This is a genomic window from Microbacterium sp. UBA3486 (assembly GCF_002377845.1).
In the GTDB taxonomy this organism is placed as follows: Bacteria; Actinomycetota; Actinomycetes; order Actinomycetales; family Microbacteriaceae; genus Microbacterium; species Microbacterium maritypicum_A.
Window position 1 is genome coordinate 1 of sequence record NZ_DFQP01000070.1, and the last position, 56,678, is coordinate 56,678.

The 56,678-nt window shown below is 68.2% G+C and carries 55 protein-coding genes (1 of these 55 running past the window's edge); 29 read left to right on the forward strand and 26 right to left on the reverse strand.

The window, feature by feature from the left end; genetic code table 11:
* The coding region (locus B2869_RS09660) for an O-acetylhomoserine aminocarboxypropyltransferase/cysteine synthase family protein (protein WP_292765648.1) at positions 1-918 on the reverse strand (918 nt) is incomplete at its 3' end.
* A gap of 195 nt (positions 919-1,113) precedes the next feature.
* On the opposite strand from B2869_RS09660, the gene B2869_RS09665 reads away from it, so the two are divergent.
* From B2869_RS09665 to B2869_RS09675, 3 genes are read left to right on the forward strand one after another with little or no spacing between them, the layout of a single operon-like run.
* On the forward strand, positions 1,114-1,896 hold the full coding sequence (locus B2869_RS09665) for an SDR family oxidoreductase (protein ID WP_292765651.1): 783 nt from the start codon (positions 1,114-1,116) through the stop codon (positions 1,894-1,896).
* A 2-nt stretch (positions 1,897-1,898) separates the two neighbouring features.
* Positions 1,899-2,612 carry a uracil-DNA glycosylase gene (locus B2869_RS09670; RefSeq protein ID WP_292765654.1) on the forward strand — a complete coding sequence of 238 codons (714 nt, stop codon included), beginning with the start codon at positions 1,899-1,901 and terminating at the stop codon, positions 2,610-2,612.
* Positions 2,613-2,616: 4 nt separating this feature from the next.
* Positions 2,617-3,234, forward strand: coding sequence for a GNAT family N-acetyltransferase (locus tag B2869_RS09675; protein WP_021198510.1), 618 nt, complete (start codon positions 2,617-2,619; stop codon positions 3,232-3,234).
* 30 nt (positions 3,235-3,264) lie between these two features.
* Here the strand turns inward: B2869_RS09675 and B2869_RS09680 are convergent, their stop codons facing one another.
* The 6 genes from B2869_RS09680 to B2869_RS09705 all read right to left on the reverse strand — a co-directional run bounded on the left by B2869_RS09680 (position 3,265) and on the right by B2869_RS09705 (position 9,220).
* On the reverse strand, positions 3,265-4,062 hold the full coding sequence (locus B2869_RS09680; protein ID WP_292765657.1) for an ABC transporter ATP-binding protein: 798 nt from the start codon (positions 4,060-4,062) through the stop codon (positions 3,265-3,267).
* On the reverse strand, positions 4,059-4,850 hold the full coding sequence (locus B2869_RS09685) for an ATP-binding cassette domain-containing protein (RefSeq protein ID WP_029258477.1): 792 nt from the start codon (positions 4,848-4,850) through the stop codon (positions 4,059-4,061). Before B2869_RS09685 ends, B2869_RS09680 begins: the two co-directional genes overlap by 4 nt.
* Complete coding sequence (locus tag B2869_RS09690; RefSeq protein WP_292765662.1) at positions 4,847-5,716, reverse strand: ABC transporter permease; 870 nt, start codon at positions 5,714-5,716, stop codon at positions 4,847-4,849. Before B2869_RS09690 ends, B2869_RS09685 begins: the two co-directional genes overlap by 4 nt.
* Positions 5,713-6,663, reverse strand: coding sequence for an ABC transporter permease (locus B2869_RS09695; protein ID WP_136023743.1), 951 nt, complete (start codon positions 6,661-6,663; stop codon positions 5,713-5,715). Before B2869_RS09695 ends, B2869_RS09690 begins: the two co-directional genes overlap by 4 nt.
* Positions 6,664-6,680: 17 nt before the next feature.
* A complete protein-coding gene (locus tag B2869_RS09700) occupies positions 6,681-8,201 on the reverse strand; it encodes an ABC transporter substrate-binding protein (protein ID WP_029258474.1) in 1,521 nt (506 codons plus the stop codon).
* Between the two features lie 92 nt (positions 8,202-8,293).
* Positions 8,294-9,220 carry an alpha/beta fold hydrolase gene (locus tag B2869_RS09705; RefSeq protein WP_292765842.1) on the reverse strand — a complete coding sequence of 309 codons (927 nt, stop codon included), beginning with the start codon at positions 9,218-9,220 and terminating at the stop codon, positions 8,294-8,296.
* 170 nt (positions 9,221-9,390) lie between these two features.
* Here B2869_RS09705 and B2869_RS09710 point away from each other — a divergent pair, with 170 nt between their 5' ends.
* Genes B2869_RS09710 through B2869_RS09720 form a run of 3 tightly spaced genes read left to right on the forward strand, consistent with a single transcriptional unit; the run spans position 9,391 to position 11,122 of the window.
* Positions 9,391-9,867 carry a carboxymuconolactone decarboxylase family protein gene (locus B2869_RS09710; protein WP_021198503.1) on the forward strand — a complete coding sequence of 159 codons (477 nt, stop codon included), beginning with the start codon at positions 9,391-9,393 and terminating at the stop codon, positions 9,865-9,867.
* The gene (locus B2869_RS09715; RefSeq protein WP_021198502.1) at positions 9,864-10,598 is read left to right on the forward strand and encodes a tyrosine-protein phosphatase; all 735 of its coding nucleotides are present in this window, start codon (positions 9,864-9,866) and stop codon (positions 10,596-10,598) included. The genes B2869_RS09710 and B2869_RS09715 overlap by 4 nt, the downstream gene beginning before the upstream one ends.
* 35 nt (positions 10,599-10,633) lie before the next feature.
* Complete coding sequence (locus B2869_RS09720; RefSeq protein ID WP_235045208.1) at positions 10,634-11,122, forward strand: SIP domain-containing protein; 489 nt, start codon at positions 10,634-10,636, stop codon at positions 11,120-11,122.
* Positions 11,123-11,190: 68 nt separating this feature from the next.
* Here the strand turns inward: B2869_RS09720 and B2869_RS09725 are convergent, their stop codons facing one another.
* From B2869_RS09725 to B2869_RS09740, 4 genes are all read right to left on the reverse strand, one after another.
* On the reverse strand, positions 11,191-11,643 hold the full coding sequence (locus B2869_RS09725; protein ID WP_292765687.1) for a Fe-S oxidoreductase: 453 nt from the start codon (positions 11,641-11,643) through the stop codon (positions 11,191-11,193).
* Positions 11,640-12,443: an arginase family protein gene (locus tag B2869_RS09730; protein WP_029258469.1), complete on the reverse strand. Its 804-nt coding sequence runs from the start codon at positions 12,441-12,443 to the stop codon at positions 11,640-11,642. Before B2869_RS09730 ends, B2869_RS09725 begins: the two co-directional genes overlap by 4 nt.
* Positions 12,444-12,507: 64 nt before the next feature.
* Positions 12,508-13,251, reverse strand: coding sequence for a PspA/IM30 family protein (locus tag B2869_RS09735; protein WP_017831053.1), 744 nt, complete (start codon positions 13,249-13,251; stop codon positions 12,508-12,510).
* A 58-nt stretch (positions 13,252-13,309) separates the two neighbouring features.
* Positions 13,310-15,355 carry a TPM domain-containing protein gene (locus B2869_RS09740; protein ID WP_292765695.1) on the reverse strand — a complete coding sequence of 682 codons (2,046 nt, stop codon included), beginning with the start codon at positions 15,353-15,355 and terminating at the stop codon, positions 13,310-13,312.
* A gap of 122 nt (positions 15,356-15,477) precedes the next feature.
* Here B2869_RS09740 and B2869_RS09745 point away from each other — a divergent pair, with 122 nt between their 5' ends.
* From B2869_RS09745 to B2869_RS09765, 5 genes are all read left to right on the forward strand, one after another.
* Entirely contained in the window at positions 15,478-16,317 is an 840-nt protein-coding gene (locus B2869_RS09745; RefSeq protein ID WP_029258467.1) for a DUF3097 domain-containing protein, read from the forward strand.
* 65 nt (positions 16,318-16,382) lie between these two features.
* Positions 16,383-17,108, forward strand: a complete 726-nt coding sequence (gene trmB, locus B2869_RS09750) for a tRNA (guanosine(46)-N7)-methyltransferase TrmB (RefSeq protein ID WP_021198496.1) — start codon at positions 16,383-16,385, stop codon at positions 17,106-17,108.
* A gap of 20 nt (positions 17,109-17,128) precedes the next feature.
* Positions 17,129-17,995, forward strand: a complete 867-nt coding sequence (locus tag B2869_RS09755) for a CPBP family intramembrane glutamic endopeptidase (RefSeq protein ID WP_292765845.1) — start codon at positions 17,129-17,131, stop codon at positions 17,993-17,995.
* Between the two features lie 53 nt (positions 17,996-18,048).
* The gene (locus tag B2869_RS09760) at positions 18,049-18,441 is read left to right on the forward strand and encodes a DUF1304 domain-containing protein (protein WP_292765699.1); all 393 of its coding nucleotides are present in this window, start codon (positions 18,049-18,051) and stop codon (positions 18,439-18,441) included.
* Between the two features lie 45 nt (positions 18,442-18,486).
* On the forward strand, positions 18,487-19,563 hold the full coding sequence (locus B2869_RS09765) for a DNA polymerase IV (protein WP_292765702.1): 1,077 nt from the start codon (positions 18,487-18,489) through the stop codon (positions 19,561-19,563).
* Between the two features lie 40 nt (positions 19,564-19,603).
* Here B2869_RS09765 and B2869_RS09770 read toward each other — a convergent pair whose 3' ends face one another.
* The 4 genes from B2869_RS09770 to B2869_RS09785 form a co-directional block, all read right to left on the reverse strand.
* Positions 19,604-20,005: a RidA family protein gene (locus B2869_RS09770; RefSeq protein WP_292765705.1), complete on the reverse strand. Its 402-nt coding sequence runs from the start codon at positions 20,003-20,005 to the stop codon at positions 19,604-19,606.
* Between the two features lie 56 nt (positions 20,006-20,061).
* Positions 20,062-21,039, reverse strand: a complete 978-nt coding sequence (locus B2869_RS09775) for a zinc-binding dehydrogenase (RefSeq protein WP_292765708.1) — start codon at positions 21,037-21,039, stop codon at positions 20,062-20,064.
* A gap of 27 nt (positions 21,040-21,066) precedes the next feature.
* Positions 21,067-21,531 carry a MarR family winged helix-turn-helix transcriptional regulator gene (locus B2869_RS09780; RefSeq protein WP_292765711.1) on the reverse strand — a complete coding sequence of 155 codons (465 nt, stop codon included), beginning with the start codon at positions 21,529-21,531 and terminating at the stop codon, positions 21,067-21,069.
* A 92-nt stretch (positions 21,532-21,623) separates the two neighbouring features.
* Positions 21,624-22,010 carry an SHOCT domain-containing protein gene (locus tag B2869_RS09785; RefSeq protein ID WP_021198034.1) on the reverse strand — a complete coding sequence of 129 codons (387 nt, stop codon included), beginning with the start codon at positions 22,008-22,010 and terminating at the stop codon, positions 21,624-21,626.
* A gap of 186 nt (positions 22,011-22,196) precedes the next feature.
* Between B2869_RS09785 and B2869_RS09790 the strand changes: the two genes are divergently transcribed.
* The 3 genes from B2869_RS09790 (at position 22,197) to B2869_RS09800 (ending at position 27,673) form a co-directional block, all read left to right on the forward strand.
* Positions 22,197-23,873, forward strand: a complete 1,677-nt coding sequence (locus tag B2869_RS09790) for a SulP family inorganic anion transporter (protein WP_292765715.1) — start codon at positions 22,197-22,199, stop codon at positions 23,871-23,873.
* A 117-nt stretch (positions 23,874-23,990) separates the two neighbouring features.
* Positions 23,991-24,971, forward strand: a complete 981-nt coding sequence (locus B2869_RS09795; protein ID WP_292765718.1) for an FUSC family protein — start codon at positions 23,991-23,993, stop codon at positions 24,969-24,971.
* Positions 24,972-25,072: 101 nt separating this feature from the next.
* A complete protein-coding gene (locus B2869_RS09800) occupies positions 25,073-27,673 on the forward strand; it encodes a LuxR C-terminal-related transcriptional regulator (RefSeq protein ID WP_292765721.1) in 2,601 nt (866 codons plus the stop codon).
* A 13-nt stretch (positions 27,674-27,686) separates the two neighbouring features.
* Here the strand turns inward: B2869_RS09800 and B2869_RS09805 are convergent, their stop codons facing one another.
* From B2869_RS09805 to B2869_RS09825, 5 genes are all read right to left on the reverse strand, one after another.
* The gene (locus B2869_RS09805) at positions 27,687-28,403 is read right to left on the reverse strand and encodes a GAP family protein (protein ID WP_292765724.1); all 717 of its coding nucleotides are present in this window, start codon (positions 28,401-28,403) and stop codon (positions 27,687-27,689) included.
* Between the two features lie 45 nt (positions 28,404-28,448).
* Positions 28,449-29,120, reverse strand: coding sequence for a GAP family protein (locus B2869_RS09810; protein ID WP_292765727.1), 672 nt, complete (start codon positions 29,118-29,120; stop codon positions 28,449-28,451).
* Positions 29,120-30,772, reverse strand: coding sequence for a SulP family inorganic anion transporter (locus B2869_RS09815; RefSeq protein ID WP_292765730.1), 1,653 nt, complete (start codon positions 30,770-30,772; stop codon positions 29,120-29,122). Before B2869_RS09815 ends, B2869_RS09810 begins: the two co-directional genes overlap by 1 nt.
* A 196-nt stretch (positions 30,773-30,968) precedes the next feature.
* Positions 30,969-32,117, reverse strand: a complete 1,149-nt coding sequence (locus tag B2869_RS09820) for an AI-2E family transporter (RefSeq protein WP_292765734.1) — start codon at positions 32,115-32,117, stop codon at positions 30,969-30,971.
* A 22-nt stretch (positions 32,118-32,139) separates the two neighbouring features.
* Positions 32,140-32,973: a mechanosensitive ion channel family protein gene (locus B2869_RS09825; RefSeq protein ID WP_292765737.1), complete on the reverse strand. Its 834-nt coding sequence runs from the start codon at positions 32,971-32,973 to the stop codon at positions 32,140-32,142.
* A gap of 180 nt (positions 32,974-33,153) precedes the next feature.
* Between B2869_RS09825 and B2869_RS09830 the strand changes: the two genes are divergently transcribed.
* Together B2869_RS09830 and B2869_RS09835 are read left to right on the forward strand one after the other, a co-directional pair.
* Positions 33,154-34,221, forward strand: a complete 1,068-nt coding sequence (locus B2869_RS09830; protein ID WP_292765740.1) for a DUF998 domain-containing protein — start codon at positions 33,154-33,156, stop codon at positions 34,219-34,221.
* Positions 34,222-34,277: 56 nt separating this feature from the next.
* Positions 34,278-36,824: a LuxR C-terminal-related transcriptional regulator gene (locus B2869_RS09835; protein ID WP_292765743.1), complete on the forward strand. Its 2,547-nt coding sequence runs from the start codon at positions 34,278-34,280 to the stop codon at positions 36,822-36,824.
* Positions 36,825-36,850: 26 nt separating this feature from the next.
* Here the strand turns inward: B2869_RS09835 and B2869_RS09840 are convergent, their stop codons facing one another.
* Both B2869_RS09840 and B2869_RS09845 read right to left on the reverse strand, forming a co-directional pair.
* Entirely contained in the window at positions 36,851-37,279 is a 429-nt protein-coding gene (locus tag B2869_RS09840; protein ID WP_136023755.1) for a DUF6325 family protein, read from the reverse strand.
* A 22-nt stretch (positions 37,280-37,301) separates the two neighbouring features.
* Positions 37,302-37,688 carry an SHOCT domain-containing protein gene (locus B2869_RS09845; RefSeq protein WP_029258448.1) on the reverse strand — a complete coding sequence of 129 codons (387 nt, stop codon included), beginning with the start codon at positions 37,686-37,688 and terminating at the stop codon, positions 37,302-37,304.
* 212 nt (positions 37,689-37,900) lie between these two features.
* On the opposite strand from B2869_RS09845, the gene B2869_RS09850 reads away from it, so the two are divergent.
* From B2869_RS09850 to B2869_RS09860, 3 genes are read left to right on the forward strand one after another with little or no spacing between them, the layout of a single operon-like run.
* Entirely contained in the window at positions 37,901-38,335 is a 435-nt protein-coding gene (locus B2869_RS09850) for a DUF6325 family protein (RefSeq protein WP_021198022.1), read from the forward strand.
* A gap of 1 nt (position 38,336) precedes the next feature.
* Positions 38,337-38,678, forward strand: coding sequence for an SHOCT domain-containing protein (locus tag B2869_RS09855; protein ID WP_029258446.1), 342 nt, complete (start codon positions 38,337-38,339; stop codon positions 38,676-38,678).
* 49 nt (positions 38,679-38,727) lie between these two features.
* Entirely contained in the window at positions 38,728-40,086 is a 1,359-nt protein-coding gene (locus tag B2869_RS09860; protein WP_292765753.1) for a hypothetical protein, read from the forward strand.
* A 28-nt stretch (positions 40,087-40,114) separates the two neighbouring features.
* Here the strand turns inward: B2869_RS09860 and B2869_RS09865 are convergent, their stop codons facing one another.
* The gene (locus tag B2869_RS09865; RefSeq protein WP_292765756.1) at positions 40,115-41,056 is read right to left on the reverse strand and encodes an HAD family hydrolase; all 942 of its coding nucleotides are present in this window, start codon (positions 41,054-41,056) and stop codon (positions 40,115-40,117) included.
* Between the two features lie 209 nt (positions 41,057-41,265).
* Between B2869_RS09865 and B2869_RS09870 the strand changes: the two genes are divergently transcribed.
* The 5 genes from B2869_RS09870 (at position 41,266) to B2869_RS09890 (ending at position 47,289) form a co-directional block, all read left to right on the forward strand.
* Complete coding sequence (locus B2869_RS09870; protein WP_029258443.1) at positions 41,266-41,475, forward strand: heavy-metal-associated domain-containing protein; 210 nt, start codon at positions 41,266-41,268, stop codon at positions 41,473-41,475.
* Complete coding sequence (locus B2869_RS09875; RefSeq protein WP_292765761.1) at positions 41,475-42,431, forward strand: heavy-metal-associated domain-containing protein; 957 nt, start codon at positions 41,475-41,477, stop codon at positions 42,429-42,431. The genes B2869_RS09870 and B2869_RS09875 overlap by 1 nt, the downstream gene beginning before the upstream one ends.
* Before the next feature lie 62 nt (positions 42,432-42,493).
* Positions 42,494-44,821, forward strand: a complete 2,328-nt coding sequence (locus B2869_RS09880) for a heavy metal translocating P-type ATPase (RefSeq protein WP_292765763.1) — start codon at positions 42,494-42,496, stop codon at positions 44,819-44,821.
* A 20-nt stretch (positions 44,822-44,841) separates the two neighbouring features.
* A complete protein-coding gene (locus tag B2869_RS09885; RefSeq protein ID WP_021198015.1) occupies positions 44,842-45,102 on the forward strand; it encodes a YHS domain-containing protein in 261 nt (86 codons plus the stop codon).
* Between the two features lie 69 nt (positions 45,103-45,171).
* The gene (locus B2869_RS09890; RefSeq protein ID WP_292765766.1) at positions 45,172-47,289 is read left to right on the forward strand and encodes a heavy metal translocating P-type ATPase; all 2,118 of its coding nucleotides are present in this window, start codon (positions 45,172-45,174) and stop codon (positions 47,287-47,289) included.
* A gap of 63 nt (positions 47,290-47,352) precedes the next feature.
* Here the strand turns inward: B2869_RS09890 and B2869_RS09895 are convergent, their stop codons facing one another.
* Together B2869_RS09895 and B2869_RS09900 are read right to left on the reverse strand one after the other, a co-directional pair.
* Positions 47,353-49,707, reverse strand: coding sequence for an arylsulfatase (locus B2869_RS09895; RefSeq protein WP_292765769.1), 2,355 nt, complete (start codon positions 49,705-49,707; stop codon positions 47,353-47,355).
* Positions 49,708-49,830: 123 nt separating this feature from the next.
* A complete protein-coding gene (locus B2869_RS09900; protein ID WP_021198012.1) occupies positions 49,831-50,325 on the reverse strand; it encodes a DUF1269 domain-containing protein in 495 nt (164 codons plus the stop codon).
* A gap of 259 nt (positions 50,326-50,584) precedes the next feature.
* Between B2869_RS09900 and B2869_RS09905 the strand changes: the two genes are divergently transcribed.
* From B2869_RS09905 to B2869_RS09925, 5 genes are read left to right on the forward strand one after another with little or no spacing between them, the layout of a single operon-like run.
* Complete coding sequence (locus B2869_RS09905) at positions 50,585-52,078, forward strand: amino acid adenylation domain-containing protein (protein WP_292765774.1); 1,494 nt, start codon at positions 50,585-50,587, stop codon at positions 52,076-52,078.
* A complete protein-coding gene (locus B2869_RS09910) occupies positions 52,063-53,397 on the forward strand; it encodes a hypothetical protein (RefSeq protein WP_292765777.1) in 1,335 nt (444 codons plus the stop codon). Before B2869_RS09905 ends, B2869_RS09910 begins: the two co-directional genes overlap by 16 nt.
* Before the next feature lie 11 nt (positions 53,398-53,408).
* A complete protein-coding gene (locus B2869_RS09915; RefSeq protein WP_292765780.1) occupies positions 53,409-54,179 on the forward strand; it encodes an enoyl-CoA hydratase/isomerase family protein in 771 nt (256 codons plus the stop codon).
* A 42-nt stretch (positions 54,180-54,221) separates the two neighbouring features.
* Positions 54,222-54,947, forward strand: coding sequence for a response regulator transcription factor (locus tag B2869_RS09920; protein WP_292765783.1), 726 nt, complete (start codon positions 54,222-54,224; stop codon positions 54,945-54,947).
* Positions 54,944-56,083: a sensor histidine kinase gene (locus B2869_RS09925; RefSeq protein WP_292765786.1), complete on the forward strand. Its 1,140-nt coding sequence runs from the start codon at positions 54,944-54,946 to the stop codon at positions 56,081-56,083. The genes B2869_RS09920 and B2869_RS09925 overlap by 4 nt, the downstream gene beginning before the upstream one ends.
* Positions 56,084-56,128: 45 nt before the next feature.
* On the opposite strand, the gene B2869_RS09930 is transcribed toward B2869_RS09925, so the two are convergent.
* A protein-coding gene (locus B2869_RS09930; protein WP_292765789.1) for a heavy metal translocating P-type ATPase crosses the window boundary here: on the reverse strand, positions 56,129-56,678 show its 3' end. 1,361 nt of this gene lie beyond the right edge of the window; the window shows 550 of its 1,911 coding nt (coding positions 1,362-1,911); the start codon falls outside the window, past its right edge — the gene reads right to left on this strand; its stop codon occupies positions 56,129-56,131.

Consider the following 56,678-nt stretch of genomic DNA (forward strand, 5'->3'; position numbering starts at 1 on the left):
GGCGTTCTGCACGTGGCGCTCGATGCGCAGGGACAGGGTCTCGACGCCCTGGATGAGGTTCCAGGCGCTCTGCGGGGCGATAGCGGATCCGAGGTCGCGCAGCAGCTGCACGCGGGCCTTGATGATGTAGGCGAGCGGGTCGCCGACGGCGGCGGTGTAGCTGGCGCCGTGGTACGAGGGGTCCGGCACCGTGAGGCCGGGGAACTTGTCGACGTTCTTCGACCACTCGAACTTTCCGCCGTCGATGATGACGCCGCCGATCGTGGTGCCGTGGCCGCCGAGGAACTTCGTGACCGAGTGCACGACGATGTCGGCGCCGAACTCGAACGGACGGATCAGGTACGGGGTGGCGATCGTGTTGTCGACGATCAGCGGGACGCCGTTCTCGTGGGCCACATCGGCGACGGTGCGGATGTCGAGGATGTTGATCTGCGGGTTGCCGATCGTCTCCGCGAAGAACAGCTTCGTGTTCGGGCGGACAGCGCGACGCCACTCCTCGGGGTCGTCCTGGTTCTCGACGAACGTGACCTCGATGCCGAGCTTCGCCAGCGTGTACTTGAAGAGGTTGTAGGTGCCGCCGTAGATGGAGCTCGACGCGACGAAGTGGTCGCCGGCCTGCGCGATGTTCAGGACCGCGAAGGTCGACGCTGCCTGGCCGCTGGCGAGGACGAGAGCACCGGTGCCGCCTTCGAGCGCGGCGAGACGCTGCTCGAGCACGTCCTGCGTCGGGTTCTGGATGCGGGTGTAGATGTTGCCGAACTCCGCGAGGGCGAACAGGTTGGCGGCATGGTCCGCACTGTCGAACACGTACGAGGTGGTCTGGTAGATCGGCGTGGCACGTGCCTTGGTGACCGGGTCGGGGGCAGCGCCCGAGTGGATCTGCTTGGTCTCGAAACGCCAGGACTCGGGTGCGGACATGTGATTCCCCCAGGAGTGGTCGGAAGGTCGTGTGGCGGATGCCGTTGCAGCGACAGTACGGAATATCGCTGGCTGTCAACAACAGACGGGAAATGTGACGTAACAGAGCGGAGGCCCGGAATCCTGCGGCGGATCGATAGACGACAACCCCAGGGGGGAGTCCGCATTCCGGAGAGAACGCCGTACGGTGGAGGCATGGTGAACAGACGAGCAGTGGTGACAGGTGCGAGTTCGGGCATCGGCGCGGCGACGGTGCGTGCGCTCCGTGCCCGGGGGTGGGACGTCGTGGGGGTGGCGCGACGCGAGGACCGACTGTCGGCGCTCGCCGCGGAGACCGGAGCCTCGGCCATCGCCTGCGACCTCACCGATGCCTCCGCCGTCGACGCGCTCGTGGGCGAACTCGAGCGGTCGGGCCCCGTGCATGCTCTCGTCCAGGTCGCCGGCGGCGCTCGCGGCACCGACCGCATCGAGGACGCATCGGTCGACGACTGGCAGTGGATGTTCGACGCGAACGTGCTGGCGAGCCAGCGTCTCGTCGCGGGTCTGCTCCCGCTCCTGCGCCGAGCCGCGGCAGCGGACGGTCACGCGGATGCGATCTTCGTCACCTCCACGGCCGCGCAGACCGCGTACGCCGGCGGTGCAGGCTACAACGCGGCGAAGGCCGCGGAGTCGATGCTGGTGAAGGTGCTCCGTCAGGAACTCAACGGCGAGCCGATCCGTGTGGTCGAGGTGGCACCGGGAATGGTGCACACCGAGGAGTTCACGCTCAATCGCCTGGGCGGAGACTCGGTCGCGGCCGAGGCCGTGTACGCGGGTGTCGACGCCCCGCTCGTCGCCGACGACGTCGCCGACGTGATCGCCTATGCGCTGGAGTCGCCCAGACGCGTGAACCTCGACCTGATCACGATGCGGCCGGTAGCGCAGTCCGCGCAGCACCTGCTCGCCCGCGGTCCGCTGCGGGTGCGCTCCATCGACTGACGATGGCCCAGACTCTCGCAGAGCTCGCCGAGGGCGGGCTGATCGACGCCGGATGGGCGGAGGCGCTGGCCCCCGTCCAGGACACGATCACCTCCCTGGGGGAGCGGCTCCGCGACGAGCAGGAGGCAGGGCGGGGATACCTGCCGGCGGGCGCGAACGTGCTCAGGGCGTTCCAGCGGCCGCTGTCCGACGTACGCGTCCTGATCACCGGGCAGGATCCCTACCCCACGCCCGGACATCCCATCGGACTCTCGTTCGCCGTCGATCGCGATGTGCGCCCGCTGCCGCGCAGCCTCTCGAACATCTACAAGGAGCGCGAGACCGACCTGGGCATCCCTCCCGCACCGCACGGTGATCTGACGGCGTGGAGCGATCAGGGCGTCCTCCTGCTCAACCGTGTGCTCACCGTGCGTCCCGGTGAGGCGGCCTCTCACAGAGGGTGGGGGTGGGAGAGGGTCACGGAGCTCGCGATCCGTGCGCTCGTCGCGCGCGATCAGCCGCTCGTCGCGATCCTGTGGGGCAAGGACGCGGCCAACCTGCGGCCCCTCCTCGGGGAGACGCCGGTCATCTCCTCTGCTCATCCATCCCCGCTTTCGGCCCGCCGCGGTTTCTTCGGATCGCGTCCGTTCTCGCGGGCGAACGCCCTGCTCGAGGAACGGGGTGCCGAGCCCGTGGACTGGAGGGTGGAAGGCGAAGCCTCTCCCTCTCTAAGCTGAGCGCATGCAGTTCGAGCCGGGGGACCGTCGTCGTGTCCTGCCGCGCCACCTGCGGCCTGCGCCCGCGCCCGAGATCTTCTCGTACACGATCCGCGCCGCGCGGCCTGCCGACCTGCCCCATGTGCGCGAGATCTACAACCACTTCGTGAGCAATTCGGCCGTGACGCTCGACGAGCGACGCAGCAGCATTCCCTACTGGCGCGACAAGTACGCTCTACTCGCCCGGCTCGAGCTTCCGTTCCTCGTCGCGGTGTCCCCGGGCGGCGAGGTGATGGGCTACGCCCTCGCACAGCCGTGGGCAGGCAAGAACGCCTACAAGTACACCGTCGAGGATTCGATCTACCTCGGTCCCGGTGCGGGGGGCAAAGGCCTGGGGGCGGCGTTGCTGCAGGCCCTCATCGATGCCTGCGAGCAGATCGGCCTCCGAGAGATGGTCGCGGTCATCAGCGACCATGGTGCGGAGGCGTCGATCCGACTGCACGAGAAGCTCGGCTTCGTCGAAGCGGGACGGATGGGACGCGTCGGGTACAAGTTCGGCCGAGACCTCGGCACCGTGTACATGCGCCGCGTGCTCAAGCCGACAGGGCGGCGGCGGGGAGGGCTCTTCGGCTCGCGGCGCTGAGGACGCTCGTCCGGTCTCGCGATCGCTCTCTCAATGCCCGGGGGCGGTGGGGATGACGGGGATGGCCGAGAGCAGCCTCTTCGTGTAGTCCTGTGTCGGATGCAGGAGCACGTCGCGAGTGGATCCCCGCTCGACGATATGGCCGTCCTTCATCACGACGACCGTGTCGCACAGGTTCTGCACCACTCCGATGTCGTGCGACACGAGAACCAGCGTGAGGTCGGTCGTGTGTCGCAGTTCGATCAGCAGCTCGAGGATCTGGGCACGAACGGTCACGTCCAACGCCGACAGCGGCTCGTCGCCGACCAGGATCCGCGGGCCATGCGCGATCGCGCGTGCGAGGACGATCCGCTGCCGCTGCCCGCCCGAGAACTCATGCGGATAGCGGTCACCCATCTCGGGTTCGAGCCCGACCCGGGCGAGCACCTCCCGCACACGCGCACGGTGATCCCCCTCGATGCCGAGGGCCCAGAGCGGTTCTCGCACGATCTGACCGGCCGTCATCCGGGGGTCGAGCGACGCGTACGGGTCCTGGAACACCAGCCCTGTCTCGCGGCGCAGCCAATGCAGGGACCTCGCCGATGCGGTGGCGTCGACCGGGCGGCCGCCGACGGCGATCGTGCCGGACGTCGGGCGGTCCAGTCCCAGCAGCAGCCTGACCAGAGTGGACTTGCCCGATCCGGACTCGCCGATGATGCCGACAGACGATCCTTCGACGATGTCGAGGTCGGTGGGAGCCAGGGCGGTCTGCGTGCGGGTGCGCTCGAATGCGGAGCGTTTCGGGACGAAGAAGTCGCGACTGAGCCCTCGGGCCTCGATCAGACTCACGCGGCACCCCCATCCGGACGCCACAGGGTCGCCGTCGCATCCCGCAGCAGCCCCTGGGTGATGGGCGAGGACGGTGCGGAGAGAAGGGTCGAGACCGGGGCGGCTTCGACGACGTGCCCGTGTTCGAGCACGACTCCCTCGGTCGCGACCTGTGCGAGTACGGCGAGGTCGTGGGTGATGAACACGAGGGACATGCCCTCGTCCGCGACGAGCGCGAGCAGCAGGGAGAGGATCTCGGCCTGGATCGTGACGTCGAGCGCGGTCGTCGGCTCATCGGCGATGAGCAGCCTCGGACGACACGCGAGTGCCATCGCGATGGCGACACGCTGGCGCTGACCGCCGGAGAGCTGATGCGGGTACCGGTCCACGATCGACGCGGGGTCGGGAAGCCGCACCCGTGCCGCTTCCGCGATCGCCCTCTCCCGGGCCTCGCGGCGCCCGAGTCCCTCGTGGATGCGGATCGATTCCGCGATCTGCCGACCGACGGTCCTGATCGGGTTCAGTGCCGTGCGCGGCTCCTGAAACACGATGCCGATGTCGTCGCCGCGAAGGTGGGCCAGCTCGCGATCCGGCATCCCCACCAGCTCGGTGCCGTTCCAGCGGATGCTCCCGCTCGCAGTCGCGCCGTCCGGGAGCAGCCCCAGCACAGCGAGCGCGGTGAGGGACTTGCCGGACCCGGACTCGCCGATGAGTCCGAGTCGCGCGCCGTCGGGCACCTCGAAGGAGATGCCGTCGACGACGGGTCGTCCATCGATCTCGACCACGAGGTCCTTCACGGAGAGGCTCATGCGACCACCCCCGGGGTGTGGATCTCGGCGGCGCGATGCCGCAGTGTCGGGTCGGTCGCCTCGCGCAGACCGTCGCCCAGCAGGTTCAGCGCGAGGACGGTGATCGTGATCGTGAGCCCCGGCCAGAGCACGGACAGCGGATGCACCCCGATATAGCGTTGGAGGTCGGCGAGCAGCAGGCCCCAACTCGGTTCGACCACCGAGGCGCCGAAACCCAGATACGAGAGGCCGGCTTCGGCGAGGACCGCGACCGCCATCGACCACGACAGCTGCACGATGAAGACGGGAGCGACGTTCGGCAGCAGATGTCGCACGAGGCTCTGAGCAGGTGTGACCCCCGCGGCTCGCGCAGCGAGGACGAAGTCGCTCTGCTGCACACGGCGCAACTCGGGGCGGGTGACGCGCGCGATGTTGACGCCGAAGCCGATTCCCACCGCCCAGATCACCACCCAGAGGGATCCGCCCCAGACCGAGGAGATCATCATGGCGATCAGCAGCACGGGGAACGCGATCAGGATGTCGACGAGTACCGCCACGGTCTCACGCAGCCAGCGTGCAGTCAGTGCTCCGAGGGCTGCGAGTGCGATACCGACCACGGTGGCGACGAGCCCTGCTCCCACGCTCACGAAGACGGTGGTGCGGGCGCCCGCCATCAGCAGGCTCAGGATGTCGCGACCCGTGTCGTCGGTGCCCAGCAGATGCGGCCAGCTCGGCGGCAGCCAGCGATCGCCGATGTCCGACGCCTGCGGATCGAAGGGTGTCCAGAAGAGGGCGACGAGCGCGGTGAGGGCGATCACGACGACGACGATCGCACCGAAGCGCCCCGTCGAGGTGTCCCACAGTCGGCCCAGCCAGCGCGGGGTCATGCGGCCTCCCGCTGTCGAGGGTCGATCGCGCGGTGCACGAGGTCGACCAGGAAGCCCACGACCAGCACGAATCCGGTGAGCACGAGCAGCTCGCTCTGCACCTTGATGAGGTCGCGCGTTCCGACATCGGCGACGAGCATGCGTCCGATTCCCGGGAGGGTGAACAGCTGCTCGATCACGACCGATCCGACGATGATGCCGGCGACCTGGAGGCCGAGCACCGTGATGATCGAGAGGCCGACGGCCGGGATGCCGTGCTGGATGAGCGCTCGAGTGCGGGTGAGGCCCTTCGCTGCGGCGGTGCGGACGAAGTCCTGTCCTGCGGCTTGGAGCGTCGCACTGCGTACGAATCGCATCAGCATCGCCCCCTCCACGATCCCGATCGTCAGCGCGGGGAGGAGGAGCGATTCGATCGCCCTTCCGGGCGTCGACCAGCCGGTGCGGGGGAACCCCTGCGGTGGAAGCCAGCCCAGCCAGACCGAGAAGACGACGATGAGCATCATGCCGGCCCACACCACGGGGACGGCGGCCAGCGCCTGAGCGCCGACGCTGAGCGCGGTGCCGCCGCGTCGGTTGCGCAGGAGCGCGGCCAGGATGCCGAAGGGCACGGCGATGAGCACGGCTATCAGGAGCGACATGATGCCGAGCGGAACGGTGACCTGAGCCTTGAGGAGGAGCTCTTCGCCGACGGAGGCGCCCGACAGCAGAGAGGTGCCGAGGTCGCCGCGGAAGATGCCGCCGATCCAGTCGGTGTACTGGGCGAGTAGAGGCCGGTTCAGTCCGAGGGATTCGCGCAGGGCCTCGACCTCGGCGGGGGAGGCCTGGGTGCCGGCGATGAGCTGTGCGACATCGCCGGGGAAGACGCGGAGCGTCAGGAAGATGAGCACGCTCGACACGAGGAGCCCTGCGATGAGCAGGGCTCCTCGGACGAGCGCATAGCGGATCACGAAGGGGTGACCGCTCGCTACTTCTCGGCGGAGACGGTGACGCCCGCGAGGTTGATGCGCGAGTTGATCGAGTCCTCGGGGAAGCCGGCGACGATCGGGCTCACCGCCGTGATCGTCTCGCCGTTGTAGAGCCAGTCGGCGGCGTGGTCCTCCGACACGATGCGTGCGGCCTGCGCGAGCAGGTCAGCGGACTTGTCCGGGTCGACCTCGGCCAGTGCCTTCGCGTACAGGTCCTGCACCTCGGCGTTGTCGTAGCCGAAGTAGTAGTCCGGATCGGCGAAGTTACCGAAGTCCCGCGGCTCGACGTGCAGAACGAAGCTGAGGTCATAGTCGTGGTTCGTGTAGACGTCCTCCAACCAGGTGGGGAACTCGACGGAGTTGACTTCGAGCGTCACCCCGATCTTCTTGAAGTCCGAGATCAGGACCTTCGGCACCGTCGTGCCGTAGAAGGAGGGGATCGTGAGCGTCAGCTCCAAGTCCTTCTGGCCGGCCTCTGCGAGCAGATCCTTGGCCTTCTCGGGGTCGTAGGAGATCACGTCGGACAGGTCTTCGTAGCCGGGGTCGAGCTCGGGGATCGGGCCGTACAGCGCGGTGCCGGCGCCGACCGCCTCGATGAGAGCTTCGTGGTCGATGGCGAGCCGGAGTGCTTCGCGCACGCGGACGTCGTCGAGCGGGGCCTTCTTGTTGTTGAAGGCGAGCGTGGCCTTGTCTGTGGTGCGCCCCGTCGTGAGTGCGAAGTCTCCCGAGTCCTCGAGCTGCGGCGCGAGGTTCGGATCCACGGCCGTGAGCACGTCCACGTCGCCGGCCAGCGCGGCGTTCACCCCCGCGGTGAAGTCGGGGATGTACTGGAACTCGACCTGAGCGACGCCGGCCGGATCGCCCCAGTAGGCGTCGTTGCGCGCGAAGGTGATGGTGCTGCCCTTGTTCCAGCGCGTCAGGGTGAAGGGGCCGGTACCGTTCTCGGCCGTCTTCAGATCGGTGGTGTCTCCGGTCTTGAACACCAGACCGGCGGGCCCCGTGAGGGCGAACAGGAAGTTCTGGTTCGGTGCGGACAGCACGATCTCGACCGTGGTCGGGTCCGGTGCGGTGATCGCCGTCACGGAGGCGAAGTCCGCGTTGCCCTGGACGGTCGCATCCGTGCGCACGGTCTCGTACGAGGAGACGACGTCGGCGGACGTGAGCGGCGTGCCGTCGTGGAAGACGACGCCGTCGTTCAGGGTGAACGTGTACGTGAGACCGTCGGACGAGACGGTGTAGTCGGAGGCGAGGCGACCCTCGATCTCATTGTCCTGCGTGCGGGTGACGAGACCCTCGTAGATGTTGTCGATCAGGATCTGCTCGAGCGCGGCACCACTGGTGTGGCGGATGTCGAGATTGGTCGGCTCGAGGACGAGCCCGACGTGGAGGGTGGCGCTCGGGTCGGGTGTTCCCGCTGCGCTGCTGGGCTCGGGCTCGGTGGTGCCGGAGCAGGCGCTCAGGATCACGGCGGTGGCCGCGAGCGCGGATATCAGCGCGAGACGTCGGGTGCGTCGGAACATGGGCGTTTCCTCTCGGTGCGGCAGCTGCTGTGTGCCGTGGAATCGAGCCTAGAGATGTGAGGCGGGGTGCGGGTCGTGTATGGAACGGAGAGTCATATTCCGGCGGCGGGTGCTGCCGAGCCGATGAGACCGGCGAGAGCGGTCGGTGCCGTCTCCTGCACGTTATGGGTCGCATCGAGGACGACCAGCTGCGCCGCAGGCACGCGTCGCTGGAGCTCGGCGGCATCGGCTTCGCTGACGAATCCTCGTGCGGCCCGCACCAGGGTGATCGGCGCGCTGACTGCGGCCAGGTCATCCCAGCCCGTCTCGTGCAGCACCGACGGGGCGGTTGCCGATCCGGGGTCGTGAGCGGCGAGAGCCTGGGCGGCGAGGTGTGCGAAGTGGTGCTTCCACTCCACGCGTCCGTCCTCGCGTACGCGCGTGTTCAGGAAGACACCGCGTTCGGTCTCGGGGCGGGATCCGCCGAAGCCGAGCGCGATCGCCTTGTCGACGAGTTCGTCCCGCGTGGCGAAGTCGGTCGGGCCCGCGTAGAACTCGCGCAGCGCCGCGGGTCCGGCTGTCACGTCGATCCCTGGCGTGATGTCGACGATGATGAGCTCGGACACCAGATCGGGTCGTGCGGCTGCGAGCGCGGCACCGGTGAGTCCTCCGAGCGACTGGCCGACCACGACCTGGGGCTGCGTGGCCCAGGCGTCGAGCGCGGCGGCCACGTCGCGGGCGAGCGTTCGCGGCGTGTAATCGATGTCGTCACGCCAGGAGGAGTCGCCGTGCCCGGCGAGATCGATCGCGAGCAGCGGCTGCTGCAGCGCAAGCGACGTGGTGTCCCAGGTGTGCGCGTTCAGGCCCGCTCCGTGCAGCAGTGTCACGCGCGGCTCGTCGGTTCCGAAACGAAGGGCGCTCAGGGTGCGTCCGTCCGGCAGCGGAAGGGTGAGACGCTCCACCGCCGGGAACGGCACGCCGAGTGCTTCGGCTTGTGCGGGAAGATAGCTGAACTCGCTGATGTCGATCGCCACCTCCACATTCTGCGCCCTCGCGCAGACGCGCAGGAAATGCAGGACCATTACGACAAGCAATTGCGGCGCTCGGTTGCTCATTATGTCTCTATGTTTCGCTCTTCTGTTGTCAATATGCATTTCCTGCAGACGCGTCAGTCGGAGCGTGGTCGATGCTCGCCGAATATCATGGAGTCATGAGCGAGACGCGTGTGCACCTGTCCAAGACCGAGCCGACGGCGTACCAGGCGCTTGACGCGTTCTCGAAGACCGTGGGGCAGATCTGCGCGGCCAACGGCATCGACGACCGCCTCAAGGAGCTCGTCATGATCCACTGCTCGCAGCTCAACGGCTGTGCGTACTGCGCGCGGATCCATGTCGACCGAGCGGTGGCGGCGGGGGTCGACACCGACACTCTCACGCAGATCCCCACGTGGCGCGAGAGCGGTGTGTTCAGCGAGCGGGAACGCGCCGCCCTCGAGCTCGCCGAAGCGTTCACGTTCATCGCCGAGGACGGGATCTCCGACGAGGTCTACGACCAGGTGGGAAGCGTGTTCACCGAGAAGGAGTACGCGGCGCTCAGCTGGGCCTGCGTGTCGATCAACGCCTTCAACCGCATCGTGATCGCGGGACGCTACCCCGTTCCTGCTCGCGATCCGAAGGGGCAGGCATGACGATCCTCGAGGTCGAGGGTGTCTCGAACATCCGGGATGTCGGGGGTATGCCGGCGAACGGTGGTCGTATCCGTTCCGGGGTGCTGCTGCGATCGGGACAGCTCTCGGGTGCGACCGCATCCGGCGCCGCCGCGCTGCGGGCACAGGTTCGGCACATCGTCGATCTGCGCGACGGCGAAGAGGTCGCTGCGGAACCCACGGAGATCGAGGGGCCGGACACCACGCACCTTCCCTTGTTCCTGGGTTCGGTGCGATCCTTCTTCGAGGCCGATACGAGTCTCGAAGACCTGTATCTGCATCTGCTCGAGGAGAGCGGCGAACGACTCGTCGACGCCATCCGCATCATCGCCGCGGGAGAGTGCACGCTGGTGCACTGCACCGTCGGCAAAGATCGGACCGGCGTCACCGTCGCCCTCGCTCTCGCCGCCGTCGGAGCCGATCGCGAGGCCGTGATCGCTGACTATGCGCTCACCGAGTCGCAGCTTCCTGCTCAGCGCACGCGGTGGATCGCCGAGTACCTGCGGACCCAGCACCCGGAGGCCGTGCACGCGGTGGCGCTCGCGACCCAGTCTCCGGCGCCCGTGATGCGTCGTCTGCTGCAGCAGGTCGACGAACGGTGGGGGTCTGCTGCCGCATACCTGCGCGCGCAGGGGATGACCGAGGCCGAACTGGCCGCCTTGGTGGCGGCGCTCGTCGAACCGGCTTCCTCCACCGAAAGCTCCCGGCGATGACCGAGCTGATGCAAGGTTAGGCAAGCCTTCACTTGGTGTACGATGAAGACACCATGGACACCTCGCTCGAGACTCGCGGCACGCGCGCCGAACGTCGCGCGGCACGTCAGCGTTCCCATCACCTGGTGACGGCAGACGAGCACTCGCTCACTGAGCTCGAGGTGTTCCTGACCACGTTGCCGTTGTGCGCGTCGGGTCGTATCTTCATCGAGGTGCCCGAGGTCGCCGACATCGGCGTGATCGATGCTCCTGGTCGAATGACGGTCACGTGGCTCGCTCGTGAGCAGCGGTCCGGTGCTCCCGGAAGCGGTCGGGCGTGCGCACCCGGTCAGGCTCTGGCAAGGGCGACCTGCGCGTGGGCCGACGAGATGATGTGCGACGACGAGATCGAGACCCACGTCACTCTGCTCGGCAGCTACCTCGGCACGGCCGACATCATCGACCACCTGACGAGTGCGCTGGAGATCTCCCCGGCGCTCATCCACGCTCCCGAGCGCTTCGGCCTGCTGCCCGCCGACCGCTGATCCACACGCGCAGGCGGCTCACGGCATGTTGACGTGCCGTCCAGTGGCCCACGCCCATGCGAAGGCCGTCAGCCCGTCAACCGCGTGCGGCGCACGTAGTTGCCGTCTTCGAGTCCCGCCTCGATCTCGAAGCGATTGCGTAGGGGGTTCCTCCCCGCAAAGAGGTACAGCACCGGCATCAGGAAGCCGTAGCGGAGCCACTGCTTCCTGTGCACGGCCTCGTGGCGGAGAACCGCCTCGCTGGGGCGGGTGCCTCCCGTCAGGAAGCAGCCGCCGACGCACACCCCGCCGCGATTGAAGGTCCATGAGGGCATGCCCTGGAAGATCCACAAGCCTTCGCGCCGCTCGACGGGGCCGGTGCTCCACAGCGAGCCCCAGATCCACCCGATGGCCGTGCCCCAGGCGTAGCCGAGGCGGCTGATCGGAGAGCGCAGCAGGAAAGAGGGAATCCGTCGGTCGAGGCGTCTTCCGCGAGCGAGAGCCTGTTCTGCGGCCGGCCGCCAGTCCGTGGCGGCGGTCACGCCACCGCTCCGACCAGCCGCAGCAGCGCACCGAGGTCGTCGACCGCGTCGGCCGGAGACCGGGGAGCGAACCCGGCGATCGTCGCGCCTGCCAGCGGCACTTCGCTGCGCAGCGCGCGGATGGCGGTGCTCAGCGCCGCGGGTGAGAGCCCGAACGGCACCGAGGACGACACACCGGAGAAGTCCGAGGGATCGAGCACGTCGACATCGATGTGCACCCACACGCGTGACGCCCCGGTCGCGCGGACGGCATCGAGCAGCGCCGCGGGGTCTTCGAGGTCGTCGACAGAGAGGTTGGTCAGCGGGGTGATCTGTTCGACCTCCGCGTCATCGAGGTTGCGCATGCCGACGGTCACCACACGGCTCACCGGGATCGCGGGGGACAGCACGAGCTGCTCCTCGCCTTCGCCGAGCAGCGCCCGCAGTGCCATGCCGGAGAAGGCACCCGACGGCGAGCTCTCCGGGGTGTGCATGTCGGCGTGCGCATCGCACCACACCACCGCGAGACCCTCGGTGCCACCGGGAAGGGCGTCGAGGGCGGCGACGGTGACGCTGCAGTCCCCGCCGATCACCACGGTGTCGGCGTCGACGTGCCCGTGCACCATCTCACGGGTGCGTAGCAGGGCGCTCAGGCGGCGGACCCCGGTTCCCAACGACTCACCGGCCTCGACCGGCACATCGAGCACGGTCGTCGCCGTCCTCGGCAGATCACCCGCGATCGCTGCGGCACCGTCGGTGAGGAGCATCGCGCGCGGTGCGGGCGAGCCCTGCCACTGCGGGATGACGAGGAATCGCACCATGGGTGCCTCCGAAGAAGAGAGGGCGGATGCCCGGGCACGCTGCCCGGGGCATCCGCCGGTGGTGTCAGTTGCCTTCGATGGCCTGGCGGGGAGCGCTGCCGCCGGCCTTGAGCTCGGCGAGACGTGCCTCGACCTCGGTCAGTTCGCCGAGGTCTTCCAGGCTCTCGAACTGGGCATCGAGGCTCGACGCTGCGAGCTCGATCTTGCCCTGCGCGATGGCCTCCTGGCGGCGGACCTTGTCCTCGAACCGCCCCAGCTCGCTGGTGGGGTCGAGCACGTTGATCGAGCCGACAGCGTCCTGCACCTTGGTCTGCGCCTCGGCGACCTTGGCGCGCGCGAGGAGTTCGCTGCGCTTGTTCTTGAGCTCGACCAGCTTGTCCTTCATGCCGTTCAAGCCGCTCTTGAGCTTGTCGACGATCTCGGTCTGCGCCGCGATCTGGGGCTCAGCACCGGTGGCCTCGCGCTCGGCGCTGATCTGGCGCTGCAGGGCGATCTTGGCGAGGTTGTCGAACTTGTCCGCGTCGGCGGTGTTGCCGCTCGCGCGCATCTCATCGGCCTTGCGGCTGGCGGCGAGGGCCTTGTTGCCCCATTCGGTCGACGCCTGGACGTCTTCCTCGTGGTCGCGCTCGAGCAGGCGCAGGTTGCCGATCGTCTCCGCGATCGCGGACTCGGCGTCGGCGATGCTGTTCGTGTAGTCGCGAACGAGCTGGTCGATCATCTTCTGCGGGTCCTCCGCAGAGTCCAGCAGGGAGTTGATGTTCGCGCGGACGAGGGTCGAGATACGTCCGAAGATGGACTGCTTGGTCATGCGTGGTTCCTTTCAGAGGGCGTCTTCGAGAGCTTGTCGTAAGTGTCTGTGTAGGGGATCAGAAGCGTCTACCTCCCGAGCGGCCGCTGCGGCCGCTGCTGCGGGATCCGCCGCCTCCGCCGAACCCGGAGCTGCGGAAGCCTCCGCCTCCGGAAGAGCGCCAGCCGCTGCTGCCGCCGCGGCGCGAGGATCCGCCACCGCCACCGGCGAGCAGTCCGCCGATGATGCCGCCGAGGATGTCCCCGCCGATCCCCGAGCCGCCGGACGATGACCCGGATCCGCCGAACGGGCCTCCGAAGCCGCCCTGGTCGTAACCGGGAGGGGTGTACGCCTGCACATCGGATTGCGCAGCCGAGGTCGCCTGGCCTGCCAGGGCGAGCGCACGATTGGCCTCCGCCAGTGCGGCGTCGGGGTCGGTCGCCCGCAGGTTGAGCGCCTGCGTCAGGCTCGCCTCCGCGTTCGCGAGGCGGGTGCGGGCGGTGGAGCCCACGGTTCCTCGGCGCGTCTCGATGAAGTCACGAGCCGCGCGGATCTCGGAGTTCGCCTGAGTGAGGGTCTGATCGAGCATCTGCTGCACACGACGCGCGCGTTCGACGCCCTCCCTGCCCTGAGCGATCGCGGCATCGATCTGCTCGTTGGCGGCGGTGAGCGCCTCGAGAACGCGCTGCGGATTACGCGTGGAGCCGGCGAGGTCGGTCTGTGCCACTTGGAGCTGCTGTGCGGTCGCGGAGGCCGCGCCGGCGATCGCTCCCGAAGGATCGGGCAGCTGCTGCGCCGCCGCGAGGTCTCCCTGCAGCTCGGTGACGAGCGCCTGGGACTGCGCCTCGATCGTCGAGAGCTCGGTGCCCAGCGTCGTCACAGCCTGGGCGAGCTGTGCCGCCTGCGCCACCGACTGCTCTGCGGTGCGGATCGCGAACGCCGCCTCGCCCGAACGGCCGGCTGCGATCGCCTGCGCCGCCGCCTCGATCGATCGATCCGCGAGGTCGGCTCGCTCGCGGGCCTGTGCGGGGTTGTCCGCGACCATCGCGAGCGCCGCCGGAGCGTAGGTGGACGTGAGTGCGGAGAGGGCTGGAGCGGCCGCGGCGAGGACCGGGTCGAGCGCCGCGCGCTCACGACGGACCCGCTCGAGCTCCTGCGGGGCGTTCTGCTCCAGTTTGCGGAGCTCGTCGAATGCGGCGGTGTTGTCATCCAGGATGTCGTCGATCTCGTCCGCGATCTGGATGATGCGAATATGCCACGCCCTGCGGTCGTGGATCGTGTCCTCGATCTCGTCGTCGAGCTTCTGCTTCAGGTCGAAGGCCTCGGAGATCTTGGCCTTCGCCGCATCGACGACGCGCGTGAACTCCTCGGTCGCGCCCTCGCCGAACTGGGCGACGGCGAAGCCGAGTTCCTCCCGGCTCGAGGTGATCGCATCGTCCGCCTGCACGAGCGCGAGTCCGGCCTGTGTCTCGACCTGCTGGTCGGTCAGAGCGGAGAATGGATCGGCGGGATCGGGGGTCTCGGGCATGGCGCCGCGCTCACGGATCTCGGCGCGGCGGCGCGCGCGGCGCACGAGAGCGACGACGAGCCACACCAGCAGCGCGACCACGACGATCGCAACGACGATCAGGCCGATCCGGAGCGCGCCGGCGCCCCCGTCTCCCTGGATCTCATCGGCGGCGAGGGTGATCGCTCCGACCCAGTCGCCGCCGGACGCGAAGGGAACCATCTTGTCCTCGATGCTGTCGAGCTGTCCGAAGCTCACGGGCCCGTCGGGGGCGGCGGAGATGTAGTAGCTCCGGCCGTCGACGGCGATCGCGAGAAGATACTGCTCGGTGCCGAGATTGTTGTCCTGTGCGACCGTATCCGCCCACTGCACGTTATCGCTGGGATTGGTGAAGTCGTCGACGAGCACGACGAAGAGGTCGGCGTTCGAGTTGTCGGTGAGCTCCTGGAGCCGGGCTTCGACGGTGGCCTCTTCGTCGGCGCTCAGCACACCCGCCTGATCGGTGACGTACCCGGCATCGAGGGTGAGCGGATCGGTGGCCGATGCCGCGGAGGCGGTGAACGCTCCGGCGACCGCGGCGAGCGTGAGTGCGGCCAGCGCGAGCCACCGTTTCGTCATCGTGTTCCCTCCGACCGGCAGCCGAGCCCCATGCCACGAGTCTATGCACTGGATCCGACACGCGACAGCACTCGATGGTGCTTCTCCGTTCGCCCTCAGCGCAGACACATACGCTGGGAGGCATGGACGACATGTACGGTTCGGATGTGCTGGCCACCGGCTGGCGCGACCGCGGCGCGAAGCAGGTGCCGCAGGTCGCGGCGGAGACGGATCTCGTGGTGGAGGTCGCCGACGACGGTTTCTGCGGTGCCGTGACCCGCGTGCAGGGTGGGAACGTCGAGCTGGAGGACCGGGTCGGACGTCGACGCCTGTTCCCCCTCGGCGGAGGATTCCTGATCGACGGCGCACCGGTCCGTCTGGTCGTCCCCGCGGCGAAGTCCCAGGGCCCACGTCGGACGGCGTCCGGGTCCTTCGTGGTCGCCGATCAGCGCGCCCGCGTCGCGCTGCCCAGCCGCATCCTGGTCGAGGGCAAGCACGATGCCGAGCTCGTCGAGAAGGTGTGGGGTGCAGATCTGCGGGTCGAAGGCGTGGTCGTCGAGTTCCTGCAGGGGGTGGATCTGCTCGACGATCTGCTGGCAGCCGAACCACCCAGCGCGACGCGACGCTACGGAGTTCTCGTCGACCATCTCGTCCCGGGCTCCAAGGAGTCGCGGATCGCGGATGCGGTCGCCCGGGGCCCGCACGGTCGCCATCTCCGCATCGTCGGTCACCCCTTCGTCGACGTCTGGCAGTGCGTCACGCCGCGAGCCCTCGGCATCGCGAAGTGGCCGGAGATCCCGCGCGGCATCGAGTGGAAGGTCGGTATCTGCCGTGCCTTCGGGTGGCCGCACGAGACGCAGGCCGACACCGCGCGCGCCTGGCAGCACATCCTCTCGAAGGTGACGACCTATCGGGATCTGGAACCCGCCCTGCTGGGCCGTGTGGAGGAACTCATCGACTTCGTGACGGCGCCGACGCACTGAGCGCGGCTCTCGCGGGAGGTATCCGAGGCGCCGGACGCCGCGACGCCGACGGCTACCCTGGATTCATGCCCGAACCCCGTACCTTCCGAGACGAACCGGTGTCGTTCGTGCGCCGCAGCGGTCGGATGTCCGACGCCCAGGAGCGCGCGTTCTCCGAGCTCGGCCCGCACTACCTGCTCGACGTGCCGCGAGACGTCGCCTGGACGTCCGTGCACCCCGAGGCCCGTCTCGACCCCGCGACCGAGTACGGACGCTCGGCCGATCTCTACGTGGAGATCGGCTCCGGGCAGGGGCATGCGATCGTGGCCGCGGCGTCGTCGCGCCCGGACGACGACTTCCTCGCCGTAGAGGTGTTCCGCGCTGGACTCGCGCGGACGATGCTCGACGCCGATCGCGAGGGTGCCCGCAACCTGCGCGTGGTCGAGGCGAACGCGCCGGAGGTGCTCTCCTCATTCCTCCCCGAGGCTGCGGCACGGGAGGTGTGGATCTTCTTCCCCGACCCGTGGCACAAGAAGAAGCACACCAAACGACGTCTGGTTCGCCCCGGTTTCGGCGACACCGCGGCGAGAGCATTGCGTGACGGCGGACTGCTGCGACTCGCGACGGACTGGGAGGACTACGCGCTGCAGATGCGCGAGGTGCTCGATGCCGAGCCGCTGTTCGAGCGTGCATTCGACGGGGAGTGGGCTGACCGCTTCGACGGCCGGGTGATGACCGCATTCGAGCGCAAGGGCATCGCGAAGGGGCGTGACATCCGGGACCTCGTGTATCGGCGCAGGACGCGCGCGTGACGGACGTGCGGCGTGACACGATGCAGCGGCTGGGCGTCGTGCCGGCGCTGCTCGTGTGTGCGGCGGCTCCGGCATTCTTCGTGCTGGAGATCCCCTGGATCGGCTGGACGCTGCTCGCGGCGGGCATCGCTGTGGCGGGGCTGATCGAGCGCGGCCGCCGCGCCGAGGACGAGGTCGTGCGCGTGGGGTCTCGGTTGGAGACCGCGAGGATGCTCGGAGTGCACAGGCCGCCGTCTCTCACGAGGGATCTCTCCCTGATCGCGATCGGTCTTCTGATCGTGAGCATCATCCCGTTGGCTGCGGAGCTCGACAACCTCGCGATGCTGCGCTTCACTCTTGCACTCGGCGGGGCGGTCGCCGTGCCGTACGTCATCTCGCGGTTCGTCTACCGCGACCGCGCGATCAGCTTCCCGTGGCGAACGCGTAGACGCTGGGGTCGGCTGCAATGGGGCTGGCTGGTGGCCGTGCTGGTGCTCGGCTGGCTCATCCTGCCCTTCTACTTCATCACCAGCGGGGTCTACCAGAACTGGCCGGTGGTCGACACCCCCGACCTCATCGCGAGGCTCTTCGTCGGCGTCGGCGCCGTCGGCATCTGGGACGAGCTGTTCTTCATCTGCACGGTGTTCGCGCTGCTGCGACGCCACTTCCCGGACCTGGTCGCGAACCTGCTCCAAGCGATCGTCTTCGTCTCGTTCCTCTGGGAGCTCGGCTACCGGGAGTGGGGACCGCTGCTGACCATCCCGTTCGCCCTGCTGCAGGGGTACATCTTCCTCCGCACGCATTCGCTCGCCTATGTCGTCACGGTGCATCTGCTGTTCGACGCCGTGGTGTTCGCCGTGCTGGTGCACGCACACAATCCGGGACTGCTGCCGATCTTCCTCGTGTAGCCCCGCTCACCGGTCGGCTTGCTCCCGACCCCTCGGAACGGGAGAATCAGCCCATGCTCATCGTCGGTCTCGTCCTCGCCGCAGCCGCCGCTGCGTTCCACGTCTTCATCTTCGCGCTCGAGTCGCTCAGGTGGACCGATCCCGAGACGCGGAAGATCTTCGGCGTCGCCAGCGAGGCCGATGCGGTCACCATGAAGCAGTTGGCCTTCAACCAGGGGTTCTACAACCTCTTCCTCGCGCTGACGACCCTGCTCGGCATCGGTCTCGTGATCGTGGGAGCCGAGACGGTGGGGCTCACACTCGTCTTCGCCGGTACCGCGATGATGCTCGCAGCCGCGCTGGTGCTCGTGCTGTCCGACCGCACCAAGGTGCGCGCGGCCACGATGCAGGGAGCCCTGCCACTGCTCGCGGTGGTCGCCACGGCGATCGGCGTCGCGATCAGCTGATGCTCGAGGGGTGACATCCGCGCCGTCAGCGACCACACTCGTTGCATGGCCGACTGGGTGCTGCACGTGGACATGGATCAGTTCATCGCCGCGGTCGAGGTGTTGCGAAGGCCCGAGCTCGCCGGCCTCCCGCTGATCGTCGGTGGTCGGGGAGACCCCACCGAGCGCGCCGTCGTGTCGACCGCCTCGTATGAGGCGCGCGCCTTCGGCATCGGTTCGGGCATGCCTCTGAAGATCGCCGCGCGCAAGGCACCCGATGACGCGGTCTTCCTCCCCGTCGACCACGAGGCCTATGCTCTGGCTTCCGGTGAGGTGATGGCCGCGCTCCGGGCGCTGCCGGATGTGGTGCTCGAGATCGTGGGGTGGGACGAGTGCTTTCTCGGCGTGACCACGGACGATCCGGAGACGATGGCGAGGTCCGCGCAGGCCGCGGTGCTCGATGCGACCGAGCTGCACTGCTCGGTGGGGATCGGCGACAACAAGGTGCGGGCGAAGATCGCGACCGGATTCGGCAAGCCCCGCGGCATATTCCGCCTCACAGCGGACAACTGGTTCGAGATCATGGGAGACAGGCCGACGCGCGAGCTGTGGGGTGTCGGGCCGAAGGTGCAGAGGAGACTGGCCGCTCACGGCATCCTGACCGTGCGCGAGCTGGCCGATGCGGACGAGCAGGCTCTGGTGGCGGAGTTCGGACCGCGGATGGGGGTCTGGTATCACGGCTTGGGATCCGGTATCGGTCCGCGTATCGTCGACGACACCCCATGGGTCGCTCGTAGCCACAGTCGTGAGATGACCTACCAGCAGAACCTGACGACACCGGATCAGGTCGAGACGGCGATCAGAGAACTCGCCGCCCAGGCCTTCCAGGACTGCGCCGCCGAAGGGCGACCCGTCGTGCGTGTGTACCTCAAGGTGCGGTACGCCCCGTTCGAGACCAGGACGATCGGTCGCACGCTTCCGGGGCCGGCCACGGATCGCCAGGAATTCGTCGCGGCCGCGGCAGCACTCGGCGCGACGCTCGATCCCGAGCGTGAGGTTCGCCTGCTGGGCGTGCGCGCGGAGATGACCATGCCGGACGGCGCCGACGATGCGGCGCGGACTCCGGTGCGTGGCAGGATCTGACCTCCTTCCCGCATGCCCCCCTCGGGTGCAGGGGGTTCGATCAGTCCCGGACGACGGCGGCGACGGCGCTCACCTCGATCAGCGCACCGGGCACCCCGAGCCCTGCCACCAGCGCAGCCGTGACGAGGGGCGGGGCGCCTTCCCTGGCGAGCCTCGAGGCGACCGCTCCATAGGCTGCGCGCAGATCCGCGTCCTGATGGATCAGCACGGTCCAGCTGATCACGTCGTCGAGTCCGGCACCGACCGACTCGAGAGCGATCCTGGCGTTCTCCACCGCGCGCAGCGACTGCTCGCCGGCATCGGAGGAGACGACGGCCCCCGTGGTGTCGACGCCGTTCTGGCCGCCGATGTAGATCGTCGTCGCTCCAGGCGGAACGACCGCCACGTGGCTGAATGCCGGACTCGCGACGAGCCCTTCAGGCTGAGTGAGTGTGATGTTCATGCGCACACTCTGCCTTGGGGTACCGACATCGGAAAGCTCCTCGGAGGCGCACGCGCTCAGAAGCGGAGGAGCACCTTGCCGACGCGCCCTGCGGTATCGCTCGCCTGCACGGCCGCGCTGATGTCGGCAGCGTCGAAGATGCCGGCGACGGGAAGGGTGAGGCTGCCGTCGGCGAGACGCTGGAAGAGCTCGCCGAACAGAGCGGTTCGCGTATCCGCGTCCAGGCGGGGGATCACCTTGCTGCCCCAGAAACCCTTCACCGTGGCCTGCTTGAAGATCACATCGGAGGATGCGATCTCCATGATGGGCGAGTCCATCGCGCCGAAGGCGACCAGGGTTGCTCCCTCGGCGAGCAACGAGAGCACCTGGCCCGCAGAAGCGCCGCCGACCGAGTCGACACCGGCGACGACGGGGGCACCGCCGGTGAGGGCTTCCACCTGTGCCTTCCAATCGGCCTGATCGGTGGCGACGATCCGGTCGATGCCCTGCTCATGGAGTTCCGTGATGCCCGCCGTTCGACGCACGAGGCCGACGACGTTCACACCACGTGCGGAGGCGAGCTGCGCGAGCATGCGCCCGACGGCGCCGTTCGCAGCGTTCTGGACGATCCAGTCGCCCTGCTTCACCGCGAGGAAATCGAGCAGGGTGATCGCGCTGAACGGCATCGACACGAGCTGGGCGGCCGTCTCGTCGGGAAGCCCGTCCGGGATGGGGATGAGCCCCGCGGCGTTCGTCACGATGTACTCCGCCCATGCGCCGAAGGTCCCGCCAGTGGCGACGCGCTGGCCGACGGCGAGGTTCTCGACACCGGCGCCGAGCGCATCCACCACGCCCAACGCCTCTGTGCCCGACGCCGCAGGGAGTTCGGGAGTGAAGCCGTAAGTGCCGCGTACCGTCCAGAGATCGTGATTGTGGATGGGGGAGAGGACCACTCGCAGGCGGACCTGTCCTTCGCCGGGCTCCGGAACGGGCCGGTCCTCGACGCGGAGGACTTCCTCCGGAGCGCCGAAGGTGGGGTGGATGAGTGCGCGCATGGCGGCTCCGTTCTGTCGGGGGTGAGGTCAGCGGGCGTCGCCCGGGCGGGCGCTGCCGAGGTCGATGGTCGCCTGCTGGAGGCGATCGGTGATGTCGTGCAACTCGGCGATGAGTGCTCTGCGGTGTGCGTCGTCGTGGAGTCCCGCGATCGCGGTGACCCTGGAATGGATCGGCGCGACCTCGGAGCGAAGGTCGCGCCCCTTTTCAGTGAGCGTCACGGTCACGACGCGCTCATCCTCGCGACTCCGCGATCGCGCCACGAGGCCTGCCTGCTCGAGTCGCCGGACGAGCGGGGAGAGCGTGCCGGAATCCAGGCGCATCACCTCGCCGAGTGAGCCGATCGTCTGCTCGCCGTCGAGCCAGAGCGCGGCGAGCACCAGGTATTGCGGGTACGTCAGTCCCCACGGCGCGAGCAGTGCCCGATATGCCTGCGTGGTGGCGCGAGCCGCGGAGTAGAGGGAGAAGCACACCATCTCATCGGTCACCGGCATGGATAAATCATTGCATGCGATTCGATTGTGCACAACTTGAATGACGGAGAACAGGGCGTGTCCGCAGTGCGCGGACACGCCCTGTGTCGGTCCTAACGGAGGACCTTGGCCTTGATCGTGTTGTACTCCTCGGCCGTGATGGTCCCGGAATCCAGCAATGCCTTCGCCTTCGCGATCTCCTCACTCGGGCTCGTGCCCGCGACCTGCTGGATATAGGCATCTGCCGCGCTGCGGGCGCTCGCGGCCTCCGCATTGCTCCGCTCTGCCATGCCCGATCCCCGTGCGATCAGGTATACGAGCACCGTGAGGAACGGAACGAAGATCAGGAAGATGATCCACACCGCCTTCCACCAGCCGTTGAGCTTCCGGTCACGGAACAGGTCGGCGACGATGGCGAACAGGGCGAACAGGTAGGAGATGAAGACGAACGCCAGCAGGAACCACCAGATGATGTCCCAGAACGATCCCCAAAAACTCATGACTACTCCTTCAAAAGATGTTCCGCGCGAAGTCGGCGGCTCGTCGGACGTTACCGGTGCGCAGGGCCGGCAGCAGTGTCCGCGGCGGGAGTTCACCAGGGTGAGCCGCGCGTGGGATCCTTTCGCCCGTGTTCCTCGCGGTGTCCGCCGCAGTACGCTTCTGACGACCCGACGACGGAGAGGCCGATGACCGTGACGAGACGACCCCCGTGGCTGCTCAGCACCGTTGTGGGCTACCGACGATCCTGGATCCTTCGCGACGTGATCGCGGGGCTCTCGGCCGGTGCCGTCGTGATCCCGCAGGCGATGGCCTATGCGACGATCGCGAACCTGCCCGTGCAGGTGGGCCTCTACACCTGCATCCTGCCGATGCTCGTGTATGCGTTCCTCGGGGGGAGCAGGGCGATGAGCGTCTCGACGACGTCGACCATCGCCACGCTGACGGCGACGACCCTGGTCACGGCGGGCGTGGCGGCCGGGGCCGAGGATGCTATGGGTTCGTTGATGATGCTGACCCTGCTGGTCGGTGTGATCCTGCTGATCGCGCGGCTCTGCCGGCTCGGCTCGCTCGTGGAGAACATCAGTGGCGCCACGGTCCTCGGCCTGAAGATCGGTGTCGGTGCGACGGTCGCGGTCGGACAGCTGCCGAAGCTGCTGGGAGAGAGCGACGACTTCTCCGGTCATGGATTCCTCGCATCGCTCGGCGCGGTGGCGCAGGCCTTCGGAAGTGCGAACGGGCCCACGATCGCCCTCTCTGCGGGCTCCATCGCGGTGATCCTCGTGCTCAAGCGCTTCGCTCCGAAGGTTCCGGGCACGCTGGTCGTCGTGGTCGGAGGGATCCTCCTGGTCGGAATGGCCGGAATCGATCGACTCGGCGTCGACCTGATCGCACCGGTGCCCAGCGGCCTGCCCGTTCCAGGAATCCCGGACTTCGGACAGACGGTGGCGCTGGTTCCCGGCGCGCTCGCGATCGCCGTGATGGCTTTCCTCGAATCCGCAGCCGTCGCCCGAAGCCTTCGCGTCGCCACCGAGCCTCAGATCGACAGTGACCAGGAACTGCTTGCGACCGGCGCGGCGAACACAGTCGGGGCCTTCTTCGGAACGATGCCTGCGGCCGGAGGGTTCTCGCAGAGCGCGGTCAATCAGAGCGCGGGCGCGCGCTCGCAGGTGGCGACCCTCGTGACCGTGGTCCTCGCCGTCCTCGTCGCCCTCTTCCTCGGCCCTGTGCTCAGTCTGCTGCCGGAGGCGACGTTGGCCGCGATGGTGTTCGTCGCCGTGGCGGGGCTCATCAACATCCCGGAACTCCTGCGCTGGGCACGCATCAGCCGCGTCGACTTCTGGATCGCCTCGTCCGTCGCCGTTCTCGGTCTCACCGCGGGTCTGCTCCCGGCCGTGGCGGTCGGCGTCGTCGTGACGCTGATCCTGGTGCTGCGCGAGGTCAACATCCCGAAGGCGACCATCGTGGGTGGTGACGGCGGGGTGCTGGGCATCCGCCTGGACCGTGGTCTCTACACTGCGAACGCCCTGGCGAACGAGCGGATGCTCCTCGAGACCGTGGCGGCCCAGGGGGCTCCGGTCCGCGCGCTCGTGCTCGGGTTGACGCAGCAGGAGGTGATGACGATCACCGTGCTCGACGCGCTGGAGGATCTCGACCGCGAGCTCTCGCAGCTCGGGGTCGTGCTGCACCTGGCTGCGGTGCCGGCATCGGCCAAGGTCGTGGCGGAGCGCACACCGTGGTTCGCAGGCCTCGAATCGGCGGGGCGCGTCCACGGGACGTTGCGAGAAGGCATCACCGCAGCCGAATCGGCGATCGATGCGGGGATGCCCAGCCTTCACCAGGGTGAAGTGGACGACGCGCCCTGACGCACCGACGGCCTCCTCCCTAGGCTGGCTCCACAAGTGGGAGCGGCGGGCAGCCCCACGAGAGGGGGCGGTCGTGTCGAGCGACGAGCGGGCGGTTGCGGGGCCGAGGTGGACAGGATGGACGACCGCGCAGGGCTGAGTTGGCGGTGGTCTCGGTTCGGCCTCGGCATGCTCTTCGCCGTGCCCGCCATCGTGGTCGCCCCGTTCGATCTGTCGCTGGCGGTCGCCTTCGGGATCGGGGTCGTGCCCGCGGCGGCTTTCGGCATGCCGCCGCGACGGCGCCGTCGAGCGATCATCCCGGTCGTCGGGGTGCTCAGCGCCATGGCGCTGCTGCTCGGGTCCGTGCTGGCGTCTTCGCCCGTCATCGCCGTCGTCGGGGTGTTCGTGCTCGCGGTCCTGGCGAGCGTCAACGCGACGCGCGGACGCGGGGGTCAGCTCCTGCTGGTCCTGGCGCTGCCGATGACCGGTATCGGGCTGAGCTTCACCTGGTCGCCGGTCACCCTCGGTTTCGCGGCGTGCATCGTGGCCGGTTCGATCTATGCGTGGATCCTCATGCTGCTCTGGCCGGAACGCGACGAAGAGCCCCATCCGCCGCCGCCGGTGCCGCGCGGTCGCGCCATGCTGGTCTACGGAATCCTTCTCGGCGCGGGTGCGGCCACTGCCGCGGCGCTGGGCTTCCTGTGGGACCTCGAGCATGTCGGCTGGGCGACTGGTGCGGTGCTCCTGGTGATGAGGCCGGTGCGGGGGCAGCTCATCGCGCGCAGCATCGGGCGTGCGGTGTCCGTTCTGATCGGCGCACTGGCGGCGGCGGTCGTGGCGGTGCTCGACCCGGCGGACGTGGTCGTGGGGATCGTGGTGGGACTGGTCATCGGGTCGGCGTGCGCGATTCAGGAGAGCCGTTGGTACGTCGTGCCCGGATTCACCACGTTCCTCGCTCTGACGCTCATCATGTCGACGTCCCCGGAGCCCCCGGCGGAGCGGTTCGTCGAGCGCGCCGTGGAAACGCTGCTCGGGGTCGGACTCGCTCTCTTCTTCGGAGCCGTGGTGCCCTCGATCGTCTCGCTGCTCGCGAGGGTTCGGCGTCGTTCCTCCGCGTGATTCCACGCTAGACGAAAGTTCCTTGAGCCCGTGTTCGCTGGGGTGGGATACTTCGAGTGGGAGAGGGTCGAGTAGCGTCTAACATGTTACGGGGGGTTCCGATGGCATCAGATGAAGAGGACCCGCAATCGTCGCGGGCTTTCGCCGTCTCGACGGTCGCGGGGGATATCGCGCGGCCTCGACTGCTGGCGCGTCTCACCGCCGCGATGGATGAACCCTGGACGTTGACCGTGCTCTCTGCGCCGGCCGGATCCGGGAAGACGCGACTGCTCGTCCACTGGGCGCACGCACTGGACGCCCATGGCGACACCGCGGTGGTGTGGTGGGCTCTGCAGCGTGGCGACATGGATCTCGAACCGTTGCGGAGCGCACTGGCAGACGTCGATGACGAACGGCTCCGCGAGAGCCTGGAGCGGGTCGCCGGCAGCTGGTCGGTGGAGACCGCACGCGCGCTGGCGCGCTCCCTCCGCGGCGCGGGGCGGCGTATCGTCGTCATCATCGACGACGTCCACCTCGTCGAGGACGATCGGCTCGCCGAGATGCTGACTTCTTTCGTGAACGCCGTTCCCGGCAACGGGCACGTCGTCCTCTCCGGACGGGGAACCCGCAGGATTCCGCTCGCGCGCCGACGCATCGCCGGGATCGCCCTCGAACTCGATGCGAAAGATCTCGCCTTCACGCCGGCGGAGGTGCGGTTGTTCTTCCGTGCGCGGGACGTGAGCCTCTCACAGGGGGAGATCACGTCCGTGCTGCGCAGGACCGAAGGATGGGCGACCGGGCTGCGTCTCCTCGAACTCGCCGCGCTCCACGATTCGTTCGCGACCGTGCTCCCGCTGCGCGGCGATTCTCCCACGGTGACCGACTACTTCGCCGAGGAGGTCTTCGCCGACCTCGACCACGAGCTCAGCGACTTCCTTGTGCTCACCTCGGTACCCGATTCGTTCACTCCCCGACTGGCCTCGCGGCTCATCGGTGGAGCGCCGGCCGCGGGTCTGATCGAGCAACTCATCCGCCTCAACGTTCTCATCAGTCGCAACCGCGACGAGCCGGGGTGGTATCACTACCACCCTCTGCTGCGGGAGTTCCTCTACGCCCGGTTGAAGGAGCGCGGAGATGCGGCGGTCGAGTCCCTCGAGAAGGTGACGGCGGAGTGGTTCGCCGCAGAGCAGGAGCACAGGCTCGCGCTCACTCACGCGACGCGCAGTCACGACGCGCAGTCGATGTCCCTGATCCTGCGACAGTGCGGGATGCAGCTCGTTCTCATGGGGCATGCCTGCGAGGTGATCTCCGCGACAGCGGGGCTTCCGCATTCCGTGCGGGCCGAACCTTCCGTGCAACTGTTGATCGCATCGGCGCGACTCGCACGAGGAGACGCCTCCACGGCAGCTGCCCTGCTGGAATCCTCGCCGCCATGGCCGGGGGATGAGGGGTCTGCGGCCGTTCGTCAGTGGCGGAAGGGGCTGGAACTCCATATCGCCGTCCGGCGCGGGGGCCTCACCGACGCTCTCGACCGGCTGGAGCTCGCGCTCGAAGAGGTGACCGGGGAGTCGCAGCTGGACACCTATGTGTTCGTGCAGGCCGCCATGGCGGAGCTCTATGTCGGAGACCTCGACCGGGCAGGTCGATTCGCGCGGTTGGCGTGTGACCGCGCGGTCGCCTCGGGGGCTGCAGCGGCGGAGTTGCAGGCGGCAGCCATCCTGAACACCGCTGAGCTCTTCCGCGGTCGCATGGGCGAGGTGCTCCGTTCGGGTGCGCGCCTCGATCAGCGCTGGGCCGAGCTCGGCACACCGGACGACTCGTTCTACGAGGTCACGAGAGTGTGGCGCTACTGGGTTCCCTTCGAGCGGATGCTCGTCGGTGACGTCGACGAGACGCTGAAGGTTGCCACCGGCATCATCGAATCGGGCGCCGAACCCTCGATCGCACGGGGACTCCGAGGAATGATCACGCTTCTGGGCGCGGACTCCGCGATCGACGCACATGCCGCGGCCGTCGATCTGCTCGACAACATGGCGCCGCGCGCGGACATGCCGCTTCCGGTCCACTGGTACGCGATGATGAGCGCATTCGCCGTGCGGGCGTTCGATCGACTCGGGGAGCGTTCTCTCCGTGACCGCTTCATCGTCGAGATCGAGCGGGCGATCGGCTCGACCGGTGACGTCTTCGTGCTCCGGGCGATCGCGGCACTGCACGACCAGGACTTCGCGCGTGCCCGTCAGGCGCTCGCTCCCGTCCTGGAGGGAAGCTCGCGGTGTCTTCTGCCGACATCGATGGTCGACGCGTGGCTGGTAGCGGCCTGCCTCGACGTGCAGTCCGGGCATCCGGACCAGGCGCAGGTTTCTCTCGCCTTCGCGCTCGCGCTGGCGGAGCCGGAGGAGCTGGTCCGGCGTTTCGCCGACGCGGGGCCCGTGGTGGCGCGTCTGCTCGCCGCACGCGCCACCCCGGGTTCCCGCGGGCGTTTCGCCGACTGCGTCCGCGAGCGCCTCGCCGCTGCGGGCATGCTGATCGACGAAGAACTCACGCGGCGCGAGCGCATCGTGCTCTCCGCGTTGAGCCGCAATGCGACGCTGCGGGAGATCGCCCAGCAGGAGTTCATCTCGCCGAACACCGTGAAGACCCACGTCCGGAACATCTATCGGAAGCTCGGCGTCTCCGACCGCGAAGGAGTGACGGCGGCCGCGCTCGCTCTCGGTATCGACTGAACCGGTGCGTCGCTCAGAGCAAGGCAGCGATCCCCTTCTCGAGCTGAAGGGCACCGATGACCAGGAGCAGCGCGGCGTTCAAGACGTGCGTGTTCCCGGCTATCCACGCCCGCACGCGATCGAGGAGCGGCTGGGCGTCGGCGCCGCGGACCACCACGTACAGCACGGGCAGCGCGATGGGGAGCGTCCCAATGATGACGAAGACGACAGCGACCCACAGGCCGGTGCTCCGGTCGACGTCCGACAACGAGATGTCGAGCGCGGCGAGGATAGCGCACGAGGCATCGACCGGATTGAGCACGAAGAGCCCGAGTCCGAGAAGCAGAGTCCGCCCGGGCCGAAAGGACTCCACGGAGTGCAGCCAGCCCGGGAGCTGGGGTGATGCGGCGACGACTTCGCGCGGTGATGACGCCGCGGCCATCTGTGCGATGTGTGCGCGACCCTTTCGGTACACCCACACGGCGGACCCGATCAGGAATAGGCCGAGGAGGACGCGCACGATCGGGACCCACAGCGGAGGCTCACCGAGCTCGTGCACCGCGAGCAGGGGGAACAGCCAGAGGCACAGGGTCATGAGCCCGCCCAGACCGAGGAACCACCCGATCAGGTACGTGATGCCGTTCATCCGCGCATTGCGCGAGAGGAGAACGGCGACGAGCGCCATGATCGCGAGTGGGCTCAGGACCACACCGAGAGCGACCGGGACGAGCGCGAGTATCAGTTCTCCCACGTGCGTGTCCCTTCTGCGGGCCGGGTGCCCCGGCCGATCCCGGTTCTAGAAACTGCCGATTCCCTTGCCGATCATCGACACGCCGATCACCAGGAGCAGGACGGCCATGATGACGGCGTTCTCCGCCGCCAGCCACCCGCGCAGGGCGTCCAAGGGCGCGCGGAGACGCTCGGCTGCGACGAGGTAGCCGATGACCGGGATCAGCACCGTCGATGAGGCGATGAGCGTGTAGATCACGACGACCACGACGGCGGACCCGACCGGAAGGGCCGCGCCCCCGATGTCGGTGCCCGCGCCGGCGGCCATGATCAGGTTCTTGGGGTTCACGGCGGACAGGAGGAATCCGAGGCCAAACGCCACGGGGAAGGTGACCGTGTCGATGGCCTTCATCCACTTCGGCAGCGCCGCGTCCTCGCCGGGCTTGGGGCGCTTGCGCCATTGTCCGAAGGCGAGGAGGAAGAGCAGCAGCCCCAGGACGAGCTGCACCACACCACGGATCGGCCGTGAGGCATCAGGGTCGTCCGCCGGCAGGATCGACGACAGGAGAGTGAACACGGTGACGGCGACGACGATCCCGATCACCCACCCGAGGAGGAAGCCGACACTGGTGATGCGCGCCTTGGGCGAGAGCAGCATGAGGATCGCCGCGATGATCGGGATCGGGCTGATCGCGACCCCGAGCGCGAGGGGGAGGATCTCTCCGATGACGGTTCCCATCAGTGACCTTTCTCTGGAGTCGACCCCGTCGTCGACGGAGCCAGATTCGCGATCGCTTCGCGGTTGGTGGCGTAGACGTCTTCCGCCTCGAGGAGTCCGAGGTCGGTCAGGCGGTGCAGTGTGTTCGGACGCACTCGACTGAAAGCGAGGGAGACCGACTGGCCGGCGAGCCAGTGCTTGAGGGCGACGAACGATTCGGCGCCGGTCACGTCCACATCGGTGACGGCTTCCATATCGACGACGAGGTGTTGGACACGGCCGTGGCCAGCAGACGAGATGGCGTCTTTCACGGCGCTCGAGAACACGGCACCGTTGGCGAAGAACAGCGGAGCGGCCAGCCGGATGACGATCACTCCCGGTGCCGTGACGTTTCCGGCCGGAGCGTCTTCGAGCAGCGACTCGCCGGGGTCTCCGCTGGATTCGAGCACGTCGATCGCGGGATTCGACGCGCGTTTGGCGATGTTGATGAGCGCGAGCACGAACGCCACCAGGATGCCCGGGATCGAGCCGATCAGAAGCGTGACGAGGAAGCAGGTCGCGCCGATGAGGAACTCGAACCGGTCCTTGCGCCACAGGTCGATGAAGTCGCGGATGCCGAGCAGCGGGATGATCGCGACTCCGACGATCGCGCCGATGGCCGGCGACGGGATGTCGGCCAGGAGTGCCGTGCCAAACAGGAGCAGCAGCAGGGTGCCCGCGGCGAGGATCAACGCGGGGAACTGCGTACGCGAACCCGCTTGATCCATCGCCGCAGTGCGGGAGGTCGACGAGCCGACGGCGAAGCTGCCCTGCGCGCCGGCGACGATGTTCGACGCGCCGAATGCGAGGAGGTCCCGGTTCGCGTGGAACGGGTAGCCGTGTTTCTCAGAGTATGACCGCGACACCAGCAGGCCCTCGGCCGTCGTGACCAGGGTCAAGGCGATCGCGGAGGGAATCAGCATGAGCCAGAGCGACCAGTCGATCATCGGCCACGTGAGCACGGGCGGTCCTGCCGGAACCTCGCCGAGGACGTCGACGCCCTGCTGATCGAGTCCGGTCACGACGACGACGAGCGTGGTCGCCACCAGGACGATCAGTGCCCAAGGGACGGCGCGGAGAAATCTGCGTCCCAGCAGCAGCACGGCGACCGCGCACACGGAGATCAGGACGGCCCAGCCGTTGACCGTGGTGAACCCTCCGACGAGGTCGACCAGTTTCCCGATGAAGTCCTTGCCGGAGTCGATCTTGACGCCGAGCATCTTCGCCACCTGGCTGACCATGATGTCGAGCGCCAGCCCGCCGACGAAACCCACGAGGATCGGTTTGGAGAGGAAGTTCGCGAGGAAGCCCAGTTTGAAGATCGCGAGGAGCACGAACATGACGCCGCAGATGATCGCCTGGGCCAGCGCGAGAGTGGCGTAGTCGGCGCTGCCGGCGGCGGCGAGGCCGCCGATCGAGGACGCGACGAGCGCGGCGGCTGCCGCGTCCGGTGACGCGACCAGCTGTCGGGAGGAGACGATCAGCGCATACACGATCGTGGGAACGATCAGGGCGTAGAGGCCGGCGGTGGGCGGAAGGCCGGCGATCTGGGCGTAACCGATGTTCAACGGGATCGCGATGGCGAGCAGGGTGACCCCGGCTGTGAGCTCCGTGACGAAGTTGCGCCTGGTCAATCCCGCGAGTGGACGTTGCACATCGCCTCCATCCGCCGGCGCCCCCGTCGAGCGCTCCCGCGTCCACGATCCCACCGGGAGCGTTCTCGGGACCACGTCTCGACGGCAACCTCACCCCTGGTGATTTACGGGGAGAGTGCGGGCTCAGCGAGGTCGTGCGGGCGCAGCGTGGCGGGAAGAGGCAGGTGCGGAGCCGTCAGCGGCGACGAGGCGCGTGACGTCGGCGACGTCGTCGCGCAGTCTCGACCGGCTCCGGCTCCGGCTCCGGCGCCGCGGGAACCGCGGTGCGGTCTCCGGAGAGCCAACGCAGCCAGGTCGCGTCGGGATCGCCCTCGAAGACGAGCGTCCGTGCCAGCAGGGTGAGCGGGATCGACAGGATCGCCCCGAGGGGACCGATGATGAAGGTCCAGAAGATCACCGAGAAGAAGCTGAGCGTCAGACTGAGATCGACGGCATCGCTGACGAACTTCGGCTGGACGAGCACCTGGAGGACCACGTTGACGATGCAGTAGACCGCGACCACTCCGAGCAGCAGCGGCCAGCCGCCGACGACGAACGCCAGGATCGCCGGAGGGACGAGGCCGAGGACGAAGCCGATGTTCGGGATGAAGTTCGTCACGAACGCCAGGATCGCCCAGACGACCGGAGCCGGAACGCCCATCCACCACAGTGCGAGACCGTCGATGATCGCGACGATCGCGCCGAAGCTCGCGTTGACGATGTAGTAACGGCGGACGCCGGTGTTGAGACGCGAGATCCGCGCGATCACCGCGCCCTTGGTCGCGCCGAAGATCGCGGGCGCCTGGCGGTAACGAGCGGCATCCACCGCCATGAAGATGATGTAGGCGCACACGAAGAACAGGGCCGTCGCGACGCTGACCACGGTTCCCCCTATGCTCCGTGCGAGCCCGAGCAGCGTGGTGGGGTCGAGGACCGACGCTGCGGCGTCCGAGGCCTCCTCGTCCAGGCCGAGGGACTGCAGCCACGCCACGAGGTCGTCGACGGTCGTGGCCAGACCGCCTTCCGACACCAGGTCGCCGATCAGACGGGCGAACTGCGTACCTGCGAGCCAGAGCAGTGCTCCCATGATCAGGAGAATCAGATACGCGACTGCGATGACCGCGGTCGTGCTCGCCCACTGCGGCCAACCGCGTCGATCGAGAGGGCGACGGAGGGGCTCGCAGATGACCACGATCACGATCGCGAGCGCGATGGGCCCGAAGAGGTCACGGGCGAAGTAGACGCCGGCCAGAGCCACCGCGCTTGCCGCGAGCATGAGCAGCACCCGCAGACTGGGGGAGAGCATCCGGTCGGGGGCGCGCTCCGGCGCAGGCGAGGTGGTCACGCGGACAGCGTAGTCGACGAGCTCAGAACGGCTCCGGTGCGACCAGCGGTGCCGGGCCTTGCCGGGGGGTGACGACCGCTCTCACCCCGGCGGATTCCAGCGCCTCGGCCACACCGCGGACCGTCGCCGACATCACGGCCGATCCGTGCAGCGGGTGGTGCCAGATCCGAAGGGTGAGCATCCATCGTGTCGGAGAGATCGAGGCGAACGACACGCCGGGATGCTCACGGGCATGAACGCCCTCGACCTCGCCGGCGGCACGGGAGATGATCGCGATGATGTCATCCACGACGATCCCGTCTTCTCTCGCGACCCGGATGTCCACCGCGCTGCGACGCGCGCCGTGACGGGAGTCGTTCACCAGAACTCCGGTGAGGAGCATGGCGTTCGGCACATGCACCGTCCTGCCGTCGACCGTCGCCAGGAGCACCGCGCGTCCGTTGAGCTCCTGGACGACGCCGCGGATCGGCCCGTCGGGGCCGTCGATCTCGATCTCCTCCCCGATCTTCACGGACTGGCGGGATTGGATGAGCACCCCGGCCGCGAAATTGTCGGCGACGCCGCGGAGCACGAGGATCAGGACGACCACGGCGATGGCCGTCATGGCCAGGAGCGGCTGCACATTCGCCCCGAGGAACGCCAGCCCGACGCCGATGCCCACCAGGAGCAGGGCGTACTGGGTGAAGCGTGCCGCCAACTGCGCGACCGAGTCGGAGATGCCCGGCGTCCGTGTCGTCAGCTTGAGCACGCCTTTCCGGGCGAAGCGGGAGAGCAGCCAACCGATGAGGATGGACAGCACCGCCAGCACGATCTGCCACGGCGAGAGTCCATCGGGGAACAGCGCGTCCAGCGTCACGTTCGCCGACCACTCGATCGGGGGCTCCAGCGCATCATCCGACCAGGATGCGGCGTGCGCGCTCGCCGCGGAGGATCCCTCTCATCCGGAGGGGGTGAGCGCGGAGCACGGCTGGTCGGTATCGCCCGTTGAGGATGAACGATGTTCGTCCGCGCTTCCGCAGCACCGGAGACTGAGGGCATGTCGACGACGCCCCCATCGCCGGATCTCCTCACGGCAGCCCGCTCGCACGGCGCGACCCGTGAACGAGCGCGGGAGGCCATCGGTCTCCAGATCTCGATCTTCGCCTTCGTCGTCGCAGCGCTCGTGGCCCTCGTGGTGTTCCGCCTGCGGTCGGCGCCCATCTCCGGCCCCGATTCGCTCGGGCAGTTCGCGGCACTGGCATCCGCGGTCACTGCGGTCGTCGTCTTCGTGCTGGGTCGCGTCATCGCCGCCGATCCCGAGAGGCACAGGCGGCTCGGGGTGCTCGACATCATCGACATCGCGGCCTTCGCCTTCGCGCACGCCATCATCGCCCTGCTCGGGTGGACGCTCGCCGCGACGATCATCGAAGCGGGTCTGATCGGAGCCGTCGTCTACCCCGTGCCCGTCCTGATGCTCGCCGGCGCCGCGAGCGGGCTCACCGCGTACGTGACCTACTACTCCGCGACCCATCTGGACCTGCAGCTGCTGGCGACGGTCCTCGCGGTGTTCCTGGTCCTCGGGATCCTGGCGAGCATGCTGACGGCGAGCGACCCGCAATGGTGGCAGGAGAACCTCAGCGCGCTCGGCATGACCGACGACCTCTCGGCGCGGGCGTTCAACCTCACGCTGATCGTCGCCGGGATCCTCGTGACCACGCTCGCCCGCTACGCGACGAGGGGCATTCCCGCCACGCACCCGCGCGGAGTGACCTCGGTGCGGACCTGCCTCATCATCGTCGGGCTCTTCCTCGGCATGGTGGGCGTGTTCCCCGTCGATGAGCACTTCGCGCTTCACACCGCGGTGGCGTCGGGAATGGTCGTCGCGTTCGCCGTGCTCGTCGTCGCGATGCGCTGGTGGGTGCCCGGAGTCTCGCGCACCTTCCTGCTGCTGGGGTACGTCTTCACCCTCCTGATCGTGGCTCTGGCGGTGTTCTTCGCCGTCGGCTACTACACGCTCACTGCCGTGGAACTGGTGGCCGGGACCGTCGTGTTCACCTGGATCATCCTCTTCATCCGCACCGCTGATGCCCTCAAACGAGACGAGGGAGCGAGGTCGGGCGACTAAAGATCACCCGGGGGATGCCCTTGAGGGGTATCCGGCACGCCACTAGCTTTGGTGCCATGTCGCACCCCGTACGCTCGACGAGGCCGGGACCCACGGTGCGATTCCGGCCACCGGCTCCCCAGCCCGGCGCGATCCGTCGTGATCGGGTGAGCGCAGCGATAGGGGAGGTCGTCGCTAACGAGCAGTTGACGGTGATCAGCGCCCCGAGCGGATTCGGGAAGACGACCGCGGTCGCCGATTGGGCTTCGGGTGTCGATCGGGTCGCGTGGCTCGGACTCCATACGTTCGACTCCGACCCGTCCCGGTTGACTCAGGGGGTCGTGAACGCGCTGCTCACCGGCGCCGAGCGTTCCGGGCGTCCTCTCGATCTCGACCGCGATCTGGACGATCCGGACCGGGCGTACCAGGAGATCTGCCGGGCGTTGGAGGATTCGGACGAGCGCATGCACCTGATCGTCGACGATGCGCAGCGCGCGGGCGAGGAGTGGCGCACGGGACTTCTCGGCATGCTCGCCGAGCAGGCGCCGGAGAGTCTGCACGTCGTCCTGGTGGGGACGACCCTGCTCGAGCTGACGCTCTCCCGTCATCGGCTGATGCACCCGGAGGCCTTCGTCGGCGTCGACACCCTCAGCTTCACGGGAGAGGAGGTGCGGCTGCTGCTCGACGGGGACGCGGCCCACCTCCAACCCGAGACGATCCTCGACGAGACTCAGGGATGGCCGATCGCCGTCAGACTGATGATGATCGGCGGAGCGAGACCCGACGCGCGGCCGCAGAGCGCCTCGAGTTTCCTGGGCAGCTACGTGAGGGAGCATGTGCTCGGGAGCCTTCCTCCCGACGTCGCGGACTTCGTGCTCGAGGCGAGCGTCTGCGGAGAACTCACCCCCGAACTCGCCGCCGCGGTCACCGGGCGCCCCGACACCGTCACGCTGCTCGAGACCTGCCTACGGCTCGGTCTGTTCCTCGACCGGTTCGAGAGTCCACAGGGCGTCGTGTATCGATGGCATGCCGCCTTCGCACGACGATGCGCCGAGATCCTGGGCCAGGATGCAGCGCGCGCGAAAGAATGCCACAGGCGCGCCGCCGCCGCCCTGGAACCGACGGATCCGACGGCGTCGATCGCGCATTCGCTCCAGGCGTTCGACTTCCTCGCTGCGCGCTCGACCCTTCTTCGGCACTGGCTCGGGCTCGTGGTCGGGGCGAGGGCGGACGAGGTCGAGCGCACCGCGACCGAGATGCTGCGACGCACGCCCGACGACGCCCAGGTGCTGCTCGTGCGCGCCTGCGCGAGCGATGTGCTCGGTGACCATCGCGTGGCGCGCGAGTTGTTCCGGCGTGCGGAGGCGTCGATCGCGCGATCGGCCGAACCCGTTGAGCCTGTGGTGCTCCAGATCGCCCGACTGTTCATCGCCGACGAGCGCGCGGAGGTCGCGAGCGCGAGCGCTACGGTGCGGCAGATGCTGCTCGATGACGATTCGACGGAGCTGAGCGACCGCGCCGCGCTCAACTACCTGCTGGGATGGACCGAGATCCGGCATCGCGGCAATCCCCTGATCCCGCTCGAGTACTTCTCCGCGGCGGCCAGGGAGGCACGCGGCTCCGGAGATCGGGAACTCGCGAAACGGGCATCGGGACACCTCGCCTTCGGGCAGACGTGGGCGGGTCGCCTCACCGAGGCCCGGCAGTCGCTCACCCGTGTGCACGAGGAGGAGGACGTCGGTCTGCCCTGGAGCACCTACGCCGGCGGCAGCGCCGCGGCGGCCGCGGGATTCGTCTCCTACTGGTCGGGGGAGCTCGTCGACGCCATCCGCGAGTTCGGGACGGTGATCGCCAACGGCAGCTCCGATCGCTCCTTCACGAGCGTGGCACGCATGATGATCGCCTATGCAGCGGCGGAGACCGGAGACGTCGCTGCCTGCCGTCGCGCGGCGATCGGCATCCAGGACATCCCGCTGGAGGTCGTGCACGGCATCTCCTGGCCGGCGTTCCGTGAATCATCGGTCGCCCTGCTCGAAGAGGCGGTCGGCCGGCAGGACCGGGCGATGCGGATCGCGCGCAGATATGTCCATTGCCCCGACCTCCCCGTCGTCAACGTCGCACTGGCAGGGGTGTTCCGCCGGTCCGGCGAGTACGCGGCGGCGTTGGAGATGCTGCGATCCCTGCGGGCATTCAGCGAGGTGTCGTACGTGAAGTCGGCGACGCTCATCACGGCAGCTCTCCTGCGCCGTCATGGCGGGCACCATGAGGAGGCGCACGAACTGTGCGAGGCTGCCGTCGCCGTCGCGGCGGGGGAGAACATCCGCCTTCCCTTCGGCCCGCGCGAGACAGCGGTGCGCAAGCTGTTGGGAGAGCATGTGCATTTCGGCACGCAGTTCGAGGACTTCATCGGCAGGTGTCTCGCCACGGATACGGCCGGATCGCTCGTGGACGCGCTCTCGGAACGCGAGCGTGATGTGTTCCAGCAGCTCCAGACGGCGCGTACGTTGCAGGAGATCGCGCGGGAGCTGGCGGTGTCGATCAACACCGTGAAGACCCACCAGCGAGCGATCTACCGCAAACTCGGGGTGTCGTCGCGACGTGAGGCCGTGCGGACCACCGTCTGACGTCGACGGCGGCCCCGCAGGAAGCCTCACACCTGGTGCAGTGCCGACGAGAGGATCGTGTTCGCGATCGACGCCGGTATCGGCTGGGTCGCGAGGATGCGGTCCTCTCGGTGGTCGACGTCACGGGCGAACCGCTCGAGCCAGATCGGCTCCACCAGGATGAGCGCCGCGAGTGCGCCGAGGGGAACCGTCGCCGCGAAGTGACGAGCGTCGTCCTCGCCGATGAGACCGGGAGTCTCGAGGGCGAGGCCGGCGAGTGCGAACTCGTCACGGTCGACCTCGACGATCCGGTGTTCCTCGAGGCCGAGCCGCTCGATCATCAGGAAGTCGAGGAGGCGGATGGCGCCGGCCTCCACCTGTCGCAGCAGGGCCTCGAGGACGTTCGGGCCGAGGCGGTCGCCCTCGAGGTGCACGGCGACGAACTCGACGTCGCCGAGCGCCTGCAGAGTCGTCACATCGACCACCTCGACCACGGCCTCAGCTCAGAGCGCGGGTCTTGATGGCCGCGAACTCGTCGGGGGTGATGGTCCCCGCGGCGAGCAGCTTCGATGCCTTGTCGATCTCGTCGCTCGGGCTGGAGCCGGCGACGCTGCGGATGTAGGAGTCGGCTGCCTGCTGCTGGTCCCTGTAAGCGGAGACACTCCGCTCGCCCATGCCTCTGCCGCGCGCGATCAGGTAGACGAGCGCCGTGAGGAAGGGGACGAAGATGAGGAAGATGATCCACACGGCCTTCCACCAGCCGTTGAGCGTGTGGTCGCGGAACAGGTCGGCGACGATGTTGAAGAGCACCATCAGGTAGGAGACGAACACGAATACCCAGAAGAACCACCAGATGATGTCCCAGAAACTGTCCCAGATGGACATGTCGCACCTCTTTCGTCGAGTGACTGCGTACGGCGATCGTGACAGGACGCATCGTCGCGCGGGGGAGTCGCTCACCCTGATCGGGCGACCCCGCACGACGGGCAGGGGTGAGGGTCTCATCCGCTCGGGGTGAGAGAGCGGCCCGCGCCGGGCGCGGCGATGCGACCATGGTGCACAGTCGCGGCCGTGTGCCCCGTGAGAGAGGACCATCCATGAATGACTTCCGTTTCGGTCCCGCCGAGTTCTATCTCGTCGGGTTCGAAGGAACCCGCCCGGACCCCGCGACATTCCGCGCGTTGACCGACCTCGTCGACAGCGGGATCGTGCGCCTGTTGGACTTCGTCGTGCTCGCGAAGTCGGAGACCGGGAAGGTCGAGATCGTCGAGCTCGACGACGACGACGGAGTCCTGGACCTCGGCGACTTCGAGCCGATCGCGGCGGGTCTTGCGGGCGAAGAGGACGTCGAGTCGTTGGCGGGCGCGCTCGCCCCGGGACAGTCGGCTGCCCTGGTCGTCCTGGAACTCGCGTTCGCTCGCACGCTCGCACAGAATCTCGCCGCGGCGGGCGGACAGGTGCTGCGCACCGAGCGTGTTCCGGCGCCCGTGGTGAACGCCATGATGGACATCCTCGATCAGGAAGGTGAATGACATGCCCTTGAGAAGATTCGGTCGCCCCGGACTGATCGGCCTCGCCGCCCGGACGGCAGTGGTGGCCGGGACCGCATCGGCTGTCGGCGGCGCCATGTCGCGGCATCAGCAGGAGCGTGCCCAGGGAGAGTACGAGCAGCAGCAGTATGAAGCCGCGCAGCAGCAGGCGCAGATCGACGCCGCGGCTCAGAACGCCGCATCGCAGTACTCGTCTCCGCCTCCGGCCGCGCCCGCGCAGGGGGACGACCTGATCGCGAAACTGCAGCAGCTCGCGTCCCTCAAGGACTCCGGCGTCCTCTCCGAGGCCGAGTTCGCCGCGGCGAAGCAGAAGCTCCTGAGCTGAACACACCGATGATTCGTCGTCTGCGGGATGGCCGAAACGAGAAGGACGAATGAGCGAACTGGACGATCTGCGAGCGCGTGTCCTTCTTCTCGAACAGGAGAACGAGACACTCAAGAAGCCCCGTCGGCGTCCGGTGGCCAGAAGCATCGTCGCGGGAATCGTGCTGGCTCTTGCGGTGCTGATGGCACCGATCGCCGCGATGGGGACCTGGGCGCGCCTGCAGCTCGTCGACGCCGATCGGTTCGTCGCGACGTTCGCACCTCTGGCCGAAGACCCTGACGTGCAGGACTTCGTCGCGGATCAGGTCAGCTCGGCGATCCACGAGCAGGTGGACTTCGATGCGATCGTCGGCGAGGTGTTCGACGGGATCCGTGAACTCGACCTTCCGCCCCGTGCCTCCTCCGCCCTGTCGTTGCTGGAGGCTCCGGCGGCCAGTGGGCTGACCTCCCTCGTCGACGGTGTCATCCATGACGTCGTGGCATCGGACCAGTTCGCCGACATCTGGGCGCAGACGCTGCGCATCACCCATGAACGTGCCGTCGCGATCCTGCAGAACAGCCCTGACACCGCCCTGCAGCTCGCAGACGACGGGGTGCTCTCGATCGACCTGGGGCAGGTCGTCGACCGCGTCAAGGCGGTACTGACGGAGCGCGGTGTCGGGTTCGCCGACCTGATCCCGGAGATCGACCGGTCGGTTCCCATCGCCCAGGCGGATGCCCTCGTCCTGGTGCGCACGATCTATCAAATCGCGGTGGCTGCCGGATTCTGGCTGCCATGGGTCGTTCTCGGTCTCGTCGTCGTCGGCGTCCTCCTCGCGAGGAACCGCGCGCGAGCTCTCTTCTGGACCAGCGCGGGATTCGCCGTCGCGTTCCTGCTCCTGTCGGCGGGGATGGGCATCGGAAGAACGTTCTTCATCGGCGCCGTGAGCCCGTCGATCATGACGGCGGCGGCCGCGCAGTCGCTGTTCGACGAAGTCACGTCGCTGCTGAGCTCGACGATCGTGGCTCTGGCCCTGGTCGGAGTGCTCGTCGCCGCGTGGGCGTGGCTGGCCGGCTCGAGCCGCAGCGCCGTGGTGACGCGCGGAATCCTGGAAAGCGGCTTCACGGCGGTCCGGAGCACCTGGGAACGACGAGGCCTGTCGACCGGACGATTCGGCCTCGCGGTCGATCGCTTCCACGGTCCGATCCTTCTGGTCGCGCTGGTGCTCGCGCTCCTCATCCTCATGGCGTCGAGACCGGTCTCGTTCGGTGCGGTGTTCGGGGTGACCGTCGGACTGCTCGTCTTCGCCATCGTGGTCGAGCTGCTCAGGCGACCCCCGGGCGCAGCGATCACTTCCCCGAGGGAAGAGCCACTGGTCGAAGAGACGGAGGAAACGGAACCGGCCGACGCGGAGAACGCCCGACGGTGAGTCTCCGACGGGCGTTCTCCACGACATCTCACGCGTGCGCGGAGTCCGGAAACACCTTCTCCCAGTCGTCTCTGACGCTCACGACGGTGTAGCCCTTGTCCGCAGCATCCGCGAGGGCCTTCTCGGCGCCCGCGTCGTAGGGGATGTCGCCGCGTGACGGGTCGTCGTGGTGGACGAGGAGTGCGAAACCCGGCCGCGGTCCTCGGCGTGCGAAGTCCATCATCGCCGTGTCGCCGTTGGAGTTGCCCCCCACGAACAGGGGGCGCCGGCCGATGCGGGTCCAGATGCGGATCGGCTTCTCGGGACCATCGTCGAAGAAGGCCAAGGAGGACGAGTACCGCACGGTCGCCTCTGCATCGTCCCACGCGAGACCGAAGGCCGACCCCACCACGCGCTCCGGGGGGATCCCGTAGTTGGCCTGCGTCATCGGACGCATGAAGTCACGCTCACCTCCCGAGACGATGTAGCAGGTGAAGCCGTGGTGCTCCAGAAACCTGAGCAACTCGACCATCGGCTGATACACGGTCTCGGCGTAGGGGCGCTGCAACGTCGGATGCTGCGCGGTGCGGTAGAACTCCGCCACCGACGCCGCGTAGTCCTCCACGCTCATCCCATCCGTGAGCCCGACCAGCGCCTGGATGATGATCCCGAGGTCGGAGTCGTCACCACCGTAGTGCTTGTCGATCGCCGCTCCCAGCCACGCGAAGTCGCCGCTCACGGCTGCGAGATACGGCTGCCTCTCGGCGAGCTCAGGTGCCCGCTCCGCAGCCGCACGCCACTGCTCCACGACGAAGTGCAGCTGTGTGATCATCGGCTTCTCCGACCACAGGGTCCCGTCGTTGTCGAACACCGCGATGCGCTCCTCGACGGGAACGGCGTCTGGCCCCGATGTCACGGAGGCGACGAAAGCCTCGATGTCTCGGCGTGTGCGGGTGTCGCGCCAGGAGGGGAGGGAAGGGTGAGCGGTCATGTGCGATCCTCGCGTCTCTTCGAATGCCGGCGGAAGCATCAGCGTGGCATCGTCCCGCGGTTCTCGACAGGCTGACATCACCCCGCCGGGGCGATGGTCCGCCCGGTCGAACACGGAGATCACCGCGTGAGCGGAATACCCCAGGAGGGTATAGGGTTGACACGAAGGAGTACCCCACCCGGGTATGCTGAATCGAGAAAGGAACCCTCATGAACACGAGCGAGTACCAGGTGAGCGGAATGAGCTGCGGCCACTGCGAGGTCGCGATCCGCGGCGAAGTCGGCCAGATTCCCGGTGTCGATGCAATCGACATCAGCGCTCAGACCGGCAGGCTCGTCGTGACGAGCGCAGAGCCCCTCGACGACGCGGCGATCCTCGCGGCGGTCGACGAGGCGGGTTACCAGGCAGTACCCGCCTGATGAACACCGCAGGCCGTCTCGGCCTCTACGGCGCGGGTCTCGTGGTGGTCTTCGGGGTCGCGTTCGGGGTGGCCGGCGCCGTCGTTCCCGACAGCGCTGTGGCCTCCTGGATGGAGCGCGGGGGAGCCGGCCACGATGAGCAGTCGGCGGAACCCGCCACGCAGAACACGGATAACGGGAAAGAGCAGGGGACAGACGTGAGTGGAGTGATGATCGCCGCATCCGGATACACCATCGGCGCGATCTCGGCCCCGGGGGAGACCGGGACCGCGGGGGAGCTCTCCTTCGTGGTGCGAGGGCCCGAGGGCGAGCCGGTCACCTCGTACGAGACGGCCCATGGCAAGCAGCTTCACCTGATCGTGGTGCGCAGTGACGGCAGCCGATATCGGCATGTGCATCCCGTGCTCGATGTCGGGACGGGGGCCTGGTCGCTGCCATGGACCTGGGAGGCTGCGGGTACGTACCGTGTGTACGCCGACTTCACCGCATCGGACGGGCCCGGGGTGACGCTCTCACGGACCGTCGATGTGGGCGGGCCCTTCACGCCGCAGCCTCCGGCCGAGACGCGGTCCACCGCCACCGTCGATGGATTCGACGTGTCGATCAGTGGTGACCTCGTCGCCGGTGCCGGGAGCGAGTTGACGGTCGAGATCGCTCGGGACGGGGTACCCGTCACCACGCTCGAGCCCTATTTGGGTGCGTTCGGGCATCTGGTCGCACTCCGTGACGGAGACCTGGCCTACCTGCACGTGCACGCGCACGGAGATGAGCCCGAACCGGGTGAGGTCGCCGGTCCCGAGGTCGTCTTCACCGCGCAGGCTCCGACCGCCGGCAGGTACCTGCTCTACCTCGACTTCCAGGTCGACGGGAAGGTCCACACCGCGCCGTTCGTCCTCGATGCGGTTCCCGCCGACCTGTCGTCGAACGACACGGGCGACGACCACGGCGGGCACTGAACCGCACCACCCCACTCTTTCCGCGTCCTCGGACGCGGAGCGCAAGTATCGAGGAGATCATCATGACGGACACGCAGTCCGCGGCCGCACCGGCCAGCGTGGAGCTGGAGATCGGCGGCATGACCTGCGCATCGTGCGCGATGCGGATCGAGAAGAAGCTGAATCGGATCGACGGCGTCACGGCGACCGTGAACTATGCCACGGAGAAGGCCAAGGTGATCGCCCCGGCCGGCTTCGATCCTGCTCTGCTCATCGCGGAGGTGGAGAAGACCGGATATACCGCGGCCCTTCCTGCGCCCGAAGCCGAGACGCGTCAGGACGATGCGGGCGATGCCCCCGATGCCGAACTCACGAGTCTCAAGCACCGGCTCATCGCCTCGATCGTCCTGACGGTCCCGGTCATCGCGATGGCGATGATCCCGGCGCTCCAGTTCATGTACTGGCAGTGGCTCTCGCTCGCGCTCGCCGGTCCCGTCATCGTGTGGGCGGCGTGGCCGTTCCACAAGGCGGCGTGGACGAACCTGCGCCACGGCGCAGCGACCATGGACACCCTGATCTCGATGGGGACCATCGCCGCATTGCTGTGGTCGCTCTACGCCCTGTTCTTCGGGACTGCAGGAGTCCCCGGGATGACGCACCCGTTCGAGCTGACCGTGGCTCCGAGTGACGGCGCCGCGAACATCTACCTCGAGGTGGGGGCGGGGGTGACGATGTTCATCCTCGCCGGGCGCTACTTCGAGAAGCGCTCCAAGCGCCAGGCCGGGGCCGCGCTGCGCGCGCTGCTCGAACTCGGAGCCAAGGACGTCGCCGTGATCCGCGACGGTATCGAGAAGCGGATTCCCACGGCCGACCTCCAGCCGGGCGATGAGTTCGTCGTACGCCCCGGTGAGAAGATCGCCACGGACGGGGTCATCGTCTCGGGGAGCTCGGCCGTCGACGCCTCGATGCTGACCGGCGAGTCGGTGCCGGTCGAGGTCGGTGAAGGGGACGCCGTGACCGGCGCGACCGTGAACGCCGGTGGCCGCCTGGTCATCCGGGCGACCCGTGTCGGCTCCGACACGCAGCTGGCGCAGATGGCGAAGCTGGTCGAGGACGCGCAGACGGGGAAGGCCGAGGTGCAGCGCCTCGCCGACCGCGTCTCCGGGATCTTCGTGCCGATCGTCATCGCGATCGCCCTCGCCACCCTCGGGGCATGGCTGGGAGCCGGGTTCCCTGCCTCCGCAGCCTTCACGGCGGCCGTCGCCGTGCTCATCATCGCCTGCCCCTGCGCGCTGGGTCTCGCCACACCGACCGCTCTGCTGGTGGGGACGGGACGCGGAGCGCAGATGGGCATCCTCATCAAAGGACCCGAGGTGCTCGAATCCACCCGCAAGGTCGACACGGTCGTGCTCGACAAGACGGGCACCGTGACGAGCGGCAAGATGACGCTCACCGCCGTGCACACCGCGGAGGGCGTCGATCGACGCGAGCTCCTGCGGCTGGCAGGCGCCGTGGAAGACGCGTCGGAGCACCCCATCGCGCAGGCAGTGGCGAAAGCCGCGACTCAGGAGATCGGCGCACTCCCGGTGCCCGAGGACTTCGTCAACGTCGAAGGCAAGGGTGTTCAGGGCGTGATCGAGGGGCACGCGGTGCTCGTGGGCCGGGAATCGCTGTTGGCCGAGTGGTCGCTGCACCTGCCCTCCGCGCTCGCTGCCGCGAAAGCGGAGGCCGAGAGTCAGGGCAAGACCGCCATCGCGGTCGGGTGGGACGGCGAGGCGCGGGGCGTGCTCGTCGTCGCCGACACGGTGAAGCCGACCAGTGCGCAGGCCATCTCGCAGCTCAAGCGTCTGGGCCTCACGCCCGTCCTCCTCACCGGCGACAACCGGGCGGTGGCGGAGCAGATCGCGGCAGAGGTCGGCATCACCGATGTCATCGCCGAGGTGCTCCCGAAGGAGAAGGTCGATGTGATCACACGGCTGCAGCGCGATGGCAAGGTCGTCGCGATGGTCGGGGACGGCGTGAATGACGCGGCCGCACTCGCCCAGGCCGATCTGGGGCTCGCGATGGGCACAGGGACCGATGCGGCGATCGAGGCCAGCGACATCACACTGGTCCGCGGAGATCTGCGCAGTGCCGCGGACGCCATCCGCCTGTCCCGCAGGACTCTGGGCACGATCAAGGGCAACCTGTTCTGGGCCTTCGCCTACAACGTCGCGGCGATCCCGCTCGCAGCGCTCGGCTTGCTCAACCCCATGCTCGCCGGCGCGGCGATGGCGTTCTCCAGCGTCTTCGTGGTCGGCAACAGCCTCCGCCTGCGTTCCTTCCGGAGCCAGACGGCGGCCCCCTCTCCGGCAGGGAGCCGTGCGGCGCGGGAACGCGCGACACCGGCAGTCCCCGCAGGAACCCACTGAAACCGAAAGAGGAGCATCTCATGTCCGATTCCCCCGCAGGATCCTGCTGCAGCGTCACCAGCAACGGTGCGGTCTCCGCCGAAGGTCGAAAGGATCTGCTGGCGTCGCCCTCCGGCGCCATGGCAGAGTGCCCGGTGATGGTCGGCAGCGCGGTCGTCGTCGCGGATGCGGAGGCCGCCGGCCTGTTCCGTGACTACGAGGGCACTCGCTACTACTTCTGCTGCGCAGGATGCGGGCCGGCGTTCGACGCCGACCCGGCGAAGTACGTCGCCGCAGCCTGACCGTTTCACCCGTGCGGGGCCGCCACACGCGGCCCCGCACGGGAATCGTCTTTCCGAGGAGGAGAGGTAATGAGCATTCCGCACCACGACAGCACCGCACCCGGCGCCCCGCCCCAGGAGTCGAACGACTCCGACCATATTCATGGGGGGCACGACGCCCACGGGGGACACGACGCCCACGGGGGACACGGAGAGCACGGCGGGCACGCCGACCACGTCGGCCAGTTCCGGCGGCTGTTCTGGATCATGCTCGCGCTTGCCGTCCCCACCGTCGCGTTGTCGGGGATGTTCGCGATGATCCTCGGCTACCCCCTTCCCGACCTCCCCGGACTGATGTGGGTCTCGCCCGTGCTGGGAACCGTGATGTACGTGTGGGGAGGCAAGCCCTTCCTCGTGGGCGCCGTCAGCGAGATCCGCGGGCGCAAGCCCGGCATGATGCTGCTCATCGGCCTGGCGATCACCGTGGCCTTCTTCGCATCGTGGGGGGCGAGTCTCGGCATCCTCCACCACGAGCTCGACTTCTGGTGGGAGCTGGCCCTCCTCATCGTGATCATGTTGCTCGGGCATTGGATCGAGATGCGCTCGCTCGCGCAGACCACCTCTGCACTCGACTCGCTCGCCGCCCTCCTGCCGGACGAGGCCGAGCGTGTGGAGGACGGTCAGGTCGTGATCGTCTCACCCGCAGACCTGGCCGTCGGTGACATCGTCGTCGTTCGCCCTGGCGGAAGCGTTCCGGCCGACGGGCGCATCCTCGACGGACGCGCGTCGATGGACGAGTCGATGGTGACGGGGGAGTCCCGCACGGTCACACGCGGTGCGGGAGACCAGGTCACCGCCGGCACCGTCGCCACGGACTCCGGGCTCCGGGTGGAGATCACCGCGACCGGAGACGACACCACCCTCGCCGGCATCCAGCGCCTGGTGACCGAGGCGCAGAGCTCGTCTTCGCGAGCTCAGCGCCTCGCGGATACCGCAGCGGGGTGGCTGTTCTGGTTCGCTCTGGGATCCGCGGCGATCACCGCGATCGTCTGGACTCTCGTCGGATTCCCCGACGCGGCCGTCATCCGTACGATCACCGTGCTCGTGATCGCCTGCCCGCACGCGCTGGGTCTGGCGATCCCGCTCGTCGTGTCGATCGCGACCGAGCGCGCGGCCCGGGGCGGAGTCCTCGTGAAGGACCGCCTCGCCCTGGAGAGTATGCGAACCGTCGACACCGTGCTGTTCGACAAGACCGGAACCCTCACCAAGGGCGAGCCAGTCGTGTCGGAGGTGTCGGTCTCCGGCCAGCATGACGCCGATCGCGTGCTGGCGCTCGCCGCCGCTGCGGAAGCCGACAGCGAGCACCCGCTCGCGAAGGCGATCGTCCGCGCCGCCACCGACAGGAGCCTGTCGGTGCCGCAGAGCCGCGACTTCACGTCGTCGCCTGCTGTCGGGGTCACGGCTACCGTCGAGGGATCGACCGTGCGCGTCGGCGGCCCGCACCTGCTCACGGAGGAGCAGGCGGACGAGCTCGCCGTCGCCGAGCAGTGGCGGGAGGACGGCGCGATCATCCTCCACGTCGTCCAGGACGGCCGAGTGATCGGAGCGCTGAAGCTCGCCGACGAGGTACGTCCGGAATCCCGCGAAGCCGTGGACGCGCTGCATGCGCTCGGTGTGCAGGTCGTCATGATCACGGGTGATGCCGAGGCCGTCGCGCAGACAGTCGCCGCCGACCTGGGGATCGACCGGTTCTTCGCGGGGGTGCGCCCCGAGGACAAAGCCGCGAAGGTGCAGGAGCTGCAGCGTGAGGGCCGAAAGGTGGCGATGGTCGGCGACGGCGTCAACGACGCACCCGCGCTGGCGCAGGCAGACGTGGGGCTCGCCATCGGGGCGGGCACCGACGTCGCCATCGCCTCTGCCGGCGTGATCCTCGCAAGCGACGACCCGCGCTCCGTTCTCTCGGTCATCGAACTCTCGCGGGCCGCGTATCGGAAGATGAAGCAGAATCTGTGGTGGGCCGCCGGGTACAACCTGCTCTCGGTGCCGCTCGCGGCCGGCGTGCTCGCGCCGATCGGGTTCGTGCTGCCGATGTCGGTGGGGGCGATCCTGATGTCGCTGTCGACCATCGTCGTCGCGCTCAACGCGCAGCTGCTGCGGCGCCTCGATCTGCGGCCTGACGTCGCGACCCGCGCCATCCTCGATCGCTGATTCCCATACGCCGAAAGACCCCGTCCAGCCGGACGGGGTCTTTCTGCGCACGGTTCTCGCGACTCACTGATGCCGCAGCGCGGCGTTCAAGTGCTCCTCGGGGTCGACCAGGTGGTTGTGATCGTCGGTGCCGAGTGCGACCTCTGCCCAATCGATCGTGCCGGTGAACTTGCCGCCCCACTCCTTGTATCCCTCGTAGGCGGGCATTCCGGTGTCCTCGCCGGTGTCCAGGCCCTCGTCGAAGGAGAAGTACAGCGGGTGCGTGTGCTCCACGCGTCCGGAGCCGACCGCGGCACCGTCGATGAACAGCGTGACCTCGCCGCCCTTGCCGATCCCCCCGCCGTCGTAGGCGAACTCCGCACGCACGAGGTGATCGCCACCGCCGATGGTCGTGTCGGACAGCACGGTCGTGCGGACCAGCCCGCAGTAGTTGTAGTGATACCCGAGCTTGCCGTCTTCTGCGAAGAACGACCACCCGCCGGTGCGTCCGCCCTGGGCGACGATGGCACCTTCGACCGCGCCGTCCTCGGGCACCGTGAGCTGGGCCGTCACCGAGTACGAACGGTTCTTCACATTCAGGGCGACGTTCTCTCCCAGACGGATCATCCCCGGGTACAGCCGCAGTCGGTCGCCGGTGACCAGCGTGGGCCTGCCGGCGATCGCGGGATTCATGCGCTCGGCCGCGCGGTCGTCGAGCGGGAACACGTTGTGCCGAGCCGCCTCGATCAGGAACATCTGCTGCATCTCTGCCAGCTTCTCCGGGTGTGTGGACGCCAGGTTGTCCGACTGCGTCCAGTCGACCGAGGTGTCGTACAGCTCCCACACGTCGGCCGAGAAGTCCGGAGCCTTCGAGACGACATCCCACGGAGTGCGGTGCTTCGTCTGCGCCGTCCAGCCCTTGTGGTAGATGCCGCGGTTGCCCATCAGCTCGAAATACTGCGTGACGTGTCGTTCATCGGCGTCCGGGGCGTTGAAGCTGTAGGCCATCGAGACTCCGTGCATCGGAATCTGGGTGACCCCGTTCACCGTGTGCGGCTCGGCGAGGCCGGCGACGTCCAGGACGGTCGGGGCGAGGTCGATCACGTGGTGCCACTGGTGCCGGACCTCGCCGGATCCCTCGATCGCGCTCGGCCAGTGGACGATGGTGCCGTTGCGCGTTCCGCCGTAGTGCGATGCCACCTGCTTGGTCCACTGGTAGGGCGTGCACATCGCGTGCGCCCACGCCACGGAGTAGTGGTTGTACGCCTCTGGACCGCCGACCTTGTCGAGATGCTCGTTCCAGAACTCGACGGTCTCGAACTGACCGCCGCCGTTGGAGGCGGTCGTCAGCATGTAGGCACCGTTGATGCCGCCCTCCGCGCTCGCCCCGTTGTCGCCGATGATGTAGTAGACGAGGGTCTCGTCGAGGATGTCCTGCTCCTCGAGCGCGTCGATGACGCGACCGGTGTGGAAGTCGGCGTACTCCAGGAACGCCGCATAGACCTCCATCTGGTGCGCGAGGATCGGCTTCTGCTCGTCCGGGACGTCGTCCCAGGCTGGCAGTCCCTCCGGGCGTTCGGTGAGCTTCGAGTCCGGCGCGATCACGCCGAGTTTGATCTGCTTCGCGAAGGTCTGCTCGCGCTGCGCGTCCCAGCCGTGGTCGAAGGCCCCCTCGTACTTCGCGATCCAGTCCTTCGGAACGTGATGCGGGGCGTGCGTCGCGCCCGGGGCGAAGTAGATGAAGAACGGCTTGTCCGGCGTCAGGCTCTTCTGCTGCCGGATGTAGTCGATGGTCTTGTCGGCCAGATCGGGCATCAGGTGGTAGTCCTCGTCTGTCGGCGGCTCGACCGCGGTGACTCCGTCGACGAGAGCCGGCGTCCACTGGTTCGTCTCACCGCCGATGAAACCGTAGAACCTCTCGAAGCCCGAGAAGGCAGGCCAGTGGTCGAACGGTCCCGTGGGGCCTGTCTCCCACACCGGCACCTCGTGGCACTTTCCGAACTGCGCGGTGTTGTAGCCGTTCTGGCGCAGGATCTCGGGCAGCGGGACGGCAGAGTTCGGACGCGTGGAACGGTAGCCGGGGGAAGGGGTCGCGGTCTCGGTGATGTGGCCCATGCCGACGGCGTGGTGGTTGCGTCCGGAAAGCAGCGCGGCACGGGTGGGGGAGCACAGCGCGGTCGTGTGGAATCGGGTGTACTTCAGCCCGGCGTTCCCGAGGCGTTCGGCCGTGGGCGTGTGGATCGGGCCGCCGAATGCGCTCGACGCGCCGAAGCCCACATCGTCGAGGAGGATCACCAGGACGTTCGGTGCGCTCTTGGGCGGGCGCTTGGCGACGAGGGGAGGGAAGTCGGCCTCCGACTTCTTCGCGTCGAAGACGACGGGCCCCTGATACTCACGGTCAGGAAGCGGCAGGATCGATCCGGGCAGTTCCGCGGTCATGGAAGTTCCTTCTTCTCATACATGGGGTGTATCGCGAGTACCTGGGGGTGTATCGCGAGCTGGACACCGAGCGCGGCGGGTCGGGCGGAGCCGGCCGTCGTGCTCGGTGTCCGCATGGATCGACTACTGGGCGCCGCCGAGGTCGTGGATGAGCTCCTTCTCGTCCTCGGCGGAGAGGGAGGTCTGGACGACCGTGCCGTGGAACGGCGCGAGCGCGGCGGCGAACTTGTCCTCGGTGATCTTCGTCGCGTATACGACGACGGCGGACTTGCCGGCGGAGACCGTGCTCTTCACCCGGTCGCGGAACTCCGCATCGATCCCGGTCTTGTCGAGGCCGGCGAACAGCGCGCCGAAGAGTCCACCGAAGAGCAGTCCGGCGATCGGCACGAAGAACAGGAGGCCGATGAGCATGCCGAAGAGTGCACCGCCTGCGGCTCCGACACCGACGTTGCCGGCAGCGCCCGGATACTCGACCTTGGTCTTGCCCTTCTCGTCGACCTTCACGAGCGCGAGGCCCGCGAGCTCGACGACCAGGTCGTTCTGCAACGACAGGATCTCGTCGTAGGCGCCTTCCGCCTGGGGCTCGGAGTCGAAGGAGATGACGATCAGTTCGGCCATGGGTGAGTTCCCTTGTTCAGGGCTGAGTCGACCACCCTCAGCCGTTGACGACAGGAGGCCACTCCGCGGTGGCTCCCGCTCGAGGCCAGGCTAACCGTGCTGCACCCGCGAAACGCGGGCGTCATCGCGAATTCACCCGGGGGACCTTCGACGATGACAGGGGATACGCAGGGAACTGATCACGCTCTGTAATGATTGCCCGCCGCCGTGGGAGGTCGGTCGAAAAATACTGGGCACACCGAAACGAAAGGTGTTCCCCGTGTCCGCTCCTGCTCCTCCTGCCGTATCCCCGTCCGCCCCGTCCGCCCGCCGCACGATCCTCGACATGCTCAGCCGGTGGATGTGCGAACAACCGCTGGCCGTCGCGGCCCGGCACGCAGGGCGGGAGCTGACATACGGAGAGCTCGATCAGCTGTCCGGCATGCTGGCGGCGGATCTCCGACGGAGAGGCGTCCGGAGAGGTGATCGGATCGGGATCTTCGTGGAGCGCGGATTCGAGATGGTGGTCGCCATCGTGGCCGCACTGCGGCTCGGGGCGGCGTATGTGCCCGTGGATCCGCGAATCGCCACCGAGGTCCATATGGCGCATGTGGTCGCCGTGACGGGCATGCGTGTCGTGCTCACCCAGGCGCGGTTCGCGGACCGCGTGACGTCGGCGACGGGCATCCTGGTCGTGCCGATCGAGCGCGCCCGCACCGCGGACGCGGATGCCTCTCCGCAGGAGACGATCGCACCACGCGCCGGAGATGAATGCGTGATCATCTTCACGTCCGGAACGACGGGTACGCCCAACGGCGTGCGGGTGACCCACCGCAACCTCGAGAACTTCCTGTTCGGAGGGCCCGGAGCGCTCGGCATGAAGCCCGGGACCGTGGTCGCCCAGATCCTCAACATCGCTTTCGACATGGCGGTCTGGGAGATCCTCGGCGCGCTCACCCACGGTGCCACGCTGCACATCCGCGGACGGGACTTCGCCGAGGCTCTGCGTGCCGCAGACGTCGTGATCGCGACCCCGTCGATCCTCACCCCGCACGACCCGCGACGGCTGGGCCGGTTCACCGCTGTCGCCGTCGCGGGGGAACGATGCCCTCGTGCCCTCGCCAACCGCTGGGCTGCCGTGACGGATTTCTACAACTCGTGCGGTCCGACCGAGATCACGATCGTGAACACGATGCATCTGTGCACCCCCGATGAGGCGGATCCGCCGATCGGGCGGCCGATCCCGGGAACGACCGCCTACATCCTGGATGAGGGTGGCGCTCCGGTCGCCGACGGCGAGGTCGGGGAGATGTGGGTCGGGGGAGCGGGGGTCACCGCCGGGTACCTGGGAAACCCGCGTCTGACCCGCGACCGTTACCGACTCGACCCGTTCTCCGACGACGGCAGTCTCATGTTCCGCACCCGCGACCTCGCCCGATGGAATGCGGACGGAGATCTCGAGCACCTCGGACGCACGGACGACCAGGTCAAGATCCGGGGCTTCAGAGTCGAACCCGACGCCGTGAGCGCACTGCTCGAGCGGGAGGACTCCGTGCAGCACGCGGCCGTCCTCCCCACCGACGACCGCACGGCGCTGCTCGCTTTCGTGACTCCGGAGGACGCCGACGTGGAGGCTGCGCTCGCCCATGTGCGTGAAGCACTGCCGTACTACTGCGTGCCGGAGATCGTCCATCTCGTACCGGGTCTTCCGATGACGACGCGCGGCAAGGTCGACCAGACGGTGCTGAGGAGCCACGCATGGCGAGCAGCGTGACTCCCGGGACCCACGTGCGCCCCGCGGCGCTCACCGGGTGGCGGCTTCTTCTCACCCGTCCTGCACTGATGCCCTATAACAGGCTGGTGGTGCTGGTTCTCGCGCTCAACGCCGTCGTCGCCGGGATCATCGCCACGACCTCGGCCTCGATGTCGTCCGACGACGCCGCCACCCTCCTCATCACCATGAGCGGCGTGAACCTCACGGCCGCGGTGCTGATCCGCCAGCAGTACGTGATCAACCTCCTGTTCCGGCTCGCGACGAGCGTGCCGAAATCGGCGCCGCTGGCGGTCCGTCGACGTCTCGCGAAGGTCTACCACTTCGGTGGGATCCACGTCGGAGCCGCGGTCGCGGCCGTGGGCTGGTTCCTGGGGGGAGCCACCACCGTCGTCTTCAGCGATTCCCTCTCCGTGTTCTCGAAGAGCGTGGCCGTCGCCCTCGTCGCGTGCCTGGTCGGAATCCTCGTACCGGCGCTGCCCCCGATCCGCCAACGCCGCCATGACCTGTTCGAGATGACCCATCGCTTCGGAGGATGGTCCGCTCTCACCCTCTTCGCCGTACTCACCGTGGCGCTCGCCGCCGATGCCGCCGACTCCGCCGGCGCTGTGGGGATCGGACGAGTCCTCGCCGCGTCGCCGTCGTTCTGGCTGTTGCTGGTCATCGTGCTCAGCGTCGTCGCACCGTGGCTGCGGCTGAGGAAAGTGCCCGTCCGCATCGCGACGCCGTCGTCTCACGTCGCACTCGCGGACTTCGATCACGGCGTGCGTCCCTTCGCCGGTTCGTCCACCATCCTGGCGCGGCATCCGCTCGGCCAGTGGCACTCGTTCGCGAATGTCGTCACCCGCGACGAGACCGGCTTCCGGCTCACCATCTCGCGGGCGGGGAACTGGACCGGGAGGCTCATCGACGACGCGCCCTCGCATGTGTGGACACGAGGGATTCCGACGGCGGGCGTGGGAAACGTGGACAAGCTCTTCGAGCGCGTCGTGTGGGTCGCGACCGGAAGCGGGATCGGCCCGTGCCTGCCGCACCTCTTCGCCGACACCACGCCCTCGAAGCTCGTGTGGGCGACCAGAGAACCGGAAGCCACCTACGGCGACGATCTCGTCGAGTCCATCCGTGCCTCGCACCCCGATGCCGTGATCTGGAACACCAGCGAACAGGGACGCCCCGACCTCGTGGCACTGGCGCTCGAAGAGTTCACGTCGTTCGACGCCGAAGCGGTGATCTGCATCTCCAACCAATCGACCACCCGCCGGGTCGTCTCCGCGCTGGAAGCCCTCGGGGTGCCCGCGTACGGGGCGATCTGGGACTCCTGAAAGGCCTTACCGTGTCCACACTGCTCATCAGCTCCGAGGGGACCACCCTCACCGTCACCCTCGACCGCCCCGCTCAGCTCAACGCCATGGGCATCGATGAGCTCGATGCCATCCGGCATGTGTTCACAGAGCTCGCCGAGACGGTGCCAGCGGATCGCCCCCGCGCCGTGGTCGTGCGTTCGACCGGAACACGCGCGTTCGTGGCCGGGGCCGACATCGCCGAGATGGCGGCCGCATCGTCCGACTCCGGTGAGCGCATCAGCCGCGCTGGACAGGCGGCCATGGACAGCATCGCCGCCTGCCCCGTGCCGGTCATCGCCGCCGTCGACGGTCACGCGCTCGGAGGTGGGTGCGAACTCGCGGCCGCCTGCGACCTCGTGTACGCCACGGCGAACTCGCTCTTCGCGCTGCCCGAGGTCGGGTTGGGCCTGATCCCGTGCTTCGGCGGCACGTATCGTGTTGCCGCCCGGATCGGCGACGGCCGGGCGCGACGCATGGCCCTGACGGCGGAGCGGGTGGCGGCCGCGACGGCGGAGGAGTGGGGTCTCATCGACGCCGTGCTTCCCGACGCCGATGGGCTCGCCGCCGCGGTGGGCGGCCAGGCGCTCGCGTTCAGCCGTGCGTCGAGGAGTGCGCTCGCCGCCGTGAAGGCCGCTTTCGCGCTGCCCGCGCCGCTGCGTGCGGTGGCGGAGCGCACACTGTTCCGGGACGCTCTGGCACACGCGGATGGCCAGGAGGGCATGGCGGCGTTCCTGTCGAAGCGTGCCCCGTCGTTCCGCTGAGAGTGCAGGACTCTGTCGGCAACGACGACGTATCTTCGGAAGGTGCTCAGAACCGTGGAAGTGCAGTTGGCCGACCTCGCGAACGGCCGGGTGCTGGTCGTCGAGGACGATGAGGAGCTGCGCAGCATCCTCGTGGCCTATCTGCGTCGTGCCGGGTTCTCCGTCGAAGCGGTCGCCGACGGCTTCGCGGCGTTGGAAGCCGCGACGCTCAGTCCTCCGGATGTGGTGCTCCTCGACCGCATGATCCCCGGCGTCGACGGCGTGGAGATCTGCCGTCGTCTGCGCACCACGTCGAACGCTCCGATCCTCCTGCTCACGGCGATGGGGCAGCCGCATGAACGCATCGACGGCCTGGAAGCCGGCGCGGATGACTACGTCGTCAAGCCCGTCGCACCGCGCGAGATCGTGCTCCGCGTGATCCGGCTGTTGCAGCGGACCGCGCACCAGGGCGCCGGCGAGTCGCCGATCACCCTCGGACGGTTCCGCTTGACGCCGGCGATGCGGGTGATCCAGAGCGATGGCGTCGACCTGGAGCTGACCGTCCGGGAGTTCGAGCTGTTCGCTTTCCTCCTCCGCCACCCCGATCGGGTGCACTCGCGCGAGGAGATCGCCGGCGGAGCGTGGGGATGGGAGGCCGGAGACACCTCGGCTGTGGCCGTCAACATCCGTCGCCTCCGCCTGAAGGTCGAGTCCGATGCCTCCCGGCCGGTCGTCATCCGCTCGGTGTGGGGGCACGGCTATCTGCTCGACAGCGAAGGGACGAGATGAACGCGATGCTCCTCGAAACGCTCGGAGTCGTCGTGGCGGCGGTGATCCTGACCGGAGTCTTCGGGGCGGTCGCGCTTCGGCTGACCCGCAGGTACTCGATGCGCTGTCAGATGATGATCGTCGTGATGACGGTGGTCGTGGGGATGTCGGCATCCTTCGCCTTCGCGGCCTCGCGGATGCAGATCGAGGAGGACGATCTGCCGCTCATCCTCGGAGCGACGATCCTCGCCGGCTCGGGCACGATGCTGCTGGCGTGGCGCCTGGGAAACCGGCTGGTCGAGGAGAGCAGACGGATAAGCCTGCACACCCGGCAACTGGCATCGGGTCGTCCCCTCGACGACCACACGGTGGTGTCGAACTGGGAGTATCGGCAGATCGATCGAGAGCTCCACAACGCTGCGCGCGCGCTCCACGAGGCACGGGAGACGAATCTCCGGCAGGAGGAGGCGAGACGGCACCTCATCACCGGGATCTCCCATGATCTGAGGACACCGTTGGCCGCCATCGACGCGATCATCCGCGCTCACGAGGACGGGATCATCGAGGACCGTGTCGAGTTCACGACGAGGCTTCGCGCGCAGAGCAGTCGTCTCGGGGCGCTGGTCGAGGACTTCTTCGCGTTCTCGCTCATCGAGATCGATCGGGTGCCGCTGAGCCCGGAGCCCCTCGATGTCGCCGATCTGGTCGGCGATGCCGTGGGCACAGCCCGGAATCTCGGCGCGACGGTGCACCTGGAAGTCCACGAGTCAGGCGGCGTCACGGCCTTCGCCGATCCTCTCAGCATCGAGCGCATCTTGATGAACCTGCTCGCCAATGCGGTGCAGCACACCCCTGAGGGGACCGCGGCGACGGTCTTCCTGGAGGCCGATGCCGACGCGGTCAGGATCAGCGTGGAGGACCACGGCTCCGGCATGACCCCTGAGGCTCTCGAGCAGGCGTTCGATGCCGGATGGCGTGGCGACCTCGCCCGCACCCGGAGCACGGCCCCCTTGGCGACGAGCGGAGCCGGGCTGGGGCTGGCGATCGCGCGCGGACTCGCGGTGGCGAACGGCGGAACGCTGGAAGGTCGTTCGCCGAGTGGGACCGGCTGCCGGTTCACCCTCACGCTGCCGCAGCGAAACCGTCCACATGGATGATCCGCCTCCGTCGGGTCGGTCGTCGTACGCGCAGGTCGTGACTCCTCACTCCTTGCGCTGCGGTGCCGGTGTCTCGGTCTTCCCCTGCGGACGGGCGGGCGCGGAGGCGAGCACCGTCGAGGGGCCGCTCAGCGCCCGCAGCGCGTACAGGATCGTCGCGAGATCGACGAGCTCCTGGACGAGTGCTCCGACCACCGCGGGGATGAGGCCGGTCATCGCGACGATCATGAGCCCGACGCTCAAGCCGATCCCGATCCAGATCGCGGTCAGGGCGACCCGCAGAGTGTGGCGACCGATCGACACCGCATCGACGAGCTTCGCGAGCGAGTCGACGAGGATCACGACATCAGCGGCATCGCCGGCAGCGGTCGCTCCCTTCGCACCCATGGCGACGCCGATGTCGGCGGCGGCGAGCACAGGGGCGTCGTTCACGCCGTCGCCGACCATCATGATCGGCCGCGGTTGGAGTTCGCCGGCGAGAGCGACCTTCTCGGGTGGAAGCAGCTCGGCGTGGATCTCCGAGATGCCCACCTGATGAGCCACTGATTCCGCCGTCGGCCCGACGTCGCCCGTGAGCATGACCACGCGATCCACC

Coding starts and splice junctions, on each gene's coding strand:
- B2869_RS09665 (WP_292765651.1), top strand. CDS start 1,114: ATGGTGAACAGACGAGCAGTGGTGACAGGTGCGAGTTCGGGCATCGGC.
- B2869_RS09670 (WP_292765654.1), top strand. CDS start 1,899: ATGGCCCAGACTCTCGCAGAGCTCGCCGAGGGCGGGCTGATCGACGCC.
- B2869_RS09675 (WP_021198510.1), top strand. CDS start 2,617: ATGCAGTTCGAGCCGGGGGACCGTCGTCGTGTCCTGCCGCGCCACCTG.
- B2869_RS09685 (WP_029258477.1), bottom strand. CDS start 4,850: ATGAGCCTCTCCGTGAAGGACCTCGTGGTCGAGATCGATGGACGACCC.
- B2869_RS09690 (WP_292765662.1), bottom strand. CDS start 5,716: ATGACCCCGCGCTGGCTGGGCCGACTGTGGGACACCTCGACGGGGCGC.
- B2869_RS09700 (WP_029258474.1), bottom strand. CDS start 8,201: ATGTTCCGACGCACCCGACGTCTCGCGCTGATATCCGCGCTCGCGGCC.
- B2869_RS09710 (WP_021198503.1), top strand. CDS start 9,391: ATGAGCGAGACGCGTGTGCACCTGTCCAAGACCGAGCCGACGGCGTAC.
- B2869_RS09715 (WP_021198502.1), top strand. CDS start 9,864: ATGACGATCCTCGAGGTCGAGGGTGTCTCGAACATCCGGGATGTCGGG.
- B2869_RS09730 (WP_029258469.1), bottom strand. CDS start 12,443: ATGGTGCGATTCCTCGTCATCCCGCAGTGGCAGGGCTCGCCCGCACCG.
- B2869_RS09735 (WP_017831053.1), bottom strand. CDS start 13,251: ATGACCAAGCAGTCCATCTTCGGACGTATCTCGACCCTCGTCCGCGCG.
- B2869_RS09740 (WP_292765695.1), bottom strand. CDS start 15,355: ATGACGAAACGGTGGCTCGCGCTGGCCGCACTCACGCTCGCCGCGGTC.
- B2869_RS09745 (WP_029258467.1), top strand. CDS start 15,478: ATGGACGACATGTACGGTTCGGATGTGCTGGCCACCGGCTGGCGCGAC.
- trmB (WP_021198496.1), top strand. CDS start 16,383: ATGCCCGAACCCCGTACCTTCCGAGACGAACCGGTGTCGTTCGTGCGC.
- B2869_RS09755 (WP_292765845.1), top strand. CDS start 17,129: ATGCAGCGGCTGGGCGTCGTGCCGGCGCTGCTCGTGTGTGCGGCGGCT.
- B2869_RS09760 (WP_292765699.1), top strand. CDS start 18,049: ATGCTCATCGTCGGTCTCGTCCTCGCCGCAGCCGCCGCTGCGTTCCAC.
- B2869_RS09765 (WP_292765702.1), top strand. CDS start 18,487: ATGGCCGACTGGGTGCTGCACGTGGACATGGATCAGTTCATCGCCGCG.
- B2869_RS09770 (WP_292765705.1), bottom strand. CDS start 20,005: ATGAACATCACACTCACTCAGCCTGAAGGGCTCGTCGCGAGTCCGGCA.
- B2869_RS09775 (WP_292765708.1), bottom strand. CDS start 21,039: ATGCGCGCACTCATCCACCCCACCTTCGGCGCTCCGGAGGAAGTCCTC.
- B2869_RS09780 (WP_292765711.1), bottom strand. CDS start 21,531: ATGCCGGTGACCGATGAGATGGTGTGCTTCTCCCTCTACTCCGCGGCT.
- B2869_RS09785 (WP_021198034.1), bottom strand. CDS start 22,010: ATGAGTTTTTGGGGATCGTTCTGGGACATCATCTGGTGGTTCCTGCTG.
- B2869_RS09790 (WP_292765715.1), top strand. CDS start 22,197: ATGACCGTGACGAGACGACCCCCGTGGCTGCTCAGCACCGTTGTGGGC.
- B2869_RS09795 (WP_292765718.1), top strand. CDS start 23,991: ATGGACGACCGCGCAGGGCTGAGTTGGCGGTGGTCTCGGTTCGGCCTC.
- B2869_RS09800 (WP_292765721.1), top strand. CDS start 25,073: ATGGCATCAGATGAAGAGGACCCGCAATCGTCGCGGGCTTTCGCCGTC.
- B2869_RS09810 (WP_292765727.1), bottom strand. CDS start 29,120: ATGGGAACCGTCATCGGAGAGATCCTCCCCCTCGCGCTCGGGGTCGCG.
- B2869_RS09830 (WP_292765740.1), top strand. CDS start 33,154: ATGTCGACGACGCCCCCATCGCCGGATCTCCTCACGGCAGCCCGCTCG.
- B2869_RS09835 (WP_292765743.1), top strand. CDS start 34,278: ATGTCGCACCCCGTACGCTCGACGAGGCCGGGACCCACGGTGCGATTC.
- B2869_RS09845 (WP_029258448.1), bottom strand. CDS start 37,688: ATGTCCATCTGGGACAGTTTCTGGGACATCATCTGGTGGTTCTTCTGG.
- B2869_RS09850 (WP_021198022.1), top strand. CDS start 37,901: ATGAATGACTTCCGTTTCGGTCCCGCCGAGTTCTATCTCGTCGGGTTC.
- B2869_RS09855 (WP_029258446.1), top strand. CDS start 38,337: ATGCCCTTGAGAAGATTCGGTCGCCCCGGACTGATCGGCCTCGCCGCC.
- B2869_RS09860 (WP_292765753.1), top strand. CDS start 38,728: ATGAGCGAACTGGACGATCTGCGAGCGCGTGTCCTTCTTCTCGAACAG.
- B2869_RS09865 (WP_292765756.1), bottom strand. CDS start 41,056: ATGACCGCTCACCCTTCCCTCCCCTCCTGGCGCGACACCCGCACACGC.
- B2869_RS09870 (WP_029258443.1), top strand. CDS start 41,266: ATGAACACGAGCGAGTACCAGGTGAGCGGAATGAGCTGCGGCCACTGC.
- B2869_RS09875 (WP_292765761.1), top strand. CDS start 41,475: ATGAACACCGCAGGCCGTCTCGGCCTCTACGGCGCGGGTCTCGTGGTG.
- B2869_RS09880 (WP_292765763.1), top strand. CDS start 42,494: ATGACGGACACGCAGTCCGCGGCCGCACCGGCCAGCGTGGAGCTGGAG.
- B2869_RS09885 (WP_021198015.1), top strand. CDS start 44,842: ATGTCCGATTCCCCCGCAGGATCCTGCTGCAGCGTCACCAGCAACGGT.
- B2869_RS09890 (WP_292765766.1), top strand. CDS start 45,172: ATGAGCATTCCGCACCACGACAGCACCGCACCCGGCGCCCCGCCCCAG.
- B2869_RS09895 (WP_292765769.1), bottom strand. CDS start 49,707: ATGACCGCGGAACTGCCCGGATCGATCCTGCCGCTTCCTGACCGTGAG.
- B2869_RS09900 (WP_021198012.1), bottom strand. CDS start 50,325: ATGGCCGAACTGATCGTCATCTCCTTCGACTCCGAGCCCCAGGCGGAA.
- B2869_RS09910 (WP_292765777.1), top strand. CDS start 52,063: ATGGCGAGCAGCGTGACTCCCGGGACCCACGTGCGCCCCGCGGCGCTC.
- B2869_RS09925 (WP_292765786.1), top strand. CDS start 54,944: ATGAACGCGATGCTCCTCGAAACGCTCGGAGTCGTCGTGGCGGCGGTG.